The 44,529-nt window shown below is 61.6% G+C and carries 39 protein-coding genes and 1 tRNA gene; 8 read left to right on the top strand and 32 right to left on the bottom strand.

Annotated features, from left to right (window positions below; genetic code table 11):
* Positions 1-334, bottom strand: a 334-nt coding sequence (locus tag VGY55_11880) for a M42 family peptidase (GenBank protein HEV2970659.1), incomplete at its 3' end; no start/stop codon positions are given.
* 307 nt (positions 335-641) lie between these two features.
* On the opposite strand from VGY55_11880, the gene VGY55_11875 reads away from it, so the two are divergent.
* On the top strand, positions 642-2,573 hold the full coding sequence (locus VGY55_11875; GenBank protein ID HEV2970658.1) for a redoxin family protein: 1,932 nt from the start codon (positions 642-644) through the stop codon (positions 2,571-2,573).
* Positions 2,574-2,583: 10 nt separating this feature from the next.
* Here VGY55_11875 and VGY55_11870 read toward each other — a convergent pair whose 3' ends face one another.
* The 12 genes from VGY55_11870 to VGY55_11815 form a co-directional block, all read right to left on the bottom strand.
* A complete protein-coding gene (locus VGY55_11870) occupies positions 2,584-2,928 on the bottom strand; it encodes an STAS domain-containing protein (GenBank protein HEV2970657.1) in 345 nt (114 codons plus the stop codon).
* Between the two features lie 77 nt (positions 2,929-3,005).
* Positions 3,006-4,670, bottom strand: a complete 1,665-nt coding sequence (locus tag VGY55_11865) for a pentapeptide repeat-containing protein (GenBank protein ID HEV2970656.1) — start codon at positions 4,668-4,670, stop codon at positions 3,006-3,008.
* A gap of 618 nt (positions 4,671-5,288) precedes the next feature.
* On the bottom strand, positions 5,289-5,579 hold the full coding sequence (locus VGY55_11860) for a hypothetical protein (protein HEV2970655.1): 291 nt from the start codon (positions 5,577-5,579) through the stop codon (positions 5,289-5,291).
* Positions 5,580-5,760: 181 nt separating this feature from the next.
* A complete protein-coding gene (locus VGY55_11855; GenBank protein HEV2970654.1) occupies positions 5,761-7,713 on the bottom strand; it encodes a thiamine pyrophosphate-dependent enzyme in 1,953 nt (650 codons plus the stop codon).
* A 14-nt stretch (positions 7,714-7,727) separates the two neighbouring features.
* Entirely contained in the window at positions 7,728-9,761 is a 2,034-nt protein-coding gene (locus tag VGY55_11850; GenBank protein ID HEV2970653.1) for a 2-oxoacid:acceptor oxidoreductase family protein, read from the bottom strand.
* Between the two features lie 364 nt (positions 9,762-10,125).
* A complete protein-coding gene (locus VGY55_11845; protein ID HEV2970652.1) occupies positions 10,126-10,524 on the bottom strand; it encodes a type II toxin-antitoxin system VapC family toxin in 399 nt (132 codons plus the stop codon).
* Positions 10,521-10,820 carry a hypothetical protein gene (locus tag VGY55_11840; protein HEV2970651.1) on the bottom strand — a complete coding sequence of 100 codons (300 nt, stop codon included), beginning with the start codon at positions 10,818-10,820 and terminating at the stop codon, positions 10,521-10,523. Before VGY55_11840 ends, VGY55_11845 begins: the two co-directional genes overlap by 4 nt.
* 294 nt (positions 10,821-11,114) lie before the next feature.
* The gene (locus tag VGY55_11835) at positions 11,115-16,604 is read right to left on the bottom strand and encodes a carboxypeptidase regulatory-like domain-containing protein (GenBank protein ID HEV2970650.1); all 5,490 of its coding nucleotides are present in this window, start codon (positions 16,602-16,604) and stop codon (positions 11,115-11,117) included.
* A gap of 165 nt (positions 16,605-16,769) precedes the next feature.
* A complete protein-coding gene (locus tag VGY55_11830; GenBank protein HEV2970649.1) occupies positions 16,770-16,970 on the bottom strand; it encodes a FeoB-associated Cys-rich membrane protein in 201 nt (66 codons plus the stop codon).
* Positions 16,971-17,026: 56 nt separating this feature from the next.
* Positions 17,027-19,309: a ferrous iron transport protein B gene (feoB, locus tag VGY55_11825; protein ID HEV2970648.1), complete on the bottom strand. Its 2,283-nt coding sequence runs from the start codon at positions 19,307-19,309 to the stop codon at positions 17,027-17,029.
* Between the two features lie 35 nt (positions 19,310-19,344).
* Positions 19,345-19,569, bottom strand: a complete 225-nt coding sequence (locus VGY55_11820; protein ID HEV2970647.1) for a ferrous iron transport protein A — start codon at positions 19,567-19,569, stop codon at positions 19,345-19,347.
* Positions 19,570-19,623: 54 nt separating this feature from the next.
* The gene (locus VGY55_11815) at positions 19,624-19,860 is read right to left on the bottom strand and encodes a FeoA family protein (protein ID HEV2970646.1); all 237 of its coding nucleotides are present in this window, start codon (positions 19,858-19,860) and stop codon (positions 19,624-19,626) included.
* A 203-nt stretch (positions 19,861-20,063) separates the two neighbouring features.
* Between VGY55_11815 and VGY55_11810 the strand changes: the two genes are divergently transcribed.
* Positions 20,064-20,717, top strand: a complete 654-nt coding sequence (locus VGY55_11810) for a Uma2 family endonuclease (protein HEV2970645.1) — start codon at positions 20,064-20,066, stop codon at positions 20,715-20,717.
* Positions 20,718-20,845: 128 nt separating this feature from the next.
* On the opposite strand, the gene VGY55_11805 is transcribed toward VGY55_11810, so the two are convergent.
* Positions 20,846-21,586 (bottom strand): hypothetical protein, encoded by a 741-nt coding sequence (locus tag VGY55_11805; protein HEV2970644.1) that lies wholly within the window; start codon positions 21,584-21,586, stop codon positions 20,846-20,848.
* Positions 21,587-21,657: 71 nt separating this feature from the next.
* On the bottom strand, positions 21,658-22,776 hold the full coding sequence (locus VGY55_11800) for a hypothetical protein (GenBank protein ID HEV2970643.1): 1,119 nt from the start codon (positions 22,774-22,776) through the stop codon (positions 21,658-21,660).
* 323 nt (positions 22,777-23,099) lie between these two features.
* On the opposite strand from VGY55_11800, the gene VGY55_11795 reads away from it, so the two are divergent.
* Positions 23,100-23,181, top strand: a tRNA-Leu gene (locus VGY55_11795).
* 132 nt (positions 23,182-23,313) lie between these two features.
* Here the strand turns inward: VGY55_11795 and VGY55_11790 are convergent.
* The 10 genes from VGY55_11790 to VGY55_11745 all read right to left on the bottom strand — a co-directional run bounded on the left by VGY55_11790 (position 23,314) and on the right by VGY55_11745 (position 32,080).
* Positions 23,314-24,474 (bottom strand): tyrosine-type recombinase/integrase, encoded by a 1,161-nt coding sequence (locus VGY55_11790; protein HEV2970642.1) that lies wholly within the window; start codon positions 24,472-24,474, stop codon positions 23,314-23,316.
* Between the two features lie 442 nt (positions 24,475-24,916).
* Positions 24,917-25,090, bottom strand: a complete 174-nt coding sequence (locus VGY55_11785; GenBank protein HEV2970641.1) for a hypothetical protein — start codon at positions 25,088-25,090, stop codon at positions 24,917-24,919.
* Positions 25,091-25,093: 3 nt separating this feature from the next.
* Positions 25,094-27,103, bottom strand: coding sequence for a hypothetical protein (locus VGY55_11780; GenBank protein HEV2970640.1), 2,010 nt, complete (start codon positions 27,101-27,103; stop codon positions 25,094-25,096).
* 50 nt (positions 27,104-27,153) lie between these two features.
* The gene (locus VGY55_11775) at positions 27,154-27,768 is read right to left on the bottom strand and encodes a hypothetical protein (protein ID HEV2970639.1); all 615 of its coding nucleotides are present in this window, start codon (positions 27,766-27,768) and stop codon (positions 27,154-27,156) included.
* 34 nt (positions 27,769-27,802) lie between these two features.
* The gene (locus VGY55_11770) at positions 27,803-28,192 is read right to left on the bottom strand and encodes a hypothetical protein (protein ID HEV2970638.1); all 390 of its coding nucleotides are present in this window, start codon (positions 28,190-28,192) and stop codon (positions 27,803-27,805) included.
* A gap of 106 nt (positions 28,193-28,298) precedes the next feature.
* Positions 28,299-28,892 carry a hypothetical protein gene (locus VGY55_11765; GenBank protein HEV2970637.1) on the bottom strand — a complete coding sequence of 198 codons (594 nt, stop codon included), beginning with the start codon at positions 28,890-28,892 and terminating at the stop codon, positions 28,299-28,301.
* Between the two features lie 115 nt (positions 28,893-29,007).
* Complete coding sequence (locus tag VGY55_11760; GenBank protein ID HEV2970636.1) at positions 29,008-29,277, bottom strand: hypothetical protein; 270 nt, start codon at positions 29,275-29,277, stop codon at positions 29,008-29,010.
* A gap of 71 nt (positions 29,278-29,348) precedes the next feature.
* Entirely contained in the window at positions 29,349-30,248 is a 900-nt protein-coding gene (locus VGY55_11755) for a S49 family peptidase (protein ID HEV2970635.1), read from the bottom strand.
* 124 nt (positions 30,249-30,372) lie between these two features.
* Complete coding sequence (locus VGY55_11750) at positions 30,373-31,608, bottom strand: hypothetical protein (GenBank protein ID HEV2970634.1); 1,236 nt, start codon at positions 31,606-31,608, stop codon at positions 30,373-30,375.
* A 193-nt stretch (positions 31,609-31,801) separates the two neighbouring features.
* The gene (locus VGY55_11745) at positions 31,802-32,080 is read right to left on the bottom strand and encodes a helix-turn-helix domain-containing protein (GenBank protein HEV2970633.1); all 279 of its coding nucleotides are present in this window, start codon (positions 32,078-32,080) and stop codon (positions 31,802-31,804) included.
* Between the two features lie 44 nt (positions 32,081-32,124).
* Between VGY55_11745 and VGY55_11740 the strand changes: the two genes are divergently transcribed.
* The gene (locus VGY55_11740) at positions 32,125-32,379 is read left to right on the top strand and encodes a hypothetical protein (protein HEV2970632.1); all 255 of its coding nucleotides are present in this window, start codon (positions 32,125-32,127) and stop codon (positions 32,377-32,379) included.
* A gap of 8 nt (positions 32,380-32,387) precedes the next feature.
* On the opposite strand, the gene VGY55_11735 is transcribed toward VGY55_11740, so the two are convergent.
* From VGY55_11735 to VGY55_11720, 4 genes are all read right to left on the bottom strand, one after another.
* On the bottom strand, positions 32,388-33,263 hold the full coding sequence (locus tag VGY55_11735) for a hypothetical protein (protein ID HEV2970631.1): 876 nt from the start codon (positions 33,261-33,263) through the stop codon (positions 32,388-32,390).
* A 381-nt stretch (positions 33,264-33,644) separates the two neighbouring features.
* Entirely contained in the window at positions 33,645-34,808 is a 1,164-nt protein-coding gene (locus VGY55_11730) for a hypothetical protein (protein ID HEV2970630.1), read from the bottom strand.
* Positions 34,809-34,964: 156 nt separating this feature from the next.
* The gene (locus VGY55_11725; protein HEV2970629.1) at positions 34,965-35,489 is read right to left on the bottom strand and encodes a hypothetical protein; all 525 of its coding nucleotides are present in this window, start codon (positions 35,487-35,489) and stop codon (positions 34,965-34,967) included.
* A gap of 206 nt (positions 35,490-35,695) precedes the next feature.
* Positions 35,696-38,728: a DUF87 domain-containing protein gene (locus VGY55_11720; GenBank protein HEV2970628.1), complete on the bottom strand. Its 3,033-nt coding sequence runs from the start codon at positions 38,726-38,728 to the stop codon at positions 35,696-35,698.
* Between the two features lie 466 nt (positions 38,729-39,194).
* Between VGY55_11720 and VGY55_11715 the strand changes: the two genes are divergently transcribed.
* Positions 39,195-39,668, top strand: a complete 474-nt coding sequence (locus VGY55_11715; GenBank protein HEV2970627.1) for a hypothetical protein — start codon at positions 39,195-39,197, stop codon at positions 39,666-39,668.
* Here the strand turns inward: VGY55_11715 and VGY55_11710 are convergent.
* Positions 39,665-39,901: a hypothetical protein gene (locus VGY55_11710; protein ID HEV2970626.1), complete on the bottom strand. Its 237-nt coding sequence runs from the start codon at positions 39,899-39,901 to the stop codon at positions 39,665-39,667. The genes VGY55_11715 and VGY55_11710 overlap by 4 nt on opposite strands.
* Positions 39,902-40,253: 352 nt before the next feature.
* On the opposite strand from VGY55_11710, the gene VGY55_11705 reads away from it, so the two are divergent.
* Both VGY55_11705 and VGY55_11700 read left to right on the top strand, forming a co-directional pair.
* The gene (locus VGY55_11705) at positions 40,254-40,901 is read left to right on the top strand and encodes a DNA starvation/stationary phase protection protein (GenBank protein HEV2970625.1); all 648 of its coding nucleotides are present in this window, start codon (positions 40,254-40,256) and stop codon (positions 40,899-40,901) included.
* Positions 40,902-41,406: 505 nt separating this feature from the next.
* Positions 41,407-41,592 (top strand): hypothetical protein, encoded by a 186-nt coding sequence (locus VGY55_11700; protein ID HEV2970624.1) that lies wholly within the window; start codon positions 41,407-41,409, stop codon positions 41,590-41,592.
* Positions 41,593-41,822: 230 nt separating this feature from the next.
* Here VGY55_11700 and VGY55_11695 read toward each other — a convergent pair whose 3' ends face one another.
* Positions 41,823-42,449 (bottom strand): sigma-70 family RNA polymerase sigma factor, encoded by a 627-nt coding sequence (locus tag VGY55_11695; protein ID HEV2970623.1) that lies wholly within the window; start codon positions 42,447-42,449, stop codon positions 41,823-41,825.
* Between the two features lie 276 nt (positions 42,450-42,725).
* On the opposite strand from VGY55_11695, the gene VGY55_11690 reads away from it, so the two are divergent.
* Positions 42,726-43,763, top strand: coding sequence for a methyltransferase (locus VGY55_11690; protein HEV2970622.1), 1,038 nt, complete (start codon positions 42,726-42,728; stop codon positions 43,761-43,763).
* A gap of 75 nt (positions 43,764-43,838) precedes the next feature.
* On the opposite strand, the gene VGY55_11685 is transcribed toward VGY55_11690, so the two are convergent.
* Positions 43,839-44,529: TlpA disulfide reductase family protein (locus tag VGY55_11685; GenBank protein HEV2970621.1), on the bottom strand; the 691-nt coding region annotated here is incomplete at its 5' end.

The following is a 44,529-nucleotide window of genomic DNA, read 5'->3' as shown; positions in this document are numbered from 1 at the left end:
CGCCGGGGATCGCGCCTCCGGTCGTCCAGACCGTCATCCGTTGGCCGATCAACTGGATTGGGTCCCAGCCGCCGATCGTCTGGCAATAGAGATAACCCTCGGCGTCGATATGCTGCACCAACAGGCCAATCTGATCGCAATGTCCGGCAAGCATCACGCGGAGCGGCCCGCTGGGATTCTTTACGGCAATTACATTGCCATGCGAATCGGTGGTCACTCGGTCGGCGAAACCGGCCACGTATTGCCGGACGATTTCTTGGACCGGCCGCTCGTAGCCCGAAGGGCTAGGGGTTTCGAGAATCTTACGTAAAAAATCTTGCGCCGCGGCATCCATGATGCGCCTCGCCGGAGAATGCGAATCGACATGCGACCGAACAGCTTCGCATCCTAACGGCTCGCTAGTCCGCCGACAAGCGCGTCGGATCGGCTCTCGGCGGGTCGCGCAGGCTCGCCGGATTGCCCAGCTTTCGCCGTCAAGGGCGCAAAAGTCGCTGCAATCGGCAAAAACTCGCGCGGCGGTTGATGATCGCCGCCCCGGCACGCCGAAACAAGTATGCAGCGCTGTGCCCGCGCACTCGTTCCATTTTCCGGCGTTTCTCTGTTTCTCGACAAATCGTTCCGACTTCCCCGAGGGTTGCCCGATGGCGGTGAAATCGATGTCTCGTTGGCGGTTGGTTGTCTCGATCATTCTGGCTTGGCCGCTGGCCAGCGGATTCGCCGCGACGCGCGCGGCAACGCCGACGCCCGAACAGGCGCTGAAGCTGGTGCCCGTGCAACGCGACGTGGATTACGATCAGCCGTCGCCGGAGGAAGCTGCCAAATGCACCATCAAGGCCGAGAAGCACAAAGGACAGACCGGCTGGGTGATCCGCGACGCCCAAGGGAAGATTCTCCGCGAGTTCGTCGATACCAACGGCGACAACATTGTCGATCGCTGGAGCTATTACAAAGACGGTGTGGAGGTCTATCGCGACATCGACACCAAGTTCACCGGCAAGGCGAACGAATTCCGTTGGCTGAACACGGCCGGAATTCGCTGGGGCGCCGGCAAAAGTTCCGACGGCCAGATCGACGCGTGGCGGATGATCTCGGCCGAAGAGACGAGCGCCGAGGCGGTGATGGCAATCCGCGATCGCGATCCAGCCCGCTTCGCGCGGCTCCTGCTGACGTCCAGCGAACTCAAGCTGCTTGCCTTAAACCCCGCGAAGAGCAAAGAGCTGGCCGAGAAGCTGGCGGCGGCGCCGGCCGCATTCGCCGAATTGGTTCGCCGCCAGAATACGATCACGGCGAAATCCAATTGGGTCCATTTCGGCGGCAGCCGTCCGGGGATCGTGCCGGCAGGCACCTTCGGCATCCCGGGCGACCTCGTCGTTTACGAAAATGTGGTGGCGATCGTCGAGACCGAAGGGAAAGACGCACAACTGCAGATCGGCACGATGATCAAGGTCGGCGAATGCTGGCGACTGATCGATGCTCCGGCGATTCCCGACGCCAATGCGAAGTCGGCGGAAATCGCCGGAAACGGCTTCTTCTTCGTCAATCCGGCGATTAAGAATGCGGGCCAGTCGGCGGACTCGGTCGCCGGCGGCACGAATGAAAAGACGCAAAAGCTGTTGGAGGAGCTGCAACGCTTGGACGACGCGATCGGCAAGGCCGGGACGCGCGACGCGCAAGCGAAACTGAACGAGGAGCGGGCTGACTACCTTCAGCAAATAATCAGCGAAATCGGCGACAAGGACCGCGCACAATGGGTCCGCCAGATGGCCGACACCGTGAGCGCCGCTGTCCAATCGGGCACTTTCCCCAAGGGAACCGAGCGTCTCACGCGGCTAGGGCAGTCGCTCGAGAAAAACCCGGCCGACGGCGATTTGGCGGCCTACGTCGAATTTCGCAAGCTGACGGCCGAGTACGTGCTGGCGCTGCAAGCGCCGAATCCCGAGTTTTCGAAGGTGCAGGCCGAATGGGTGAAAAGCCTCGAGCAATTCGTCGGCCGGCACCCGAAGGCGCCCGATGCCGCGGATGCGATGATGCAACTCGGAGTGGCGGAGGAATTCGCCGGGCAGGAAGACAAAGCCAAGCACTGGTATGGCGAAATCGCCGGAAATTTCGACGGAGTCGCGGTCGCCAAGAAAGCGGCCGGTGCGATCCGCCGACTCGATTCGGTGGGCAAGTCGGTCGAATTGGTCGGGCGGAGCACGGCGGGCGAACAGGTCGATCTTTCGCAGTACAGGGGGAAATTCGTCCTGATCCACTACTGGGCCACGACGAGCGAACCGTGCAAGGTGGATTTGGCGGAACTCAAGGAGCTGCAAGCCAGGTATGCCGCCAGCGGCTTCGCATTGATCGGGGTGAGCCTCGATGGCGACCGCGCGGCGCTCGACGACTATCTCTCGCGGAATCGCCTCCCCTGGCCGCAACTTTTCGAGCCGGGCGGCCTCGACAGCCGCTATGCCAACGAGCTTGGCATCCTGACGCTGCCGACGATGATCCTCATCGACGACACCGGGAAGGTCATCAACCGCGGGATCCACATCAGCGAACTCGACGGCGAGCTGCGCGCGAAGCTGAAGTGAACGGCCCGTCTCATGCCGCGGCAAGCAATTGCTCGGCCTCCTGCTCGCTATGGGCGATCGGCAAGATCTCTTGCAGCCGTGCGGTGATGAGCGCGAGTTCCACGTCCGGCTGCGGGTTGAGGAGCACGATCTTCGCCCCGCGGCGGTTGAGCCCCTTGTGCGCGCTCACCAGCATCCCCATCCCCAGCGACGCGATGAACGCCATCTGGGAGAGATCGACGATCGTATTCTTGCCGCGGGCCACCGTGGCCGCCAGGAACTTGGTCTCGACCTGGCCGACCGCCACCATGTCGAGCATCCCAACAAGCGCCACGCGCGAAACCGGCTCGGCGCCATCCCCAATTTGCAATTCCATCCGACGAACTCCGGGCGCGGCAAGCGGATTGTAACATTAGATCGTTGCGAGAACGATCGCGCAACGCTCACGCCAATCTAATTCAAACCGTGCGCCAACGCTAGTCGCAAGCGCTGTCTGAGCGCACGCCGAGATGCGAAAGCAGCCGTGGCGGCCAAGCCGAACGATGCGAGAAGGAGTGCCGACGGTTCGGGAACAGCCATCAACGTGACCGTGCCGGCACTATACAGACTCGACAAGTCCCAATTTAGCCCAGGCTCCGTCGTAATCATCGAAAACTGGTCCCTCGCCGGCAGCGGTCCACCCCAATTGAACAGTTGAAATGAATCGCCGACGAGTGTGGAGGGATCAACACCACTGGCAATCTCCAAATCCAGCGTGCCGGCAAGCGACGGATTCAGCCCGGCGCTAAACCCGATGGGAGACGTCCAATTGGCATCTAGCAAAAACTCGAGCGTCGCTGCATTGTCAAGCGTGGCGCTCGTTGCGACTGCAATCGGGATCGGATTGTTTCGGACGATAAGCTTCTCACCTGCCATCAACGCCAACCCTTGGATCGACCCATCGGGCCGGATCGTGTTATGCGTGACGGTCGTCGCGGCCGGCGACCAACCCGTCGCGCTGCGGAGGTCGGTGCCGGTGAAATCGGCATTTCCCAGGAAGGCGTTAGTGAGAGTAGCATTGGCGAGGTCGGCGTTCGTCAGGACCGCTTGATCCAAGAAGGCATTAGTAAGGTTTGCGTTGACGAGGTTTGCGTTGGTCATAAGCGAGGAATAAAAGCTTGCATCGCTGAGGTTGAGGTTCGAGAGGTTGACGTTAGTCAAGATTGCGCTATTGAACTTGGCCTGCGTGAGGTTCTGATTGGCGAAGTTCCAACCGGTAACGTCATCGCCGCCAAGAGAGATGCCAGTCAGATCGCCATTGGCGAAGCTAGCAGTGCTGTAGAGTTGGTTCGCGGTGAGGTTCGTGAGGTCAAATACCGCCCCTTTAACGATTGCGCCAGTAAAGGTGGCGCCAGTCAGATTCGAGCCAAAGGAATTGGACGCCGAAAACGAAAAAAACGAGGCGCTAGTGAGGTTCTGATTGGCAAAATTCCAGCCGGAAAGGTTACTACCAAACCCGACACCAGTCAGGTCGCCGCTGGCGAAACTGGCTGTGCTGTAGAGCTGGCCGGCGGTAAAGTTCGTGGAATCCAAGGCAGCTCCGTTGACAACCGCGCCTGTGAAGTTAGTGTCCGTCAGGTTCGACCCAAAAAAGTCGGCCTTCGTAAGGTTTTGGCTAGCAAAATTCCAACCGGACAAATCATTAGCTTCAAAAGCAATGCCCGCCAAGTTGCCACTGGCGTAGCTGGCGGTGCTGTAGAGTTGGTTCGCGGTGAGGTTCGTGAAGTTAAAAAACTTCGCCCCGGTTACGATTGCTCCGCTGAAGTTCGCCCCCCCAACGGAAGCGCTTGTGAGGTCGGCGTTGGTGAAGTTGGCATTGGTCAGCGTCGTATTCTGGAACATGGCATACCTTAGATCGGAGTTAGCAAAAGTGGCGCCTGCCAGGTTAAAGCGAAGGTCCGCGTATTCGAGTTGATGGCCCGGTGTGTTCCAGCCGCTCAAATCGATGCCGGGCCCTGGTGTAATTCCCTGAGTGCCTGGAATTACCTGGCCTTGAAGAGGTCCGGAATCGCTGTCGTAGTAAATGTCGGCTAAGACGGATCCCGTGCGCGAACCGAGGACCAGGAACAGTAAGCACACAATGGCGGCACAGTTAACCGTAGCGACGGGAAGACTAAGCTGCGCTGTCGATATTACGGAGGAGGCGATGGACGCAGGAGTCATCCTCCAGCCGCCTGATCGATCGGCGCGTGGGAGTGAATTCATTAGTCATTTCCAAGGGCTGTGCCCTTGCGGGCATTCTGAGCGTAAGGAAGAGAACTGTTCGCGCTGGATCTGTCTGCGCAAAAATGAACCTCTCCCAAAACGGCCCGTGATTAGTGGATGGTTACCAACTTGCTCTGCCGACCATCGCGGCGATGGTGCCCGCACTCTCAACCCGGCCCTCTTCCCTTGAGGAAAAGGGAGAATCGAGATGGCGACAGTGCAAATCGGGGACAATCCGCGGTCGCTTTGTGAGAGGTTCTAGACTAGCGTTCCTCTCCCTTTCGGCGCAACTTGGACAACCACCCAAGCTGGGTATGGTTTTATGTTGCCAGCGCGCCGCCGTTGTGTCAAGCGACCGCTGAATCGCTCGCAGTTCTCTCACAATCTCCTTGTTCCACTCTCTTCGTCCATCGATGCGATGCGGGTCCGCCGGAAAGCTCGCCGGTGGTCTTCTTCGAACATCTGTGTGGATCTGCCCACAACCGAACCGACCTACTTCGCCCGCTGCTTGCGCGGGTGGGAGGGCTTGAAGTCGGCGAGCAATTCGTCGCCGTTTTCGGATTCCAGGTGCGAGATCACGATCTGGGCCGCTCGGCCGTCGTCGAGCTGGATGCGATACTCGCGATTTACCTCGATTAACTGCAACTGCTCCGGGGACAAATGGAGGTGTCCCGAGAGCTTCCATTCCTTGGAGCCGCGCTTGTGCTGCTCCTCTTCCAGCTCGCCATGAACTTGCCTAAGCCGCATTCCACCGATCAGTAAATCACCCTGGAACTCGTGCATGAGAATCACTCCTTAGACGCCGCTGTGGGCTAGTGGTGTCTTCGTTCCCAGGCCATGCCGAGGAACTCACGGACGCAATGTGCTCAAAACATGCCTCCACCCTGCGCGGAACCAGTCATGCCGTGCGTTCACCGGAAGACCGGAGAATCGGAAACGGCGGACGGCACACGGAGTGTGCCTGCTACCCTCCTACGATCAATCCTTCGGCTGCTCCGGCCAGAAGCACCTCGAGATTCGTGCGAATGACGCTTTCGTCATCTAGAACGAGCACGGCCGGCTCAACCGACTCGACGATCCCGGCGATCCAGGCCGAGCCGTCGTTGTACTTGATGCGCGAACCGATCTTGAAATTGACCTTCGGTGCTGCCGCCGCGTGCTGGCCGTTCCCGTTGCCGCCGATCGGCGCTTTGCTCGCGCCATTGGCGGCGGAGGGTTTCGTCGTCGCTGGCCTGGCCGCAGCCGCCGTCTTCGCGGCGGCTTTCGACGCGCCGCGAACCCCAGCCAATTCCTGCAGCAGCCACCAATTTTCGAGCCGGTCTTCCTTGCCGCGCAGCAACGTCGGGCTGGGGTTTCCTTCCTTGTCGAAGTGCTTGGCAAACCGCCCTTCGCTACGGGCAAAGTCGACGAAATCGACCGTTTGTCCTGTCTTCGGGTTTGTCCACCAATCCTCGTTCACCGCCGGATTACCTTGCAGCGAGAGCCGCTCGCGGATCGTGTCTCCCTTGCGGGGATCGTAGATCAACAACGGAAATGCCCGCGTATCGACCGCCAGCCTCGCCTGATCGGTGGCCATATTGTCTGCCACGCCATGTTCCGGCTGGCACGTGGTATAGCAACAGACAAGTGCGGGGCCGTCGAACTCGAGGGCGTCGAGCACCGAGCGATAGAAATGGTTGACGTGAGCGCAGGTCGTCTGGGCGACGAACGTCCGAGGGTGCATCATCGCGATCTGAGCGATCTCCTTCCGCCGCTCCTGCTTGCCTGCGGTCTTCGATCCATGAACGCTCATCTTGGTGTTCTGGCCGGTGTAGCTGGCGGTCGAGGCCTGTCCGCCGGTGTTTGAATAGACCTGCGTGTCGAGCACGAACACCTTGACATTCATCCCGGAGGCGAACAGCCGCGAAAGGGACTGAAAGCCGATGTCGAACATCGCCCCATCGCCCCCCAGGCACCAGAGCGGCCGGTCCTGCCAGCCCATCTGGTCCCAGCGGCTGCGAACGCCCATCGCCATCGCCGGGGCATTCTCGAAGAGCGAGTTGGTCCAGGGCACGAGATACGGATTGTAGGGATAGGTCGAGGTGTAAACCGTGTTACAGCCGGTGGCGGCGATGATGCCCCATTGATCGCCATACTTCGCTCCGGTCGCGGCGCACATCATCCGCAGCGCGGTCCCCTCACCGCAGCCGGCGCAGCTCCCCGCCCCGCCGGTGTAAATGTGCGTCTGCTCCTTGAGCATCATGTCGATCAGCAGATTGTCGCTGACGTAGCGCTTGTCCGACGGGCCGATTTGCTTGAATAGCCGGTGGCTCTTGCGGACGTCGGTCATCACCTGCTCGGTCTTGGGGATCATCGCCAGCGCGTTGTCGTCGCAAACGGTGACGCATTCCGCGCACCCTTTGCACTTGCTGGGGTCGATGATGATCATGAACATGCCCCCTTCGCCCGATTTCTTGGCCGGCCCTTCGTAATACTTGCGGGTCTTCGACCATTGCTTGCGAAACAGCTCACGATCGGCCGGATCGGGAATCTCGCCAACCCGCGTCTCGAAATCGCTTTCGCTGAGCACCTTGCCGAGGATCGCCGTATCGGGGCAGAGCGTCACGCAATCCATGCAGCCGGTGCAGTTGTTCGGCAAATACTCGGGGATATCGGGAGCGATGTAGCTGAAATCGCGGAGTGTGGCGGTTCCCGCGGGGATCAGCGATCGAGCGACCGACAGATCGGCGGGCAGGCCGCATTCGGCGGTCCCTTCCTCGTAGCCGCGAATGATCCGGTCGTTGAAATCATGAACGTCGAGAATCGGCAGCCGGACGTCCTTGTAGGGCGCATCGATGAGCGTGCCGTAGCTGCTGTTATTGAAGGGATCGCGCTCGTTGGCCTCGTTCATCGACGAAGGCTTGGTCACGGTGCTCATAGCGATTTATTCTCCTAACCTGCCGCGACGGCGGCATGGATCAAAGACTCAGGAACTTCGCCCAGTTCGCTGTAACCACGTTTGACGCATTTCATGTTGTCTTGCACGACGCGGTCGCCGCGCTTGCCGAAATACTTGCGCAGCGCTTTCTCGACCCCCGCGTAGATTTGCTCGTCGTTCATGCCGCTTTGCCGGCCGTAGGGTGTCAGCTTCAGGAACGCCCCGAGGAGCACGATTCCCTGCATGCGCATCTGCAAGTCGGCTACGGAAGCGACCTCGCGGGCGATCTGCACCATGTCGGCATAGAACACACGGATGCGGTTCTCGCGGATGAATCTCCGATGCCGCTCGGGGACGCGGCTCCAAACATCTTCGGGCGTCGCATGCGAGGATTGCAATACGATCGCCCCGCCGGGGACCAAGCCCGCCAGCGGATTGCCGCTGAACAGGGCCGTCGTGTCGTTCAGTACGACCAGCTCGACGTGCTCCAACTCGCTATGCAACCGCACGTGATGATCGGAGATCGTGAGATAGTACGTCGTCGGCAGTCCCTTCTTCTCCGAGCCGTATTTCGGATAGGCTTGCACGTCTCTGCCGAACACGTCGCCGGCGATCGTGGCGATCACCTTGTTCGTCGTCACGGAGCCGAAGCCGCCGACCGAGTGCCCGCGCATCGAGAATGAACCCGGCTCGCGGAGATCGGGATCTTCCGCCACCTTGAGCGCGAGCGGATGATCGATTCCGAGGCAGAAATAATCCGGCCCGTCTTCGATCATGTTCTCGACGACGGCGAACAGATCGCCGGGGCGCACGTCGCGGCTCCCCAGGCCGGCCGAGCCGTGATAAATCTTCGGCACGCGGAGGATCGGCTCGTGGCCGTTCTGCCCAGTAATCGCGTCACAGAAGGCGGCCTTGATCTCGCGGGTGAGATGATTGCCGGTGGTCGAGAGTGGGTCGTCCATACGCTCGAGCACAGCGAACGCCGCGCAGTGGCTGAGCGCTTCGACGATTTGCGGCGCCGGGAACGGCCGGAAGCAGCAGACCGTCAGGCAGCCGCACTTGATCCCCTTCGTTTCGCGAAGGTGATCGACGGCCGCCCGGGCCGTTTCCATGTAGCAGCCCATGCCGACGATCACATACTCGGCGTCTTCGCAGCGATACGGCTCGACGAAATCGTATCGCCGGCCGGTTTTTTCCGCGAACAGCGTGAAGGCCTCGACGAGCGCCGGCCCAATCCGATCATAATACCAGCGCTGAGCGATCTTCCCCTTCATATACGAATCTTGATTCTGCACCACGCCCGACATGATCGGATTGGCCGGATCAAGCAGATTGATTAGCTTCTCGGCCGGGCTGCCGATGAATTCCTTCATGAACTCCAGTTCGGGCAGATTCACCTTCTCGACGGTGTGTGTAGTCAGAAAGCCGTCCTGCACATTGAAGAACGGCGTCTTCGAGGCCTCCGCGGCGCGGCGCGAGATCAGGCACAGATCGGCGGCCTCTTGGGCATTGCGGCCGAATAGCATCCCCCAGCCGCAATCGGCCACACTCATCAAGTCGTCGTGACCGGCATGGACATTGAGCGAATGGCTGGTGAGCGCTCGCGCGCCGATATTCATCACCGCCGGCAACCGCTTGCCGCTGATCGTGTAGAGCACCTCCTTCATCAGGACGAGGCCTTGGCCGGAAGTGAAGTTCGTCACGCGGCCTCCGGCGGCGGCGAACCCTTCGCAGAACGAAGCGGCCGAATGCTCGCTCTCCGGCTCGACGAACACCAGCGAATCGCCCCACAGATTGCGGTAGCCATTCATCACGGCCGCGTTGAATCCGCCCCCCATCGTGGTCGAGCTGGTAATCGGAAACGCGCCGGCCCCCTGGGCGACGTTGATCTCCACGTGTACGACCGCCTCGGCGCCGTCGCACGTCGTGGGAATGCCGGGATATTGATACTTGCGCCCTTCGCCGTGAAGAGCGACATCCGGGGAACCGTCGCGGGCGGCCGTGCCGAGCGCCAGAGCGCTCTGATCAGCCAGAGTGGCCTGAGCCATCGTTATGCTCCCGTAATCCCAAATTCTCCCTTCTCCCATTTGTGGGAGAGGGATCGGGGGTGAGGGGTAGCGGGGTTGCCGAGAGTATCGGCAATCTCGACCCGACCTTAGCGAACCCTATTACGAAACGGCGACGGAAACTGCCGATTCCGCCGCAGGTAAATCGCGTCGGACCCGTGAGGCTGGCCGGCCAGAGAGCAAGAGCAAAGATGTGATTGGCGACGGCCCGCCAGCCATCACGCCCTCAGAATAGCCGGATTGCTAGCGATTGTCAAAAAGAATATTGGAAAGCAAAAAGGGGTCAGAACGATTCAATGAACCGTTCTGATCAGTCCTGATCCCCTTTTTCCGGATTTCGGAACGCCTAGCCCCGCGCTTCTGTAATGATCTCGCGGCCAGTGATGTTGGCGAAGTCGGCGGCGTTGTGAGTCGCAAGCGGGCATTGATGGACGAGGGCAACGGCCGCAATCCACGCGTCCTCGCACGAAATCGGTTGACTTCGACGCTCCGCGCGGACCAGCCCCCAACGTTTACAGGTTTTCGGCGAAGCGGGAATGACCACGTAGCTGCGCAGAACATTGTCAAAGCGCGCCAACCGTCGCGGACCCCAATCGGCACGGCATGCTCCTTCATACAATTCCGCGACAGCCATAAACGAAACGGCCAGTGTTTTGCCGTCCAAGTGCGACCGGTACCGTTCGGCGAGCGCGTGCCCCTTCATCAAATACGACACGATGTTGGTGTCGAGAACGATCGTGCTCACGATGCCATTCCTTCGCGGCGGCGGTCGCCGATGTTGCGAATGAACTCATCGAACTGCCGATCGTCGTCCCACAGCGTCGTGCCTTGCCCCAGCACGTCCTCAAAGCGTCGGGCGAGCGCAACTCCCTGCTCTTTGATAAGTTCCGCCATTGACGTTTCACGCCAGAAGTCCTCGGGGGCGGTCGCGCGGCCGCGCGCCGGAGCCGCGACTTCGACCAACACCTCCGTTCCTTCGGGAAGCGATAACGGTTGGTTGAATACGACCACGCCGTCTTCAATGTGTCCTTGATAGGTCATGCGACACCCCGATTCTGCGCCGAAAGGTTGGTTGGCGGAACAAACCCGACCGCAATTACCCGGTGGGAGCAAGACGAACCGATAGCGTCACAAGACGTCTATCGCCGGGAAGAAGTTGCGTCAATCAATTGCTCGGCCGGCTGGTGATGCCTTTTGCCGTAAGCCAGCCTTTCCAGGCTGACAAACCGTCGCAAGTGTCAGGCTGGAAAGCCTGACGTACGTGAACCGGTTTCAAGAGTCTCGGCCAGGGTTGACTGATCGTGGCGGGGGCCGAAAATGGGGACATTCTACTTTCTATTTCAGAATCACCCGTACCGGCCTCGGATTCGCCGAGGCGGATTCGACCGTGACGTCCAACTCCATCTTGCGGGTCTTGTTGTGGAGCACCGCCTTCGCGGCCAGCTTGTATTTGCCCGGCGGGAGGCCTGCGAACGTGAAGTTGCCGCGGTCGTCGGTTGTGATTGGGGAGATTTTCGGTCCCTTTTCCGAGGAGATCGTCATCTCGGCGGCCGGCACCGGATCGTTGCCGAACAGGACAGTCCCTTGCAGCCGAGCGTTCGGAGCTTCGGCAGCCGCGTCGGCCTCGGCCTTGGTGATGATACGAGCTTTGACCTTGGTGTAATCGCTGACGTTCCCGGCCCGGTCGGTCGCGCGGATCAGGAACGTCAGCGTGCCTGGATCGAGCGGCTTGGTGGGAATTTTGCCGAACCAGCGGCCGGTGGCGTCACGGGTCAACTCGAACGGCTCGACGGTGTCGTCGAACTTCCCATGGCCGGAGGTGTCGAAGCCCACTTCGATTTTGACCACGCCGCTTAGATTGTCGTCGGTTGCCCAGATCGACGCCTCGACATCGGGACCGATCACAACCGGGGTCGGCAGGAGTTCGACGCGCTCGACCCGCGGCGGGGTGCCGTCGAGCAGAATCTCGACCGGCTCGCTCCAACCCGTCTTGCCCGCGGAAAAGACCCGGCCGAGCACGTCCACGCGCGCATTGCGCAAGGCGGGGGTCGGCACGGTGAGATGGAAATCGCCGACATTTGAGTCGAGCGAAATGAGCCCGCCCGGCCCCGCGCGATCCAGCCAGATGTTCACTTGTCGGTCGGCCGCGAGCCGCACGCTCGGCTCCCCGCGCAGGTCGCGGTCGCGATCCACGTCGATCCCGATTTCCAGAACGTCGTCCGGATTCTGAAACGCGCCGAGCGGCGCATCGACCTCGGCATCGACCGGAATGCTGTCGATCGGCGCTCGATATGCTGTCTCGGCCGCGGGCGACAGGATGCGAACCTCGCGCAGATCTGTCTCCTCGGCCAGATCGCTCGATTGAATCCCGCAGGGCACATGATAGACGAACGCCCGCGGGTAGCCATCGACCGTGAGCCGTACGGTGACAACCTTGGCGGCGTCGGCCGGCAACTCGCAGAACAGATTGGCGACGTAATCGGGGGCCTTCACGTCCGCATCGAGCTGCGCTTGTGTTCCCGGAGGGAGCGGTGTCGCAATGTCCGCATGGACGTGGACGCCGTCGGGCGGCAAGAGCGCCTTGTCTTGCGGAACGACGCGAATTTGCAGCGTCTCACGATCGAGATTGTAGCCCACCTGCGGGCGAACGTAGCGCCGGGGCCGCTGCGGCTCGATGTCGATCCGAGTGATCGTCTTGAGTTGCGTCTCGCGATCGGTCACCACGACCAGGAAGCCGCGGTCCAGCACGGGCCGCGGCGGCGCGGGCGGCTCGTCCGCAGTGGCGGCCTTGGATGCTGGCGCCGCGCTCGCGGTCGCAGTGAGTTTCGCTTGCGGCTTAGCCGGCTCGGCGGCTTTCTTTTCGTCGGGCACGGGGAACGGAAGGGGAACTGGCTTGGCACCGGCGGGGACCGAGACTTTAGTCAGCACGGCAACCGAGCGCATGGGGCCAAACCGCGCCATCATTCGGGCGGCGTCTTCCTCCGCCAGCCCGGCGGCCGGAGGCGAAACCGAGGATCGAGCGTCGAGAGCGAGGAACTCGATGTCGACGCTACGATCGGTCAGCCCGTTGTTGATCAAGCTGAAACGATAGCCGGTCTTCCGATTGGGAAATGGAAAGAGCGAGACCTGAGCGTCGGACTGTGTCCATGTGCCCGGCGCTCCCTCGACGGCCAGCTCGATCGTCTGCGGGGCGGGTAGCGCGACGTCGGTCTCGTGCCGCACGAAGGCGCCGGCTGAAATCGCTTGGACGATCAATCGCGTCGTTTGCCGCGCCCCGGCTTTCGAGCGCACTTTGAGCCGCAGCGGCTCCGTGCCCCCCGCGCGAACTTGGAACGTGGCAGGCAGCGACAATCGGTCCGGACGCACGGTGTCCTGGTCCGAAGGCATGCCGGTCGAATTCTTGGTCGTCGCACGAAGCAGATGATCGTGATACACGTTCGACGCGCCGACGGCCAGAACGTCCAACAGCTCGGGTGAATACCGGCAGACGATCCAAACGTCGGTCGGCTCGGCCGAACTCGAATGGAGCGACAACTCGACCAATTGCTCCGGCTCGGTCGTGAGGTTGATCGCCGTTGAACCGTTGACGGCCAGCGGCGGCAGGGCTGCTGGTGAAGTGGCAGGCTGCAAGGGAATTCGATCGGCTTGCGCGGAATACGACGCCGCAGCGTCGGCCAAATAGCCGACGTCGGCAGGCGGCGCGTCGGCCAGTGAAGCCTGCAATCGCTGATTCTGCCAGACGAGTAAGTCGTAGAGCGAAGCCGCCGCCAGCGGCGCGGCCGGATTGGCGCTGGCGCTTTGCGCCTGGTCGCGCACGTCGGCCAAGCGCAGCATTCGCGCGGCGGAGCGCAGGGCCGAGATCCGCGCGGGCCGTTTGCCGGCATCGGTGAGATCCGATTGTTGGGCGACGAGCGTTTCCACCTGACCGGGCAGATTATGGTAGAAATCCTGAAGCGCGCCGCCGAATTTTCGGCAGGCTAGCCAGAGCGGCTCGTCTAGTTCAATGGCAGCAGACTGGCCCGATTCCGCGCGGCGCTGCTCGGCGGCCTTCAACTCGGCGGCCGCGTCTTGGAGCGGGTCGAGCAACCGACTCGCATCGGGACCGCGGCCGGCAGCCAGCCGCGCCAGCGCCATTTCAGTCTCTGCTCGTTCGACGATCGCCTGCCAGCGCGCCGGCGTGGCGCCGGGAATCGGGTCGAAGACCGAATCGACGTTCGCCGGGCGATAGTTTGCGGCCTGCTTGGCCTCAGAGTCGGCCGCGACGGCGAGCAGCCGCTCGCGCGATTCAGCGCTTAAGAGCGGCGTGGAGAGCAGCAGCTCAATGCGCCAACCACTTCCGACGCCCGGTGCGGGACCGGCCAAATTCGCGACGTTCGCCTCGGCCGACCCCGATTCAATTCGGTCGGCCAGCGTCGCCAGCTCGGCCGCCAGCTTGTTCACATGCTCCAATTGAACTGGATCGGCAGCGGCGAGCGTCGCGTCGAGTTCGCTGAGTCGATCGAATAGCGCCACGAGGTCGGCATCTTTCGGGGCCTCAGCGGGTGGCTCCCAGCCGGCAGCTTCTCGCCAAGCGACGTAGAACGGCGCGCGATTCATCAAGTCGTTGCGAAGTTGCGTGGCGCCAGACACGACAGCGATGTCGTCGGCCGACTCGTGATAAAGATCGGTCGCCTGCCGAAACAGTCGCGTGGCGATGGCTTGGCGATCGGTGCCAATCGCATCCGTCAATCGGCGCTCGCCGGAGAGCCGCAATCGATCGGCCGCCTCCAACCGCTCGCGGATCCAGGGAAGCGTCGTCGGGGAGATGATTACGACCTGCTCGCCCAATTGGCGCGTCGCCAGGGCAAGCTGTACGACCGGCCAATCGAGTCCTTGCAGCTTGGACAATTGCCGCGCCCAGCGCGCCTCGGAGAATCCATCGAGGGCTGGGCCGAGCTTCTTGATCCAGGCGGCAAACTCGGCGGGAGTTCCGTCCGTCGCGAATCGATCGAGCGCTCGCGCCGCGTCGATCGCCTCGGGCGACATCGCCGCGCGGCTTCGCTGGGAAAAAAACTGGGCCATCGCAAGCGACCAGGGAGCATCGACGCCGTCGGGAAGTTGCGGCCGCAGCGCACTGATTCGCGAGGCCAGGTCCGGCGGCTGGTCCTTGTCGAGCGGCGGCGGGGTCGGAACGACGGCCAGCCGCGCCAGCGCCTTCGTCAACGACGCGGCAATCTCCTTCGGGTCGCTGACGTCGCCGGCCCGATAAAGTTGCTCTTCCGCCAAAAGCCATTGCTGATATTCGTGCCACGTTTGCGGGGCGTAGTCGAGGGCTCGCGGTTCGTCGCCGGGCGATTCCATGTCGTCGCGCAATTGCCAGGCTTGAGCCAATAATCCGCCTGCGGTCGGCGGAGGCGACGGCGCCCTGGGCTTGCCTTGGGAAGATTTGGCGGCCGTTTCATCCGCGGCATCGGGCCCGGCACCCTCTTTTTCATCCGGCGCGGCTTGGCCATCGCCTGACGATCCCGGTTCCTTGTTCTCGTTCCCCGCGGACTTTCCCTCTGCCGAAGCACCGCTCTTTTCATTCGATGGCGCGGAAGGTTCAGCCTTGGCCGGACCGGGCGCTCCGGCTTTCGGTGATTCGGTCGCCTGCTTTTCTTTCGACGCGTCGATTCTCCTGGAGACTTTGGCGTTGGTCTTCGCCGCCTTGCGGGTTTGTTTCAGTCCGGGAACCTTTTTCTGGCTCTTCGCGGCGACCGGAACAAAGTCTTGTGTCGCCCGGTTCGTATATGGAGAGGCGATGCCACCGCCGACCTCGGGAAACTTGGCCGAAGCTGCCGGCAGTTTCAAGCCGGGCCGGCCGCCAGCCGGCATGGAAACCGGCAGCAGCACCGGCAGGGAATGCGGCGGATTCAAATTCGACCCTCCGCCCCAGAGCAAGAGCGGCGTTTGCGTCTCGTGGCCCGCCGTCGCCGTGCGCACCCAGGCGCTCACGTTCGCCCGCACGTAGCGATATAGCTCATCGACGTCGATCGCCTTGTCGGCATTGAGATCGGCGGCACCGCGCAACCCAAGCGCAACGAAATAGCCGAAGACCGACCGCTCGAGTGCCGGCGAGACGTGCGAACGCTCGAGAATCGCATTGGAGGTGAGCACCCAGAGGTTTTGGTCGCCGGTTTGCTCGACCTCTTGCTGCAACAGCCGCGGAAACTCGTTGATGAGCATTCCCATCCGCGGATCGGCCTCAATTCGGCCTGTGTCGAGGATCAACAGCTTTACCGCCGCCGCCGAACCGCTAAGCTGATGCAGCAGGTCGTGAAGCCGATAGCGGCCGGCGACTGGATTAGAGGGATCGTAGTTGCGGCAGAGCAGATAGGCCGTGCCGTTGTCCGAGACGCCATGACCATCCACGTAGACGATCAGCGCGCCCGCGCTTTCCGGAGTCGAACCGCTCAAGTCCTCTGAAAGCGTGCGCATGGCGCCGGCCGAGCGCATCTGGCCGAGCAGTAGCGGACCGGGTTCGGCGCCGTGCCTGTCGAGCACCTTGTCGAGCGATTCGAGCGCGCCGAAATCCTCGAGGGCGTACGCGGCAGGAGGCGCGCGGAGCGGGTGATAATCGGCGCCAGTCAAGAATACGAGTTGGGCGTTGGGATGATAGAGGGGCGGAAAGACGAGCACGATCAGGGTGGCCACCATCGCCACGAAGAGCAGTGTGACGAGTCCACGCCGGACCCAGCGCGAGCGATACCAACCCCCGGTCTGCCGGCCGGGCCGCCACACGCTCCGCCCGCGGCGGACCTTTGGCGCCTCACTCACCGATCGCGCTGAACCTGTCTCATCCGGCATTTGCAATCCTTCCACAATCCGCGGGCGACTGACATCGCAGCCCAGAAAGCGCTACGGTGATTTTCGATGGTGAGTTCGGGAATCTCCGCGCGTGTCTGGCACAATAGCGCCTGACCGACGGTTCTGGTATACCGCTTCGGCCGCATTCGAGGCAACAGCGATTGGCTATTGCCTGGCTTTCGGCGGCGACAGAGCATCCAGCGAAACAAGCGGCTTTCCGGCCGGCGATTGGTCGGCCGGGCAATTCGAGCATGCCCCGCAGCCACCGGCTTTGCGCGCGACGATCCGCCATCCGCGCCAGCCGAGATAGACAGCCGCCACAAGAACCAGTGCGACCGCGACGGTGTTCTGCCAATCAAAAGTCATTTACCCAGTCGCTTGCGCGTCCTCGAATCCCGAATCCCGAGCCCCGTTCTTCGTCCCTAGCCCGTCGTCAACCACATTCCCACCTGAAACGTCGCCAGCGCCCCAAGGTAGGCAAGCACCGTCATGTAGGTGAACGTGAAAATCGGCCAGCCCCAACTGTTCGTTTCTCGCTTGATCACCGCCAGCGTTGCCGCGCATTGGGCGCACAACGCGAAGAAGACCATGAGCGACAGCGCGACCGGCACATTGAATACGCGCCGCTCGGTTCCGTCCCACGTCGCGCGCTGCAACTCGGCTTGCAATTGCGTTTGTCCCTCGTTGTCGTGAATATCGACATCGTCCCCCAGATTATAAATCACGCCGAGGGTGCCGAGCACCACCTCGCGAGCCGGGAACGAGGCAATTGCCGCGCAGCCAATCCGCCAATCCCAGCCCAGCGGCCGTACTGCCGGCTCGATCCCATGCCCCATCCACGCCAGCCAACTCTGCCGCTGATAGGCGCCTGCTTCGAGCTTCTTGCGCTCGGGCTCGCTCGAAAACCGCGCCAACTCTCGCTTGAGCGCCCCTCGCTCTTCGGCTGCCGCAGCGCCAGCTTCCACTGAAGCCAATCGCGCTTCCAAACGAGCCTGTTGCTGCTGGAGATCCACGGAAACGGTCGCGGGATTGTGCGGATAATAAAGCAGCGCCCAAACGACCACTGCCACAGCGACAATCAGCGTCCCCGCGCGGCGGACGAACGACCAGCCGCGCTCGAACATCCTGTGCAACACGATCGACGGCGAGGGGATTTTGTAGGGCGGCAATTCCATCACGAACGGCGGAGTGGCCCCGCGAAGCAGCGTCTTTTTGAGCGCCAGAGCGACCATCACGGCCGTGACGATCCCGACCAGATACATGGCAAACAGCGTCAGCCCTTGCAGCCCGATCCACCCGCCCAGGAAGGTCCGACTCGGAATGAACGCGCCGATCAGAAGCGTATAGACCGGCAATCGAGCCGAGCAGCTCATCAGCGGCGCGACCAGGATCGTCGTGAGACGGTCGCGGCGGTTCTCGATCACCCGCGTCGCCATCACGCCAGGAATCGCGCAGGCGAACGACGAAAGCAGCGGAATAAACGACTTGCCGCTCAACCCCACGCGGACCATCAGCCGGTCCATCAGATACGCGGCTCGGGCCATGTAGCCGCAATCTTCCAAGATGGCGATGAAGCAAAACAGGATCAGTATCTGCGGCAGAAACACGATCACGCTCCCCGCCCCGGCGATGATCCCTTTCGACAAAAGCGATTGGAGCGCTCCTTCCGGCAAGGCCGCCTCGACTTGTTCGCCAAGCCACTTCACGCCGCCGTCGATCACTTCCATGATCGGTTTGGCGGCGACGAAGATCGACGAAAAGACCACCAGCATCAACAGGGCAAACACGAGCGTGCCCCAAATGCGATTAGTCAAGATGCGATCGAGCCGGTCCGTGGCCGACAGGGTGCGCACCGCAGGCCGGGCGACGGCGCCATCGAGAGTCTTGCCGATCCATGCGTAGCGGGCCAGCGCTTCGACCGCCGGGACAGGACAGTCCGCTTCGGCCAGACGTCGGCGAGCGGCCTCGAGCGCCGGGCGCAAATCGCCATTGCCGCCCGCGACCGCCGACTGTTCGAGATAACCACTCGTATCGAGCAGCAGCCGCTCGACTAAATACCTCGGCCAAGGGCAGACGCCGTTGATCGGTTGGCAATTGGCGGCGAGCAGGGATTCAAGCCGAGTCACCTCCGCGCCGAACGCGGCCGGCAGTGGGCTGGTGGCAATCCGTCGCGGGCGACCGATCGCCTCGGCAAGCGCGGTCCTAACCTTACCGATTCCACGCCGCCGATTTGCCTGCACTTCGATCACCAGAATGCCCAGCCGCTCGGCGATTCGGCCAACGTCGATCTTGACGCCTCGTTCGGAAGCAACGTCGATCATGTTCAGAGCAACGATCGTCGGCAGCCCAAGTTCGAGCACCTGGCTAACGAGATACAGGTTCCGCTCGAGATTGCTGGCATCGACAATGCAGAGCACAACATCCGGCGGCGGCACATCGCTTCGACGGCCGAGCAAGACATCGACCGCCACCATTTCGTCGGGCGATCGCGGAGCGAGACTGTATGTGCCCGGCAGATCGACCAAGGCGAACCGCTGGCCGCCGAATTCCATCTGGCCCAACTTCTTCTCGACCGTCACGCCCGGATAATTACCGATCCGTTGTCGCACGCCGGCCAATGCCGTGAACAGCGTCGATTTGCCGGTGTTTGGATTGCCGATCAAGGCCACCGTCAGCGTCTTGATTGGCGTGCTGGTGGCAGGCATGGTTGAGAACGAGGTGACAAGTTGTCGACCAATCGCTACAAGGCTTCGACTTCAATGCGGGCGGCTTCCGACTTGCGAATACTGAGCCGGTAGCCGCGCAGATCCAATTCGATGGGGTCGCCCAAGGGAGCGGCGCCGAGAACGGCAAGCGTGATGCCAGGTGTGAGGCCCATTTCCAGAAGGCGCGTGCTGATCTCGTCCGCCCCCGTAACTCGCGTCACCCGAGCGCTGCCCCCGATCGCCAATTCATTCAGCCACATTGGCCAAACACCCGATTGCGCCGAGACAATTCGCCTTGGCTCGGCGCTCCACATTTAAGCAGGCACGGCGGGCCGGACCAGCACATTGAGAAATTCGTTAGCGCGGAAGCAGAGCGTCTGGCCCGCCAGCCGGAGGATGCAGGGTTTGCCGGAGCGGACAACGGCCACTTCCACGCCCCCGCGAATTCCAAGTTCATTGATACGCTGAACCTGTTCGGGCCGCCCTACGATTTCCACGACTTGGGCAACTTCACCGGATTGCAGGCGATCGAGGGGAATCAACTCATTCATACTAGCGGCTTCTTGTGAAAACCTCTAAGGTAATTGAGACTCATTCTCATTATTCGTGTGATTCTATCGGAGCCGATTAGGCATTGCAAGTGGCGTTGCGCGAATTTCATTCATTTCGGCGAATTTAAAAATGGCAAACGCCTCGGCCGCTTGTTGCCCGCCTACAATCGGCGATATATCCTGAGCATGAAGGAGTTTCCGCCATGTCAACACACGAAGACTCGCTCGCCAATGCGGCATTATTCGATTTGCCTATCGTGCCCAAGCAGCGCATGACGGAAGATGAATTCGTCGCCTGGTGCTTCAAGGAAGACAGCCGCGCCGAATGGGCCGAAGGAGAACTGTTTATGATGTCGCCCGTGAGCAACCGGCATACGAAGCTGTTCCACTGGCTCGCACGATTGTTAGGTGACTTCAACGAACAGCGCGACCTCGGGATCATATTGGGTCCCGAATCGCAAGTGCGTTTCGCGCAGCAGCGCACTCGTCGCCAGCCCGACATTCTGTTCGTTTCCAACGCTCGCGCGGATCGAGTCCGCGAGAATCACGTCGAGGGCGCACCCGACATGATCATGGAGATCGTTTCCCCCGAGAGTGAGGCGCGCGACTGGCGCATCAAGTATTTGGAATACGAGGCCGCGGGGGTGCGCGAGTATTGGGTGATCGATCCAATGTCGGAACATGTTGAGCTTTACGTTCTTACCGACAAGCAGAATTACGAGCAGATTGCCGAACTCGACGGCTGGCTCGTATCGAGTGCGGTGACCGGATTTCGGCTAAAGACCGCTTGGCTCTGGCCCGCCACCCGCCCCAAGGCAATTGACGCGCTCAAGGAACTGAACGAGCCGGCGGCGTGAGCGTGCGCCCTGCGTCGGTTGAGATCTTACGCATGGCATGACATCGTCGCCGACGCTGCCAGCGTCGGGACGTGCGCTCGCGATCTTCGACACAAACCGACGGTTCGCCATCCGCCAGACGAGTTAGATCAGAGTCGCACCGGCAGCAATTCCCTTGATGGCCCGACGATCCGCTGCGCAGCCATGGTGAAGTTCTCGATCGTCAATGGAGCGATGCAGCAGAGTTCGTCGCCGTGAACGTAGCCCGGGTTTCGCTCGGCGAAGAACTCGATATGCGGATCGCGCATGCGCTCGGGTGTCACTCCGGCGATGGCGCTCCGCGGCCGGCAGCCGGACCACAAATGCCCGTGCACGACGCCCGTCGCCGAGTCGTAGGCCGTCGGATACCGCGGGCCAGCCAGGGCGTCAATCAGCCGCACTGCCCAATCGGGCGTCGGCTCGCGGAACGAGGGATAGAACTCTTGGAAGAAGACAGGCAAATAGCGATAGGTGCGAAAGCTGTTCGAAATCAGGAACCAATAAAGTTCAGCGTAGGGATAGGCATCGAACAACGAGAATACGAATTGCGTCCAGACCTGGGCGACGAGGTTCTGCCCCCAATGGCCGGGATCGACGATCGTGTCGCCGGAGAAGACGGCCAGGATCGGCCGCCCCTCAAACCGCTGCTCGATCAGCGTCTGCGTCGAAAAGCCGCGAATTTTGCCTGTCGCCGGACAGACCACTTGAATCGCCCACCGCTTCTCATCCAAATCGGCGTCGAACTGCGCGCGTTGCACATTGGCAAAATGCCGATTCATCAGAGCGAACATCTGATTTCGCTCGCGTTTCCTAATGTCGGCAACCTGCCGCAGACGCCCCTGAAGTCGCATTGTCTACCCTCTGTTGTGAAGTCGGCGCATTCAAAACACGGCGCCGTTCGTGTTCTGACGCCCGTCGCCCGTTACATGCATCCAAGTTCCATGTATGGCGGGCGATCGTCGACTCGCTCGCGCAATTCCTCGCCGTCATTCCAGCAAGCCAAGTATAACCGACCCGCGTACGTTCTACCTCCCAACCGCCGCGCGGCGGGCAAGAACGGATCGCGCTCGTGCAGTCCCAGCATCAAATATTGATGCTCGCCCCCCGCGGCTCGTGCTAGCACCGCCCGCGCGAGCGCCAGGAACACTTCGGGATCGTCGTCGGCCACGACCGGGATCGCCGCCGTCAAATAGCGCAGCTCTGAACCGGGCCGCGGGAGCCCCGGCCTCGCGCGCACCGACGCCCATAGATTATAAACCGGCGAAACCCATTGCAGGGCGGCGCCGTAACCTTCCACGATCGATTGCTTGAATCCATGTTGGTCCCAGCCGCCGATTGTGCCGACCAGCCGACCGTTGCGGCGCGCCAAGAGCACATCGCTCGGTTGCAGATCCTTGAACGTCGCTTCGTCGTGAAAAAAATCGTGCGGGCCGTATTCAGGAAAGAACTGCCGTCGCGGTCCCCATATTCGCAGAAAGTCGAGAAGCTCCGGCAGGTCTTCCGGCCGAGCTTCGGCCAGCGTTGTCTCACCGGCGGAAAAACTGACGCGGCGCCGGCGTCTTGAGATCGGGACCGCAAGTCCGAAGTACTGTCCGGCCGGATGAAACGCCGGCAGCACGGAACGCCCCGAAGTCAACACGCTAATTGCCTTGTCGTTCCCTTCGGCAATGGTCGCCAGGTAGAGCTTCGCCCGACCATCCGAATGCAGATGCCGAAGATAAGCAGTGCCTCGCGCCAAAAGGCCGCCGCTACGGTACTGCGGCAACGCCCGCAAAGCGCTCAGATACCCGATCGGCTCGGGCTGGCCATTGACCCGCATCGAGCGAACCGAGCGCGAGATGAAGGCGGCAATTCGGCCAGCCTCGGCGTCGCGGACGACAAGCACCTGATGAAACCCGCCGCTGACCGCGGCCGCGGCGAAATAGCTCGGTTCGCGACGATAGCTGACGGAAACATGTCCCGGCATCGGCGTGGCGGCAAGCACCCGCCGCAATTCGGCGTCATCCTCCGCCGTCGCAACCTCAAAGCGAAATCGACTCATCGCACCCTGTGGAAACGCTTGCAACGCTTTTTCTGCCCGCTCGCGGCCCAGCCCCGTTGAATCTCCGATCGGGCCGCAAACCTCAGATTTCAGCTTAGCTGCGGAAGCCGCTCGGTCAAGCGTGGTCTATTATTCGCGACGACACGGCTCATCGTAAGGTCAGGCCAATTGAGACTTTCCATGCGACATCGCGACTTGGCTTCAATGTCCGCATGGAGAAGGCAGCGCGACAATAACGAGCCGCGAACGACTTAAGCCGGACGCCGGGCAATCCAATTGACACCCGAGCAAACGATGCTCAAATGATTACAGCGTAACTCTTTGCGAGAGTGGCGGAATTGGCAGACGCGCTGGACTTAGGATCCAGTACCGAAAGGTGTGTGGGTTCAAATCCCTCCTCTCGCATTTCCCGGATTTTCCCGGCCGAAAGTCGGCTCGGCCCGAGTCCGATCGGCGGCCGGAACTGGACTGAAACTCCAAAAAAACTCCACCGGGCGGACGTAGTCAGACCGACACCTTGAAGACGAACAGCACGGCTCAGCCGGCGTCGGCCACCACGGTTGTCGGCGGGACGAAGAGCTTGAATTGGCGCGGTCTCAATTGCTCCGCGAGGTTAATATACCTCTGCGTGGTCTGATGATCGGTATGCCCCATCAGGCACGTGAGCGCCTCGGGAGTGAGCGCCGCCGCGTTCATCGTGGCGAACGACCGCCGGAGATCGTGGAACGTGTAATGGGGCTTCTTCCGGTCCTCCGGTCGGACACCGGCGGCCAGCCCGATTTTTTCGAATTCGGTCCAGATCGATCGGCGCGAATAGGGCCAAGGGAAGACCTTGGAATCGAAACCGACCAGCTTCGCGAGATGCTCCACCACGATCGGATAGAGGGGAGTTTTTTGATCGCGCTTCCCTTTGTTGTCATCGTGCCGACTAACCGCGGTCGCGGCCTTCAGATCAACATCGTCCCAACGGACCGCCAAAAGCGAGCCGATCCGCCAGCCGGTCATATAGGCCATCATCAACAGCCCTCGCCACCAATCCGCGGCGGCATAGGGCTGTTGCGCCGGCCAGCGTGCCGAATCGCAGGAACGGTACAACTTCGCGAAGTGCTCGGGCGGGATGTAAATGGGGAGCTTTCCCGGTTCCCGGAGAAACTCGATCTCCGGAGTCTTCGCGAGGTATCCCCAGCGGGCGGCCTTGTTCAGCGTGGCGCGGATCGTGCGCAGCTCTTTGTTGATTGTCGCCGGCGAAACTCTCGCGACAGTACCGGTCGCCGGCCGAGGTCGCTCAGAGTTGCGTTTCGCAGGCCGTGGCCGATGCTTCGGCTCGAGCCGCCTGGCCGCGATGTAGTCGGCGATCGTCTTGCTGGTGATCGCCTGCATCTTCATCGGCCTGGTGATTCTGATGAAATGGTTGAGCGCATGCCGAGTCGCTTCGCGCGTGCCATCTTCCATCCCGGCCATGACCTTCGATTCAAACTCGGCTTCGAATTCATCCCAGCGCTTGCGGGAAACGTCTTCATAAGTTCCCGCGGCGAGCTGCCCTTGGATCCTCTGCCGATGCTTCTCTGCAGCGCTTTTCGAGCCGACCGATTTTGATTTCTTGCGGCCCTCGGGGTCATACCAGCCGACCGACCAGGGGCAATCCTCCGCGCCGAGCTTGAGCTTTCGCGCGTAGGGTTGGAAAAGCCAGGCTCTCATACTGGAACCCTCCGCCGCGCCGATCGGGCGCGGCCAAACGCCCCCAGGCCGCCCGTAGCGCTAATAAGCGTCCGAAGGGGGACGCCGGCTCGCCTTGCGACAAGCCCGCTACGGGCGGTCTGGGAACATTTGGTATGGCATCAAGAAGCCTTCGTTTGTGCCGATGCTGGCGATCGGATTTGGTGTTATCAGGCACCGCGGCCGACGGCCCGCATTCTGGGCGCCGACCGCTTGAAAGTCAAATAGTTTTCATCCCGCATTTTTCGGCGGCCGGAGCACCACTCCGATGGCGCCGCGCTTGCCGCGTTCAATGATGACGTGAAACATAACCTGCGTCCCGTGGCCGCAGTCTTTCGGGTTGATGGTGCAATCGGGCCACTTGAAATGCACCACTTCGTCACTCTCCGCAACGCGGATTCGGCCGCCTTCAATCCACGTTCGATCAATCCAGCCCGTCTCCATGTTTCGCAAGCCCCTTCGTTTTCTCGCGCAATTCGCGGCGCAAGTTGTCGATCTCAGGCTCGGTATCGTCTAATTTCTTGAGAAGGAGCGCGAGCGCTTCCGCGACGTTCTGGCGTTTAACGTCCCCCGCTTCTCTGGCCGTTCCCGTTTCCATGTTTCATCGCGCTTGCGGTCCGATCTCCGTGATCTCGCCGTGGGCTTCTTTCAAGAACCGGACTTTCTCGCGATAGCGCTCGAGCTGGAGCGTGGTGGTCTGGCGCTGGAAGTCGTAGGTGATCCCGACGATCTGCGGGAAGGCCTCGCCGCGGCCGTCGCCCGAAGCGCGGGCGTTCAAGCTGATATTGCGGCCATGGACAGCCGTGACGCTCTGCCCGATCTCGTAGGGCGGGTCGGCGCGGAAGTCGTCGACTCCTTCGATCGTGATCGCGCCGTTGATCGCCAACATGTCCCAAGCGTCGCGGATCTGCTCGCAGTAGGATTGGATCGCTTCGGTGTCGTCGTCTTGCAGGGCCGAGAGATTCCCGGACTGGATGTCGCCGGAGTATTGGCTGGTCGAATCGACCTGCCGATACCGAAATAGATGAGCCCAATCGAGCACCAGCTCGTGCGTGAGGCCATTTGGGGACGTGTCCTGTTTTTCTGCCTTGCCGCGCAACCGCAGATCGAAACGGACCGTTGCAGTAATTCGAACCTGCGGCGGAGCTTTCGTCGTTGCGTAAATTCGGTAAACCCATTCCGGGAGTTCGTCGCTATTGAGATAGATCCCGCATTCGGTCGGAAGAATCGACACTCCGCCGCTGATCAGTTTCCAGCCGGATTGGCCGCCCAGAATCGGCTCGTAATACTCGATCGTGCACCCCTGAGGATTGCCGATCGGCCGCAGATCGGCGCCGAGCGTGAGCGCGGGGTGAAACTTCCGGCGTTTGGGCAATGCCGCGTCCGGGTTGTCGTCGAGCACCGGGTCGGAGAGAAACGACACGAAGTCGAACGTATCGAGGCCACTGCGTCGTTGGTTGTAGTCGCCGGCCTCGTTCAGCACATAGCGCCTACCCACGTCGCGGAAAGGGCTCTGGTCGAAACCCTTGTTTTTCCGATTGAGGAGATGAATCTGGAGGATCGTCGAATCCTCCGAATCGTTCCAAGCCGGGGAAAGCGTGAACGTGCTCTCGATCTCGACGTAATCGCCCAGGCCGACGATCTGGTTATAGAGCGAGCCCAGATCGTAGTTCACATCGAGCCGGGCCGCGTCGGAACCTTGGTCGGTGACGTCCGTGGAGAGCGAGTCGCCGGGGCGCTGGAGCGAGACGGCGACCTGGTCGGTCCCCGTGCCGCGCTTGAAAACCTGGATCGTCCGCCCCTTGCCGTCGAGATCGGCCGCGACGAACCAATTGTATCCCAGCGGCTCGAGCAGATGGTCGAGGGCCGCCGGCAAATAGAGTCCCTGCGGCAGGCGAATATCGCGCACCAGATCCTTCTCGTCATCGACCACCATGGCCGTGTCGCCGGCGTTCTCGATCGTCTGATCGTTCTCGGTGTTGCCGGCGAACATGAGGTATTCGACGGCCTCGGAGAGCTTCCAGAGCTGCGCCGGATCGGCCGCTTTGCCCGACGGCAGCGGATCGACGCCGTAGACCTGCCGCGAGGCGTTCGAGCGTAGCGCCTCCGGATCCAAAAACGCCGGCGGGCTGAGCGGGGGAAAGTCCTCGATCGTGACGGCCGTGTCTTTGTTGCCGAATGTGCTGCCGTCGATCTCGGGGTTGAATACCAGGGGGGCGTCGATCGGCGTGTAGTCTCCCTCCGGAGTGCCGACGTATTGGCCGATGATCGGCACTCCGAACAGATACTCGGCCAATTGCCCGACATACTCGAGCACCTCGTCCCCGCCGTCGATCACGACGCGGGTCTGGGTGAGGATCCCGTCGAAGTAGACGAACTCATCACCGCCGTCGGGAAGCTGGCCGGTGATCTTGCACTTGACCTTCGCAGCCTGCTCGACGCCGAAATCCATGATCCGATGCGGCGGATTCATCTTGGCCAGGTCCTGCCGCACGACGCAGTGATCCAAACGATGTCCGCCGGCGGACCGCTGGACCTTCATGGCCCGGACGGACTTTTGCTCGGTGCCGTCGAAGTAGACGCGGATCGTGGGGGCTTGGCGGGAAGGCATCGGCTGCAACCTCCTTTTGAAAAACGCGGACTGAAAACGCGAACGCGCGACTACCAGCCCGCCGCCGCGCGGCGCTCCTCGCCGCGTGCGTACTCGATTTCCTTAATCGCGGCGTCGAGCGCGTTGTAGCGCTTCATATACTCCGCCAAAAACTGTTTGGCCATCTGCTTCGCCTCGTCATCGCGAATGAACTGAATCTCGCGCCTCATCTCCTCCAAGTTGACGCCGCCGCGCTTCGGCTGTTCGCCGTAGCGCTTTGGGCCGCCGCCGGTGTAGCTGCGCGACTTCTTCGCATAGCTCGCCTGCATCTTCGAGCCGAAAGGAAACTTAAGGGTCATCGTCCCGCCGAGGCTCTTCTGCGCCCCCTCGGCGGCGCCGCTCATCGTGATCTCGGCGTTCCTGGTCATTTCGGCTTCGGTCGCGCCCGTCAGGACCAGGTCGACGTCGCCCAGGCCCAGCCGCGCCTTCAGGCTGCGGTATTTGGTCGTCCGGTTCCGATAGCCGTATTTGGCGTGGGCGTAGGGCTTGAAATGTTCGGGGATCCGTTTTTTGTGGTGTTCCTCGAGGACCGCCCGCAGCGCCTCTTTCGCAATCCGATTGTGGTCGCGCTTGATCAGATTCTCCATCCGTTGCGGCATGGAGATTGTGATAATGAGATTTGGCATGGCAGTTTTCCGTTAGGTTCACTTTTCCGCGGCGTCAACGGCCCGCGCGTACGGCGGGAGTTTGCACTGCCTGCGATGCTTCCCCGTGGTCGAGGATCGTTGTCGTTGTGCCGTTCTCCTGATTCGCCGCCATCCGTTCCAGGATCCGCGTCTGCTCAGCAATGTAGTAGGAATCGAGGAAGATGGTCGTCGGGCGGGGCCAAAAACACTCCATCGCATCGCGGTACCGACCGAACCGAAACCGGGTTACGCGGCCGATCGCGCTGCAAGCCAGCGGCGTCAACTCGGCCAGGTCACTAACAAACAATCCCTGCCATTCGATCGCCTCGATATCCAAGCCGCGATGCACGGCCAAGCCCGCCGCGACAAATGGCCATCCGGTAAAGACGAGTAACGTTCGCGGGATCCATGGCACCTCGGGCATTCAAATCATCCTCTCCAATCAAAGCCCTCTGCGTGTTGCGTGGCCGAGGGGCGCCGCCGCGGTCGCCGTGGCGAAGGCACGAGCTGCTCGCGGCACAAATCCGACTTCAGCCTCTGCGGCCGCTTCGGAGCTGCTCTTCCCGGATCTTGTGCTCCCGGTCCGCCGCCTTGTCCAGCACCTCGCCCCTTTCCTGCAATAGCTTGTCGGTCGCCTCTTTCTGCTTTTGCGCAAACGACTTTGGCGGCGACTCAGGCCGCTTGGGGGAGTTCGCGAGCTTCATCTCGGCGTCGGTAATCGCGAGAAGACGCGCGCTCAGTTCGCTCGAGCTGCTTTGAATCTCGCCAATCCGATGGTCGAAATCACGCAGCTCTTGTTCCTGCCGCTTCTCCACTTCCCGCTTCTCGGTGCGCAGCTTGCCGGCCCGCTCGATCAATGCGGCCCTCTCCTTCAGGCATTCCTCTTTCGTCGCCACCAGCGCTACCAGCCGCCGTCGCTCTTTTTCCTTGGATCGCAATTCCTCCAATTGATCCGGCGATAGACCGGCATCATTCGCGATGCGTGTGAGGTGCTTCGGGTCAACCGCCTTCCCGTCCTCAAGATCGCCGATCGCCTGATGGACCGCCCGCTCGGCCGCCTCTTTTTTGGCGTCGTGCTCGTCACGCATTGCCTTGATCGGGTCGATACTCGCACTCTTATTCATGTTGATCCTCCGAAAACGTGATTTGAAAACGTGGTCAACTTCGCGGCTCCCCGCCATACCGAGCGCCGGGCGGCCGCTGCGTGCAACCTGCGCCGGCGCTCGGCTCACCCCTCCGCTACGCGTATCGTCGTAAAACGGTCTGTTCGCTCCGGCGCTGTTTGGACGCGACTCGCCGCGCATAGTCCGACGGCGCGGCCGCTAGCATGGCCTGGTGCAGCTCGGGGTCGCTTTCGACCAAGTTGCAGATCGCTTGTGCCATTACTTCGTGGTCCTTCATCCGCCGGCCGGCCGGCGTGTTGCGGATCCTTTCGGCTTCGGCGAACCGCGCTTCGTCCCATCTGGCGGTGGCATCGCCCGCGCCGGCGTTGCGAAAATTCTGGGGCATGATCACTCTCTCCTCTGGCTTTGGGTGGAAAACTGGAAACTGTGATTTGGTGTTTGCCGCCATTCGGTGGCCTATTTTTTGGGGAACATGGCCAGCACTTCATCGATCGTTTTCACGCCGTCGATCAGCCGCTTCGCTTGAGCGGTCGCCGCGAGATGGGCGCGGCCGTCGGCCAGCTCGCGGACCGCCTCGGGCGACAGCCCACGGCCCGCGGCCACGGCACGCAGGAAATGCTCGTTGAGGTTGTCGATGATCGACTGCCAGTTTTCTAGAAACTCCTCATCGATCGGAGTCCCCGGACAGCCGGCCCCTTTGAACTTTCCGGCCCGGATGACGTGGACCTTCACGCCTTCATTCTCAGCGCGTTGGCTCGAATCTTCGATCACCATGAAGCTCCCGATGCTGCCCACGATCGCAGTCGCGTTGGCGAAAACCTTCGTGGCCTGGCTGGCGATCCAATACGCGGCCGCTGCACATAGATCTTCGCAGTAGGCCAAAACCGGTTTGCTCTTGGCGGCCCGCGCTACATCGGCAGCCAGGTCGCTTGTGCCGGCGGTGGTACCGCCGGCCGAATCGATCACGAGCAGAATCCCCGCTACGCCTTCGTCCGCGGCCGCCTGGCGGACCTGCCGGCGGGCGAACACGGTCGACGTCGAAAGGTTCAAGCTCGACTCGGCCTTCATCAGCGCGCCGCTGAGTGGGACGATTGCGGTCGATCCGGCCATGCTGTAGGTTCGGCGAGCGGCGCGGGGCGGTTGTCGGTTCGTGCTCGAGGCCAGCGAATCTGCGACGTGGGCGCGAATATCGATCCGCTTGAGCACGTTGACGGCCGCCTGAAACTGGATTTCTTCGACGGCCCACGGGCCGAAGTACTGCTCGATCCGCGGCGCCGCGATCAGGTTTGCCTCGCTGAACGAAAAGGCTTCCGCCGCGGCCAACAAAGCCGCCGGCAGTTCAACGTCGTTGCTCATTGCGATCATGCGCTCACCTTTCAGACAAGGAAGCCGTCGAGATCGTCTTCCTCATCGTCCTCGAGATTGTCTTCCACGTCGGACATTGCTACGAAGGCCGGTCGCGGAGTCAAGATCATTGCAGCTACGTCGCATCGGCGGTCACCTCCCGATCGGCGAGTGCGGCGAGAAGTCGCTCACGAACAAGTGCGGATCGCACGCCGTGGCGCCGAAATTGTCTCTCGAGAATCGGTTGGCCGGCGAGCCGCTCGGCTGCCAGCTCGTTGAGCCGGTCCGGACTGAGCCCGTCAAGCATCGGACCGAGCCGGCGCTCAAGGTCCGCCGCGATCTCGCGCTCCGATTCGGCGCGCTTCCGATCGCGCTCATGCTCCGCGCGGCGGCCAATTGTGGCGTCGGTCTGGCGGGTGTGTGCCTTCGTCCATGCGGTCGAGGGCCTTGGCCAGCCCTCATCGACTCGGAGTCGTGGGTTTCTGACCTCGACGAAGCGATGATACAGGACGCCCACTTCCCATGCCGGCCTGTTGGCGTCCCAAAAGGCGATGGCCCACGCGATTTCCGACAGGCTCAACCCCGCGTCGATCGCCGAACTAACGGCCATTTTTGCTAGCGCCAGTCCGATCGATTGGAGCTTCGCTTCCAGCAATTTCGGCGTCAGCCCGCTCGGTGACGGAGGAGGAGGTATCTTGAATTTCAAACCTCCTCCTCCTCCAAAAAGCGAATTCCGTGCCGGCGTTTTTACCGGGAGATTCGCCGTGGCCGGATGGCCATATTTTGGCGCAACCCGTTTGGGAGTTTCGTCGACCGTCGATTCTAGCGCTGGTGGCGGAGTCAATGGCACGGCGTTTTCCCCGGTAATGGTTGTTGCCACCCGCGGCGTTTTTCCCGGTGAAAACGCCGCGCCATCTTCGATGCGAGTTGTGCTGGCCGCGAGAATCGGCGCGGGGAGTTCTACCAGCATGGGCGCGTCGTCCGGTGAGAAGAATTTGTCGAACAGCAACCGGCCACTTGAACGGCCACGGCTCGCATACAAAGGGTCGGCAAGGTCGGGGTCATGCACGTACAGGCAAAGTAGCCCGTGCGGTTCGTTGCGGGATTCGATCACCCCGGCGGCTTCCAAGTGTTCGATGTAATGGTCGATCGATCGCAACTCGTTGCGTTTGAGCAAGCCGGCCAGTTCGATCTTGCTGGTCGTGACAGTCCCCGCTCGACGTCCGGCGAGATTCCAAAGCGCGATCCACAGCCACCGCGGCTGCCAGGTTATGCTCTCGCTGACGAAAATGCCGCGTGGCACCTCGAGCGCGCCGGGCCGCAAGACACGGCGAACGGCAATTTGCTCCTGCGTGGATGATTTGGCGGCCATAAAGGGGCAAAGGGGCAAAGGGGCAAAGGGGCAAATCCCGGCCCCTCGGCGATTTCAATTCCTCCTCTCTGTTGTTTGGCCGCGAGGTTGCCTCCACGCCGCGGCGGTCCATCTCCTTTGTGAAACGCGCGCTTGCCCTATAGCGGCGCGGGTGGATCCTCTCGCCTAAGTAGTCGTTGGCAATGATCGAGCATCACCGGTCGACGCCTCCATCGCGGAGGAATCGGAGCAGCTCGTCGCGCGAGTAAAGCGTCTGCTTTCCCAGCCGGGAAGCCTGGAGCAGTCCAGCTCGCCTGGCCGCCCCCAGCACGTGCTTCCGCACGCCCAGGATCGCCGCGGCCTCGGCCTCCGGGTAGGCCAGGCGTCGCGAATCGAGCGCAGCCTCATCGCGGCGAATCTCGTCAACCGCCGCTCGGGCGACCGTCTCGATTAGCGGTTTCAAGTCGGTAATATCGCTGGCGTCGAGCTTCACGCCAAAGGCCCCCTTAATCGCGACCGATCGAGCGATATGCCGAATTGGATTTTGATCGCGAACCGCTGATCGAGCTGCCTTCTTGCGGCGCGCTCGAGGTCCTGGTCGCCGGCGATATGGGCGGCGCGGGCGATCGCGACCAGCGTGGCCGGGCTTTGGTCGAGCTGCTCATCATCTTTCGGGTTTGCCACAAATTCATCCTCTATAAAGCCGCGCGCCCGACCGGTAGACACAACCGGGCGCGCGACCGGGCGCGCAAAAAAAGCGGCGATTCTCGACGAAAATCGCCGCTTATTTGAAGATCAAACTATGAGCGACGTCGGCGGTCCTGAGCCCGTTGGGCCTGCAAATCGAATCTGAGCAGCTCCTGCTCTTTCCAAACCTTTGTATCGCCAATGGTCGACAATGCACGGGAAACCTGAAATCTATCCCAAATCCCCTTCCTCCAGTCGCGCTGCGACCAGCCCGCCGCGTCCGGATTTTCCTCGATCAACGTGAGCATAAGCGCGTCAGTTTTCCGCCCACCACGTCTTTTTGCTTTCGGGTGGGCCCCGGGATCCTGATCGAGCCATCGCTCGCGCTCCTCTGCAATTCGTTCGGGAAGGGCGTATGCCTCCGGCCAAATGTTCTTGTGAACCAGGCCGATCAGCGCATCCGGCAACATGCCAGGCTTCAGCGTTTCGGCACACGCGATCTTGCGGGCATTCGGATGATTCTGTGCGCTGCGCAAACGGTCGAAGGGATCAAGCAATCGCAACGCCACCTCGTGCGCCGATCGCTCGGAGATTGCACCGATGCGCATCGGCCCGCTGCCGGCCAGGGCCGCACGGCGAATCATTTTGGCGTTGCTCTCGATCGCGGCCTGGATCGAATCCCAATCTTCGAAGGAGGAAAAGAACAGGCCATAGAAGGTCTGGCCTTGTTCAGTCAAAGTGAGGGCGGAAAGCGGCATACCAAGCGGAGAATGCCCGTCGGGCCAGATGATCGGCTCCGGTCGATCGTCCAAAGGGAATTCGGGATCCTTGGGCTTGATCGTCTCGCGCGCCCAGAGGCGCAGATCGCGAAACGTCTCCGTCAATTGCTCGAGCATTTCGGACGCCGCTGATAGTTCGAAAGCGGGCGGCGCGGGTTGCGGCGCCTTGTGCGTCTTTGCCGTAGCGGATTTGCGACGGGGCAACGCCATCAGATCCCCCTCATCGCCAGCCGTCGCACTCGGCATGTGCGGCACGGCTCTATCAAGATCAGGGCACCACAATCCGGGCAGCGCTGCGGCGGAGCGCACCAGCTTTCACCGGCCCTCAGTTCGTCTGGGCGCGGGAGCGGCAATTCTGCGTCCTCTGGCAGGCTGTCGCATAGACGCGTGCCGGCGAGAATCCGTTGAATTGTCGCGAGCGAGATCGATATGGATCGCTTCTTGAGCTGCATGACGATCTGGCGTTGTGACAAGCCGCCGGAAATTGCCAGTTCGCGGGCAATCGCGGCGATGGCACGGGGAACGGGAGGACGGCAACAATGCTTTTTCTGCGGCATGGCTTCGCTTCCTTTCAAAGTGCTCGTAGCTCCGCTATTTGAATTCAAAGCCCAGCGGCGGAATGGCATCGCACATGGCCGTCCAGGCTCGAAGCCGCTCCTGCCCGTGGATCGGATAATGATCGATCCAACAATCGCGCCGCATTAGCTCGAAGATCGGGGCGCGAAAACCGTTAAATCCAACGAGACGCGCCTCGGCGGGGATCCTCGATCGCGCGAGAATCTCCGCTCTGATCGTCGTCAGAAACGATGGGCTGTGCCGCCAGGGAACGAGCAGATCCGCGTCCATGTCTGGGGCAACGGCGACGTCGAGCGCTTTCGTGGCTTTGCACGCTTCACAATTCAGATAGATGAGCGGAGGGTTCAAGGCGCCAAGCCGGCGATCGTCATCCCAACGGCCGAGGTGAACTCGGATCCACGTTTTGCCCGACTCGTCTTCGGCGATCCAACTTTTTTCAAGGCGAAGCGCCGCGCCAATCCGAATGCCCGTGTTGTAGAGGACCGCAATGAGTGCCCGCCAGAATGCGGCCGGCTCAATTCCGATTGCCGTCGGCTCGCGGGCGGTCGCCGCGGCCTCGGCAAAAAGCAGGACGTGTTCGCGATGGGCGACAACGACCGATTCGGGCACCGTCGGCGGACGCGGGACCATCGTGATTTCGTTGAGGAGCTTTCTGGCCCATTCGGTCCGTTCACCTTTGCGTCCGTCGGCGTAGCCGGCCACGTCGAGGATCGTCGCGATCTTGTCAATGTGCTTCTCGATTAGCGAGGGATCCGGCGGTTCGCCCTCGCACCGCTCGAGCTCTGGTCCGAGGCGGTCGCGGAAGAGCGACATAGCGCGGCGATCGATCCGATCGAGATCCTGCTCGCACCTGAGCCGCTCCCAAAGCCGAACCGATTCGCCATATTCTTCGATCTCTGATTCAGGTACTCCGCGGTCGATCAGAACCCACGGCCTGAAGAACGCCCCATAGAAGATGGACAAGGCGTTGCGGTAACCTCTCGCGGGCAAGGCATCGATGTACCTTGTGGCCGGCGACGGAAAGGAGATGATTGGCGCGGGTTGATCGAGATCGTTCGGGTCGGAGCCATGCGCGCGCGCTTCTTGCGGCTCCGTCGCCGGTACCTGAAAACCGGTTGTGCGCGCGGAATCTAGCTTCCGCCCCTCGAGGAATTGATCGTTTTCGCCGTCGCCCGGCATAAGAGGCATTCCTTAGTCTTCGACGGGCGGCCGACGCGCCACGTGGGGAATGCTCCACGCGGACGCGACGGACCTGAGCCGTAGCTAGCGGCGACCCGATGCAATCAAATTACAAACTGCTATTCACTCGGAAAAGCCCTGAAATCCTCGAAAAAATCACTTCTTCTTACGCGACTTGCGGACCTTCGGGAGCGGCTTCCTCAAGAAGTTTGGGTCGGCCATTTCGTGCAGCAACGCTCGGATAGCGTCCTGCAATTTGCGTTTTGCCTCAATCCGCTGGTCTGGAGGGAACCCCATCTCGAGTTCATCGGGGATGGCTTCCAACCGCGACTTGATTCGCAGATTCATTTCGGACAAGAACCGTTCAGCCTCGGCGAGCGGGATCGTATTGCCTTCCGCAATCTGATTAGCGAGTTTGCTGCCGCGGACTTCCTCAAATAGCTTCGCGATTCCAAGCGCGATGATCTCGGCGCGGCCCCTCTTGGATCCTGAACGCTTTTCGCCAAGTCGGATATTCTCCGCCCGCCAGCGCCTGGCCGCGGCGATCGAAGTCCTCGGGCAGCCCGCGGCGAAATGGTTCTGAACCTGACGCGGTGAAATCCCGAGCGCGCTTGCGAATTCGGCTTTAGTCGGCCGTGGCCTGGTCGGCGCGCTCTGGGGTTTCGAACTGCGCTTCGGCATTGGTCACCTCGGAAGAAAAAGGAGCTGGGGAGAAGAAGAAGAAACTAATTTTCTCAGTGTTTCGCGCAAAAAAAACGCAGCTTTCCAGCCGCGCGCGGACGGGGGGGCCCCGGAAAGGACCCGCGACATGCCCGGCGGCCGGAGGGTCGCGGTCGGATTTCTGGATGAAAAGTCGCGTTGTGATTCATAGTGTTCACGTGTCCATATTAATCCCGCGGACAGGAATTGAGCAGGGTTCTAATGCAAAGCAGATGATGCGACCGAGCTTCGGCGGGCAGGCCCTCCCCGGCGAATAGCCCTATGCGGTGCGTCGCAGTGAGGAGCCCACGCCGATATTTCTCGATTGATCGTTCGTCGATTTTCCGGATTGGAAGATCGTCGCCCAGCTCTGTCCAAAGCGCGACAGCTTCGGCAAACGATTCAATCTCGCTGGCGTGCGTCCTTCCCCGCAACAGCAACGGGCGGAACCAGGCTTCAAACAATTCGGTAATACGACAATCGCGCCACCTCCGTTCGCCTCCTTCTGCCGGCTTCCTGGATGCATCGCCGCGGCCGACGATGCTGGCCATCGCGCTACGGGCTGCGGATGCAATCCGCGAAAAGATCGATCGCGCCTGCAGGCTCGCCGGGGGCGACGAGGGTGGATCCAATTGCGGCGCGGCCGGCAGTCGATCGCCTATCGCTGGCCGCGGCGATGTCGGCCGCCCTCGCCGGTGATGGCGAGCAGTTCCCGGAACGGCATGGAGGCCGTTCCCTACAGGTGCGGGCGGCGTCTTTCGAGTATTTGGCGCGGAATGCTCGCGGCCGGCGGCTTTCTGTGTTGCCGCCTGGCGGAGCTGCTCGGCGATCGCGGCCAGGTCCGCCGGCGCTGATGGCTTCCGCTCGAGCATCGTCATTTCCGGCGTCGGCGTGGCGGATGTATCCAGCGTTTCCCTCAGGCGGAACTTTACCCGATGGAATAGGTCTTGCCAGCCGGGGGACCAAACCCAGCCCTCACCAATGCCGAGCGACGGTAGGCTGGCGATCATGGCGCGGGCCCGCTGAGAATCTTCAGCGTGAACGGCGATCCATTCCTGAATCGCCCGCCGGTCCAGGGCGCCGACCATTCGCATTGCTATGAGTACCTCGCATTGTGTGGTAACGGCCTTGCTGACGAGTGCCGGCCGCTGGCTGATGATCGTGGCGCCAATTCCGCGGCGGCGGCCTTGCAAGAAACAGTCTTCCACGGCGACGGAAAGTCGCGTCCCTTCAGCTCCTCCCTTTGGCCGCTGCGGCACGATCGTTTGCGCCTCATCCAAGAAAAGATGCAGCGGCGATCGGTTCCCGTGGTAGACCGTCTCGAAGAAATCGGCCAGGAACGTGCTTCGGTCATTTCCGCGGAGCAGACTGCAATCAAGCACCGCGGAGATTCGCTGGTCGATGATCGTGCTCGCAATAAGGGCGCCCGAATAGTCCGGATCGTGGATCTCCACGTCGGCGTGTTCGCCCCCGAACACTACCGCGGGCAGGCCTGGTCCCTTTCCGTCGGCCGATTTCTTGAGCCCGTGCCAAGCCCCGGTCGGATCGTAGACGATGATCTGCTGCCCGAGCTTGAGCATTTCCTCGGCGAGCACTGTTGCCGTGTGGGTTTTGCCGACTCCGCGCTTTGCCAAGATGGCAAAGGTCTGCGTGACGGCTTCGGGCGGCAACGACAAGCCGTCGGCGATCCGGAGCTGCGGGCCGATGATCTCGATCGGCGACTGTGGCCAGTGCCGATCGAGCAGCACCGTGGTTGGCGATGCGGTACTCGTCGTCGGTTCCGACGATGGCCGCGGCGGCGATGCTTCCACGGTCGCCGGCGTCTCGGGAACCGTCGGCTCGCTACCGCCTGTCAGCCCGTCACATTGCGAAGCTGCTGGCATCCCGCTCCTTAGCCTGGCCGACGGTCGGCGCGCATTTCTGAGCTGCTCAAGCGTGGCCGTCGGCAGGTGGGGATAGCGCCAATGGTAGGCGTCCAGAATCTCCTGGTCACTAACTGCCGGATTCTCGGCGCGCCGTCGGTCGTTCGTGTCGATCAGTCGCTCCCATTTCCATAGCACGGCGGTCCCGCGCTCGCTCAGCAATAGCCGCTGCGGATGACGATCGAACGCGCTCGCCGGCTGCGGCAGCTTCTCGATCGCATCGAGCAGCACGCTCTTATCGACGTAATGGTTAAGTGCAATGTCGCGAGTCCGATGCCCCAAAAAGGCGGCAGTCGCGGCGGGATTGATCTGCGAAATGGCCGTCGCGGCCGCCTTCCGCACGGAATGGAAGCCAAGAATCTCTTGCCGCGCGGGCACAATGTCCAGCCCCGCAAGGATCCGCCTCCGCATGACTTGAAGGGCCTTCGGTGTGCCGAGCCACGGAAATACGAAGTCGGGGTCGATGCGCGGCGATCGGCCTTCCCAGCAGCCGCGCACGATCTGCAGCGCCGCCGAGGCGTGCCTGTTAACGTACATCTTGAAGTGACGCTTCGACTTGTTTGCGCTGGTTCCGATGCAGCTATCCGCGATGGACGGAATTGCGAACCATTGCGCGTGCTCGTCCTTTTCGAGCCACGACCAGCGAAGCCCCATACAGGTGCCAATTCGCGGGCCGCAGTTGTAGATCACAGTCACCATCGCCCGCCAAAAATCGCAGGGCGAGATATTCAGGCCGCGCGGCGACTTGGCTAGATCGCAGCCGTCCAGAAACTGGCCGATCTCCGCAAGCGTCATGCAATCGTTGATTTCCTTGATCTGGATGCCAGGCTTTTCGACGAGAGGGACGCGCTCGAGCAGCTCCGCGTTGCGGCTGTTTCTACTGTCGCGTCTAAACGGCCCGGCTCTGTCGAGCACTGCCTGAAGGGCAATAGCGTGCTTGCGGACCGTGTTGCTGGCGAGTTTCCCGCGACCGCTTTTTCCAGTCCGTTGGCGGAAGCTGTCGAAAAACTTGGTCAACACGAGCGTGTCGATCTCATTGAGCGGCGGATCATCCGTGAGGAGTCGCCAGAATTTCAGCGTTTGCTCGTATTCGCGAATCGTGCCATCCGCCTTGCGGCCGCCGGCGAGGAAGACGGGCGTGAAGTAGACGTCGAAAAACTCCGACAACGGCATGGAAGGGGACAGGCCGCGGGCATCGCGGGCGGGCGCGATGGGCGAGCATGGCGCGGATTCTTCGGCCGGCGGTTGCCGGTCGCAAGGTTCGGCCGCGGAGAATGCGGCAGAGTTGAGGGCGATCATCGTGGCGCCCTTTCCGTCGCGCTAACAACAGCGCAGCAAAAAGCCGCAGCCCTCGTGAATCGCTACTTAGGCGCTTCGGAAAGCACCCGCGCCGCCTCACGGCAAGCGCACGGTTCACGAGGGTTGCGGCCCTTTGAATCATCGTCGTCTTCCGAATCTGAAGCCTTTCGGCCTCGGTTTAAGTGCCGGCATTCTGCCATAACGACGCGGCGACCGTCAACAACTTCGCAAGAGCGCCTCATGGCGACGCCGAGACGATGCGTTTTTTTCCCGCCCGGAGCTATGCCCTTGCCGCATTTTGAGAGGAAGTCGCACGGCGGTTTCGCTGGCGTCGGTGGTAATTTACCGAGCATTTGGTGGCGAAACAGGGACGGATTCCCGGATATGCTGAATGACTGCGTGAATGCTGGAAGCGGCCTCGCGACGGGGTCGAGTTCGGAATTACCGCCCCGCGACGAGGCGATAGATGGCCCGAGTCGGCCGACCTGCGACTGCCAAACCGGTCCGCGAAGTGGTCCGCCGGCTCGCCGCTGCTGGCGCCAGTTCACGCCAGATTGCCGCGTTCCTCGACGGCTGGTCGATCACGATCAGCCGGCAGACAGCTTGGCAGATCGTATGTGAGCAAGACCTCGAGCTGGGGCCAGGCGAGAAGCGGCTCCGCCGGCCGATACGCTGCTCCTGCGGCCGCCGGATCGTGATCACACCCTGCCGTACGTGCCGACTGGCCGCGGCTCATCGCACACTCGACGCAAACCGCGCCATGATCGACAAGGCAAAACAACTTCGCATCGGCGCCCAGCGCCTGCCGCGGGCCGACCGAAAGCATCATGCCGTCCAGGCGATCGCAAAGGTGGATCCGCTCAAGCTAGAACTTCTTCCCGATGAAGTCGCGCGGCTCGAGGAAATCAAGCGAGCCAAGATCGAGCGCGGTGAAGGCTAGCGCTGGCGGCGGAGCTGCTTCGTTTCTTCCCGATCTTTTTCGGCTTGAGCGCGGTTCATTTCCGCGTATGCGATCCGCTCCTCTGCATGGGCGAGAGTTTCTTTCACCTGTGCTTCGATCAGCTCGATCTGCGCGGCTTCCTTGCGGTCCGCCAGGCTCTCGCGAGTGCTGAGGCGCATCGGCTTTGGCGCTGCCGCTGCTTTCATCCGGATCGACTTTTGACTTTTGGCCATTGGTTTGCCCTCCTGCGGCCAAGCATAGCAAAAGCGGCGAATTGGCGGCAACGTCACCGGTTCAGCCGCTCCGGCGTCGAATCGGTCAAAAAACGATAGCTCAGTTTGTGCCGCAGCGAGCGCCGACAGCTCGGGTCGATGTTTGGGTCGTCCCGATTGTGTCCGCGTCCAACGCTTCACTGGCGCCTTCACGCCGGGCGATCGTTCGGAGCGGCGGTGCCGACCCCCGGAGTGTCCGAAACTCCAAAAAAACTCCACGACTTGCCGAAGTTGGCGGAATCTGCTGAACCAGCACAGGGCTGTTGATCGCTGTTTTCTCGGCTAGAATAAACTCCAAGGGGCTAGCCTAACGATGCGTGAAGGACTTAGGATCCAGTGGGGCAACCCGTCCGGGTTCAAATCCCGGCTCTCGCATCCGGGTGCTGACGTCGTTTTTGAGGATACGGATCGCCGGGCGCACATTTTCAAGGAGAACAAAGCCATGGCAACGCGTGAATTGAATCGAGCGAAGGGAAGAAGTGCCTTAGCAACTCCAACCGATCTCAGCCACGATGCAGTCGAGGAGATCTCGAACGAGCTGCGGCAATTGCTGGCCGATGTATTTGCGCTTTACATGAAGACAAAGAATTTCCACTGGCACATGAGTGGGCGGCATTTTCGCGACTACCACCTCCTCCTCGACGAGCACGCGACACAAATCTTCGCCATGACCGATGACCTGGCGGAGCGAGCACGCAAGATCGGAGGAACGACGCTCCACTCCATTAGCGATATCTCCGAGCACCAACGTTTGAAAGACAACAACGAGGACTTCGTGGCTCCGAGCGAAATGCTAACGGAGCTTTCCGGCGACAACCAAGAGCTGACACGATCCTTGCGCTCGGCCCATGAGGTCTGCGAGCGGCACAACGATGTCGCAACGACCAGCATGATTGAAGTCTGGATTGACCAGACAGAGCGCCGGACCTGGTTCTTATCAGAGACCGTGCGCGAAATCTGATGCCCAAAGGCCGAATCAATTCTGAGCGACCGCTGTCAGGACGCGACGGGGCTTGTAATCCGTTTGTTTCGCTACATAACTTTGATCAGGCGGGCTCAATTGGTCGAGTGCGACGAGCCTCACGTGGCCGTCGCTCGTTTTGAGAACCGCGTTGCCGTCGAGACGGCCGACGAATTGAGCTTCGATGAGAGTATCGCCGCTGTCGCCTAAGGCGGTCCAAGTTCGAGATGGCAAATCCAACGCCGGCGACGCCGCGAGCTGGGGGACGGGCGTCGAAGTGGTCGTAGACCGCGCGTTAGCAGCTCGCGTGGGCGATGCAGCGAATCCGAACGCCCCGGCCGACGTTGAATCCGTCTGCGCGGCGGTCGGATCGCTGCCGTTGCTACTCCCGTAGCGGCTCGACGCGATAGCGCCGCTGCCAGAGGAACCGCTCGATAGAGTTCCGCCAAACCGGAACAGACCGCTCGCCAACAGTCTGGCCGCAGTGACCGCCCCGGTTGTCGTCGTGCCACTGGTTATCGCATTCGCCGCCGTGGTCGAATTGGTTGTTGTCGGCGACGAACCGCCGTTCATGCATCCGCCCGACGAAGTCGACGTGCCCGATGTGGTGGTTCCCGAACTTGTCGTTCCGGAAGTCGTCGATCCAACTGACGAGTTGCCGGTCGCGGATGAGCGCGCGATCGAATTCTGAAAGCGGCCGCCGGCGCTCCCTCCGCCAAATTGCGGAGCTGCTCCGCGAGCGATTGCGATGCTGCCGCCGCCGCGCCCGCCGCCGGAAAATCCGGCTGATCGCGGCGGGGCCGCGATGACCGAGTTTACCGAAAATAGCAACGACGCGAGTAGTATCAGTCGCTTCATACCAGGCTCCTCCCGCAATGCGGACGGCAATTGCCCCTGTCGAACTACGCCTAATGGCTCTCCTTATTCTCCCAACGACTCTCGAAGTTGCGCCAGTGCGCGAACCCAAAGTTTCTCGACGCTTTCCACCGACCTTCCCATTTGCTCGGCGACCTGCGCGAACGGCAGACCTTCGAGCTGCCGCAGCAGAATCACTCGGCGATAATGTGGCGGGAGCAGATCGAGCGCCTTGGAAAGCCGCATGGTGGCCTCACGGTTGACGGCTTCCTGACTCGGCGTCTTGATGTCGGCGGCAAGTCCGCGATCGAGCGTATCGGACATGTCGTCGAGCTGCACTGCCAAGGCGCGCTCGAGGCGGGCATCGCGCCGTTTCGTTCCCAAATAATGGCGGACGTGGTTTGCGATGAGACCGGCGAGGATGCTGCGAAGCCAGCCGGAGAATTCAAACTCGGTCGCACCACGAAAGTTGGCAAAATGCCGATGGGCTTCCAGGAAGGTTTCTTGGACCAGATCGGAGGCGTCGGCTTTACCCTGGAGCCGCCGGCCGATTTGCGTGCTTGCCAACACCGCCAAGTAATGCCGATAAACGGCCAGCAGGCTTCCCAGCGCCGCGTCGTCTCCGCGCCGCGCCAGCGCTAACAGTTCGGCTGGATCGGCATCCGTCTGATCGTTCAACATCCTGACCGACATCCTCTTCTCCCCCCCGCCTAATCTCAACGGACGACTGGCGTTCTGATTGCAGTCGTCCGGCGAGTCTTTCTACCTTTTCGCCTGCGGTTCCGGGCACTGGCAGTTGGGAGCCCTCGCTCCGACTGTCCTTATAGTAACGTTTCGAGGCGAAAACCGCCGCGCGCCTGAGAACACATTATTTCCGACAACTTCCACCCAGCAACCCCGCCGCTGATCGGCAGCGCTGCCAGCACTGCGACGCTGGCAGTGTTGGCCACTTGGCGTTACGATGGCGGCATGGCCGAAGACATTTCCGTTGCCGATCCATCTGTCGTGCTTGAACTTCTGACGGCTTTTCGCCGCTCGAAGGTGATGTTCGCGGCCGTTTCGCTCGGCGTGTTTGACGAGTTGGCTGCCGGGCCGAAGTCTGCCGCCGCGCTTGCGAAAGCGCTCGATGCAAACCAGGACTCGCTGGAGCGCCTGCTCGACGCTTGCATCGGCCTCAAGCTTGTGCATCGCGCTGACGACCGATACGAAAACGAGCCGGTCGCCACCGCTTACCTCACCAAAACCAGCCCGCGCCGGTTGACCGGGTATATCAACCGTTCGAACGAGGTGATGTGGCAGCTTTGGTCGCATCTTGAGGATGCAATTCGCGAGGGCACTCCACGCTGGACGCAAACCTTCGGCTGGGACGGCCCGATCTTCTCGCACTTCTTCCGCGATGAATCGGCCAAGCGCGAGTTTCTGATGGGGATGCACGGCTTCGGACGGATCAGTTCCCCGCAAGTCGTCTCGGCCTTCGATCTCGGCCACTTCCGCAAGCTGGTTGATTTGGGCGGCGCGACGGGGCACTTGGCGATCGCCGCCTGCGAGCGCTGGCCCCAGCTCGAAGCCGTCGTTTTTGATCTGCCCGAAGCCGTGCCGCTCGCGCGCGAGGTCGTCGGAGCGTCTGCCGTTGCCGGTCGCATCACGATCGAGGCGGGCGATTTCTTTGCCGATCCGCTTCCCGAGGGCGATCTCTTCGCGCTGGGCCGAATTCTTCACGACTGGACGGAAGAGAAAATCCTCAAACTGCTCGTCAAAATCCACGATCGGCTTCCCACCGGCGGCGCACTCTTGATCGCCGAAAAACTGCTCGACGACAACAAGGCCGGCCCAAGCTGGGCGCGGCTGCAAGATATCAACATGCTGGTTTGCACCGAAGGCCGCGAGCGCACGCTCGGTGAATACGAGTTGCTGCTCCTCCGCGTCGGCTTCGCGACGGTTACCGGCTGCCGCACGCCCTCACCGCTCGACGGCGTGCTGGCCGTGAAAACATCGGCGTCGACTTGAGCGGTTGGCAACAGGAACCGAAGAGTTTGATTTCCGATCTCGCGGTTCGCTCCAATTTCAAGACCCGATCATTCGTCATTTATTGCCGCCGACCAGCTCTTCAAGTTTCTTCTCAAGTTCCTTCTCCGACAAATCTCGGCCAATCACTTTGCCGTCTTTGCCGACGAGAAACATGCTCGGGATGGCTTGGATTTCGTATTTCTCGGCGAGCGGGAATTTCAGGTCGTCGCCGTCTTTTTCTCCCATGAGGTTGATCCAGGGGAGCTTGTTCTCGTCGAGGAATTTGCCCAAGGCGTCGAGATCGGAATCGAGACTGACACCGACGACCTCAAAGCCCTGGCTGTGAAATCGTTCGTAGGTTTTCATCAGCCCCGGCAGCGCGGCGCGGCATGGCCCGCACCAGGTGGCCCAGAAATCGACGACCACGACTTTTCCTTTGTATTCGGCGAGATCGAATTTCGCACCGTCGAGCGTCGTGCCGGCGATCTCGAGCGGCTTGCCAACGAGGCTCGGCGGACGAGTCCCCTTGGCGATCCGCCGGCCGTATGCGGACAACTCTTGATCGTCACTTTTCGACCACATTTCGCCGAATTCCTTGTAGCTCTTCGCGGCCAGATCGTCGTCGGGCACGCGGTTGATCATCCGCACCGTGGCCGAAGCGATCCGCACGTGTCGGGCGTCGAGATCTTCATCCTTCAGGGCCTGCCGCACTTCGTCCAAGAGCGCCGGCAATTTCGCCGGGTCCAAATCGTCGGCGGCCAGCACG

The sequence above is a fragment of the Pirellulales bacterium genome, from assembly GCA_035939775.1.
GTDB lineage: Bacteria > Planctomycetota > Planctomycetia > Pirellulales > DATAWG01 > DASZFO01.
This window is presented reverse-complemented; position numbering and strand designations above follow the sequence as displayed.

Coding starts and splice junctions, on each gene's coding strand:
- VGY55_11875 (HEV2970658.1), top strand. CDS start 642: ATGGCGGTGAAATCGATGTCTCGTTGGCGGTTGGTTGTCTCGATCATT.
- VGY55_11870 (HEV2970657.1), bottom strand. CDS start 2,928: ATGGAATTGCAAATTGGGGATGGCGCCGAGCCGGTTTCGCGCGTGGCG.
- VGY55_11860 (HEV2970655.1), bottom strand. CDS start 5,579: ATGCACGAGTTCCAGGGTGATTTACTGATCGGTGGAATGCGGCTTAGG.
- VGY55_11855 (HEV2970654.1), bottom strand. CDS start 7,713: ATGAGCACCGTGACCAAGCCTTCGTCGATGAACGAGGCCAACGAGCGC.
- VGY55_11850 (HEV2970653.1), bottom strand. CDS start 9,761: ATGGCTCAGGCCACTCTGGCTGATCAGAGCGCTCTGGCGCTCGGCACG.
- VGY55_11840 (HEV2970651.1), bottom strand. CDS start 10,820: ATGACCTATCAAGGACACATTGAAGACGGCGTGGTCGTATTCAACCAA.
- VGY55_11835 (HEV2970650.1), bottom strand. CDS start 16,604: ATGCCGGATGAGACAGGTTCAGCGCGATCGGTGAGTGAGGCGCCAAAG.
- VGY55_11830 (HEV2970649.1), bottom strand. CDS start 16,970: ATGACTTTTGATTGGCAGAACACCGTCGCGGTCGCACTGGTTCTTGTG.
- feoB (HEV2970648.1), bottom strand. CDS start 19,309: ATGCCTGCCACCAGCACGCCAATCAAGACGCTGACGGTGGCCTTGATC.
- VGY55_11820 (HEV2970647.1), bottom strand. CDS start 19,569: ATGTGGCTGAATGAATTGGCGATCGGGGGCAGCGCTCGGGTGACGCGA.
- VGY55_11815 (HEV2970646.1), bottom strand. CDS start 19,860: ATGAATGAGTTGATTCCCCTCGATCGCCTGCAATCCGGTGAAGTTGCC.
- VGY55_11810 (HEV2970645.1), top strand. CDS start 20,064: ATGTCAACACACGAAGACTCGCTCGCCAATGCGGCATTATTCGATTTG.
- VGY55_11805 (HEV2970644.1), bottom strand. CDS start 21,586: ATGCGACTTCAGGGGCGTCTGCGGCAGGTTGCCGACATTAGGAAACGC.
- VGY55_11800 (HEV2970643.1), bottom strand. CDS start 22,776: ATGAGTCGATTTCGCTTTGAGGTTGCGACGGCGGAGGATGACGCCGAA.
- VGY55_11790 (HEV2970642.1), bottom strand. CDS start 24,474: ATGAGAGCCTGGCTTTTCCAACCCTACGCGCGAAAGCTCAAGCTCGGC.
- VGY55_11785 (HEV2970641.1), bottom strand. CDS start 25,090: ATGGAAACGGGAACGGCCAGAGAAGCGGGGGACGTTAAACGCCAGAAC.
- VGY55_11780 (HEV2970640.1), bottom strand. CDS start 27,103: ATGCCTTCCCGCCAAGCCCCCACGATCCGCGTCTACTTCGACGGCACC.
- VGY55_11775 (HEV2970639.1), bottom strand. CDS start 27,768: ATGCCAAATCTCATTATCACAATCTCCATGCCGCAACGGATGGAGAAT.
- VGY55_11770 (HEV2970638.1), bottom strand. CDS start 28,192: ATGCCCGAGGTGCCATGGATCCCGCGAACGTTACTCGTCTTTACCGGA.
- VGY55_11765 (HEV2970637.1), bottom strand. CDS start 28,892: ATGAATAAGAGTGCGAGTATCGACCCGATCAAGGCAATGCGTGACGAG.
- VGY55_11760 (HEV2970636.1), bottom strand. CDS start 29,277: ATGCCCCAGAATTTTCGCAACGCCGGCGCGGGCGATGCCACCGCCAGA.
- VGY55_11755 (HEV2970635.1), bottom strand. CDS start 30,248: ATGAGCAACGACGTTGAACTGCCGGCGGCTTTGTTGGCCGCGGCGGAA.
- VGY55_11750 (HEV2970634.1), bottom strand. CDS start 31,608: ATGGCCGCCAAATCATCCACGCAGGAGCAAATTGCCGTTCGCCGTGTC.
- VGY55_11735 (HEV2970631.1), bottom strand. CDS start 33,263: ATGGCGTTGCCCCGTCGCAAATCCGCTACGGCAAAGACGCACAAGGCG.
- VGY55_11730 (HEV2970630.1), bottom strand. CDS start 34,808: ATGCCGGGCGACGGCGAAAACGATCAATTCCTCGAGGGGCGGAAGCTA.
- VGY55_11725 (HEV2970629.1), bottom strand. CDS start 35,489: ATGCCGAAGCGCAGTTCGAAACCCCAGAGCGCGCCGACCAGGCCACGG.
- VGY55_11720 (HEV2970628.1), bottom strand. CDS start 38,728: ATGATCGCCCTCAACTCTGCCGCATTCTCCGCGGCCGAACCTTGCGAC.
- VGY55_11715 (HEV2970627.1), top strand. CDS start 39,195: ATGGCCCGAGTCGGCCGACCTGCGACTGCCAAACCGGTCCGCGAAGTG.
- VGY55_11710 (HEV2970626.1), bottom strand. CDS start 39,901: ATGGCCAAAAGTCAAAAGTCGATCCGGATGAAAGCAGCGGCAGCGCCA.
- VGY55_11705 (HEV2970625.1), top strand. CDS start 40,254: ATGCGTGAAGGACTTAGGATCCAGTGGGGCAACCCGTCCGGGTTCAAA.
- VGY55_11695 (HEV2970623.1), bottom strand. CDS start 42,449: ATGTCGGTCAGGATGTTGAACGATCAGACGGATGCCGATCCAGCCGAA.
- VGY55_11690 (HEV2970622.1), top strand. CDS start 42,726: ATGGCCGAAGACATTTCCGTTGCCGATCCATCTGTCGTGCTTGAACTT.